Raw genomic sequence first — 57,671 nt, 5'->3', positions numbered from 1 at the left:
TTCGCCGGAAGTCGATCCGGAGATTCTTGTTACCAAAGAAAAGGTACTGACTCCCGGACAGTTCTATAACGTACAAATAGAAGACGCTCAAGCCTTTGATTTGTACGGAAAAGTGCTTTAATATGATATAAAAACTGCAAAGAAGTTTGCCAGTTTACGAAAAAATAACTAATATAGCTGCATAATCTATTAATGGATGCGGATATGAAGAATAAGGAACTGATTACCGAACTTGCCTCTCGTTTGGGATGGACTGCACAGGAAGTTACCGATACACTTTCTGTTTTAAGTTCTGTGGTCAGTTCCCGTTTAGTAGATAACGACATTGTTTACCTGCAAGGGTTCGGTCAGTTTGAAGTGAAAAAGAAGGCGGAGCGTATCTCTGTCAATCCTTCGAACGGAAAGCGTTATCTGGTGCCTCCAAAACTCGTTCCGGTATTCAAGCCGGGAACTACCGTGAAGAATAAACTTAAAGAATTAAGCGAACATGAATAACCGGCTGACCATACAGGATTTGGCAGGTTTGTTAGCCGAATATACAGGGAAAGACAAGAACAGCACCGAACGTTTTCTGAGAGAATTTATAGCGGTTGTTTCGGATGGCGTCTATGCCGATAAGCTTGTGAAGGTGAAGGGGCTCGGTACATTCAAAATCATTCCTGTGGAGAAGCGTGAAAGTATCCATGTGAATACGGGTGAACGTTTCGTTATTCCGGAACATTATAAGTTTTCCTTCCTCCCCGATAAAGATTTGCGGGAACTTGTCAACAAGCCTTTTTCTTTTTTTGAGACAACCGAATTAGGTGAGAACGTTGATTTTACCGATATGGATGTGAGCGCTGACGGGACGGAAGAAAAGGAGACGGAAGACGAATCGGTAGAAGAGGTGATGCCGGAAGAAAAGCGTTTGCCACAGGAAAGAGATGTCTCGCAGGAAGATTCTGTCCCTGTCGAGCAACCTGATAGCTCTCTTGAGGAACCGGCTGCCCCGTTCCCGCACTCGATGCGGGATCGCGAGGAAACAGACGATATCGTTCTTGATAATACAGATAATAATGTAGCTCCTGATCCTGTCGAGGCGGAAGACAGGCAGCCACTTTGCGATCCCGCGTCAGGCGCGGGAACGGGCAAGTCCCGTACAAAGCGGAACATGGCAATTTGCGTATTCGTGCTCTTTTTGATTGCCTTTAATGTGTGTCTTTATCTGAACCGCAGCCATTTCTTCGAAGAGGAAAAAGAAACTTCCGTTTTAAAGGAAGATACAACCTCTTCAAAAGAAGACAAATCATGGATGCTCAAACCGGAAGAGGTTAAAAAGCGCATGGGAGTTGCCCAAGTGGATTCTGTGCGACAAGATACGACTCAAGTCACGACTCAAACGACCGAAGCAAAGCCGGAAACCACTTCTCCAAAAGTAATCGCCCGTGTCAAAATAGAACCGGGTAGCCGCCTGACTCTTATTTCGTTGGATTATTACGGTAGCAAGATTTTCTGGGTATATCTGTATGAACACAATAAAGCTATTATAAAAGATCCGAACAATATACCTATCGGCACTGTTATCGAAGTGCCTGCTCCTGAGCTGTATGGTATTAATCGCCGCGACCGTGCTTCCGTGGAGAAAGCTGCAGCCCGCCAGACCGAGATTCTGAGTGGCCAACTGTAATAAAAACGCTCCCGTTTAAGTAAAATAAAACAAAATACTTCCGAGCAGGTTAGTATTATTTAACTGCGAAAGTGTAGAATACGAATTTAACATTTCTAATTTTGTGCATCTCAAAAAAAGCAAGTAAAAATAGTAACAATATAATTGAAGAAAATCTATGAGTCAGACAGTAGACATTCGTGAGTTGAACGAGCGGATTGAAAGTAAAAGTTCGTTTGTGAACATGATTACGATGGGTATGGACCAGGTAATTGTTGGACAGAAACATTTGGTGGAATCGTTATTGATCGGTCTGCTTTCAGATGGTCATATCCTGCTGGAAGGTGTGCCTGGGTTGGCAAAGACTTTGGCCATTAAAACACTGGCGTCATTGATCGATGCGAAATACAGCCGTATCCAGTTCACGCCGGACTTGTTGCCGGCCGACGTTATCGGTACTATGATTTATAGTCAGAAAAGCGAAGAATTTATGGTTAAACAAGGACCTGTCTTCGCTAATTTTGTATTGGCGGATGAAATCAACCGTGCACCGGCGAAGGTTCAGAGTGCACTTTTGGAAGCGATGCAGGAACGTCAGGTAACAATCAGTGAAAATACTTACAAGCTGCCGGAACCGTTCCTGGTAATGGCTACACAGAACCCGATCGAGCAGGAAGGTACTTATCCGCTGCCAGAAGCACAGGTAGACCGTTTCATGTTGAAGGTCATCATCAATTATCCGAAAAAAGAAGAAGAAAAACTGATTATCCGTCAGAATATCTCAGGAGTGAAACCGGAGATCAAGCCGATCTTGAGTAAAGAGGAAATTCTGGAAGCCCGCAAGGTTGTCCGCGAAGTTTATCTGGATGAAAAGATCGAGCGTTATATCGTTGATATCGTCTTTGCAACCCGTTTCCCGCAGGAACACGGTCTGGCAAACTTGGCTAATATGATCTCGTTCGGTGCTTCTCCACGTGCTTCTATCAACTTGGCTTTGGCAGCCCGTGCATACGCGTTCATCAAACGCAGAGGCTACGTGATTCCTGAAGATATCCGTGCCGTATGCCACGACGTTATGCGCCATCGTATCGGCTTGAGCTATGAAGCGGAAGCAAACAATCTGACATCGGAAGAGGTGATCAGTGAAATTCTGAACAAGGTTGAAGTACCTTAATAATTGAAAATGGAAAATGGAGAATTGAAAATTAAAGGGACTGACTCTTTGAAACTACATTCTCCGTTAGTTTGAAATTTTCAACTTTCAATTATCAATTTTCAATTATCAAGATGGAAACAAGTGAACTATTAAAGAAAGTTCGACGGATTGAGATAAAGACTCGTGGCCTGTCCCGCAATATTTTTGCCGGGCAGTACCATTCTGCGTTTAAAGGACGCGGTATGGCGTTCAGCGAAGTGCGCGAGTACCAATACGGAGACGATATCCGCGATATCGACTGGAACGTGACGGCACGCTATGTCCGCCCATACGTGAAAGTATTCGAAGAAGAGCGCGAGCTGACGGTGATGTTGCTGATTGACGTATCGGGAAGTAGGGATTTTGGTTCCGTGAATGTAATGAAGAAAGAGATCATTACGGAGATTGCCGCTACGCTTGCCTTCTCGGCTATTCAGAACAATGATAAGATTGGCGTGGTGTTTTTCTCCGACAAGATAGAAAAGTTTATTCCTCCCCAGAAGGGAAAGAAACATATCTTGTATATCATTCGCGAACTGATCGACTTCCAGCCGGAAGAGAAGCAGACCAATATTGCACAGGCGCTTAAATATCTGACCAACGCGATTAAGAAACGATGCACGGCTTTCCTGATTTCCGACTTTATCGATAAGGACGGGTTCAAGGATGCATTGACGATCGCCAATCGTAAGCATGATGTCGTTGCCATTCAGGTGTACGATCGCCGCGAGACGGAACTTCCTTCTGTCGGCCTGATGAAGATCAAGGATGCCGAAACCGGACGGGAACGCTGGATAGACAGCTCATCCGCCCATGTGCGTACGGCCTACAAAGAATGGTGGGACCGCCGGCAGGCCGCGATGAGCGATTCGTTCAAGAAGTGCCGGGTCGATTCAGTCTCTATCCGTACCGAAGATGATTATGTGAAAGCATTAATTGCTCTTTTTGATAAACGTAATTAAAGCAAGCAAATGAAATTAATAAAGAAAAGCATTCTGTTACTATCCCTATTCGGTACGTTTTTGTCCGGAGGGAAGGCGTATGCACAGCAGACACTGGTAGACGTGAAAGTCGACTCTGCCGCCATACTGATCGGTGAACAGACTGTTTTACATCTAACGGTAACAGCAGACAAAGATAAGGCCGTTCAGCTGGTTATTCCGCAAGATACATTGATGGCCGGGGTAGAGGTGTTAGGTGTCTCAAAAGCGGATTCTACCTTGATCGATAACGATCGTTTATTGATCGAGCAGGATTTGCTGGTTACCTCTTTTGATTCTTCCCTCTATCTGTTGCCTCCGTTTATGGTGATCGATGGCGCCGATACTGTTTATTCCAACCAAGTTGCGTTGAAGGTTTCGACTATTCCTGTCAATACCGACAAGCCGGAAGAGTTTTACGATATCAAAGAGGTCTGGAAACCGCCTTTTGTGCTGGCTGATTATTATCCCTGGATATTCGGCATATTGCTGACATTGTTCCTGATCTGCGTGATCGGCTATATCATACAGCGTATTCGTAACAAGAAGCCGATTATTCCGTTTAAGAAGCCGGAACCGAAGCTTCCGCCTCATGAACAGGCCATAAAGGAACTTGATGAGATCAAGCAGCAGAAACTTTGGCAGCAGGGTCGTAGTAAAGAGTATTATACATTGATTACGGATACGTTGCGTCGTTATATCGTGGATCGTTTCGGTATCAATGCAATGGAAATGACTTCCGGCGAGATACTCGATATCATCCGTAAACAGCATGAGGCTAACTCTGTATATGAAAGCTTGAAGCAGATTATGCAGTTGTCTGATTTTGTGAAATTTGCAAAGATGAATCCGCTGCCGGATGAAAACGATTTGAGTTTGATGAATGCTTATCTGTTCATTAATCAGACGAAGATAGAGGAGATTCCCGCACCCGGTGAAGGAGAGAATGCGGAAGGCGAAGGAAAGCCTGTAGAAAAGAATGATTCAAATATAAGTAAAGAATAAGATGGTATTTGCAAATCCTACATATCTGTATTTGTTATTATTGCTGATCCCGATGATCGGATGGTATATCTACAAACTGAGCAAAAATCAGGCAAGTTTGCAGGTGTCGTCTACGGAAGTCTTCGATGCGCCGGGAGCAAGCACTTGGAAAGTCTGGCTCCGGCATGTCCCGTTCGTGTTACGGATGGCGGCAATCGCTGTCCTGATCGTGATACTGGCACGTCCGCAGTCTACGAATAGCTGGCAGAACTCTTCAACAGAGGGTATTGATATTATGTTGGCAATGGATATTTCGGGCAGTATGAGGGCACAGGATCTGAAGCCGGATCGTCTGGAAGCATCCAAAGACGTGGCCGCATCCTTTATCAATGGCCGCCCGAACGATAATATCGGTTTAGTCGTATTTGCAGCAGAAAGTTTTACGCAATGCCCGCTGACGACGGACCATACCGTATTATTGAATCTGTTTAAAGATGTCCAGCCTGGTATTATTCAAGATGGGACTGCAATTGGTTTAGGGTTGGCAAATGCGGTTAGCCGTATTAAGGACAGCCAGGCTAAATCAAAAGTGATCATCCTGCTGACAGACGGTGTGAACAATCAAGGTGAGATCGCTCCGGTAACGGCAGCAGAAATAGCCAAGACATTCGGTGTCCGTGTTTATACAATCGGTGTCGGTACGCAAGGAAAAGCTCCTTATCCGTTTCAGACTGCATTCGGTATCCAGTATATGGATGTCGACGTAGAGATAGACGAACCTACCTTGAAGCAGATTGCCGCTACAACCGGTGGACAATATTTCCGTGCGACGGATAATGCCAGCCTGAAGGAGATCTATTCGGAAATCGATAAGATGGAGAAGACAAAGATCAGCGTGCAGGAATATAGTAAAAAACAGGAAGAGTACAAGAATTGGGCGCTCCTGCTTTTCTCACTGTTGCTGGTTGAGATATTATTGAGAAATACATTGTTAAGAAATATACCGTAAATAAAAAAGGCTTATGTTTCGTTTTGCACATCCGGACTTTTTATACTTGCTCTTTTTGCTTCCCGTACTGATTGCATTCTATGTGTATGCAATCATCCTGAAGAAAAAGGCAATCAAGAAATATGGTAATCCCGAATTGTTGGCAGAGTTGATGCCGGAGGTTTCTCCAAAGCGTCAGCATCTGAAGTTTTGGCTGTTGTTCGGAGCCATTGCGATGGTTATCATTGTCATTGCCGGGCCACAGTTCGGTTCTAAACTGGAAACAGTAAAACGCCAGGGCGTGGAGATCATGGTTTGTCTGGACGTCTCCAATTCGATGTTGGCAGAAGACGTATCGCCTAACCGTTTGGATAAGGCCAAGCAGATGCTATCCAAGTTGACAGACGGTTTCTCGAATGATAAAGTCGGACTGATTGTTTTTGCAGGGGATGCGTTTACGCAGCTTCCCATTACTTCCGATTATGTTTCGGCCAAAATGTTCCTTTCGTCTATCAACCCTTCGATGGTTTCAACGCAAGGTACGGCTATCGGTGCTGCTATCAACTTGGCAGTCCGTTCTTTTACACCAAGCGAAACGTCGGATAAGGCCATTATCCTGATTACGGATGGTGAGAACCATGAAGACGATGCGGTGAAAGCCGCTGCCGCTGCCGCAGATAAAGGTATTCATGTGAATATTGTCGGTATGGGTGATCCGAAAGGTACTCCGATTCCTATAGGCGGAAGTAATAATTACATGAAAGATAAGGAAGGAAATGTCGTTATTACAAAACTGAACGAAGAAATGTGCCAGGAGATTGCAGCTGCAGGTCATGGGACGTATGTTCGTGCCGACAATACTAATTCTGCGCTCCGTGCGCTTCAAAAGGAGATTGAAAAGATGAATAAATCAGAACTGGACAGTAAAGTTTATTCGGAATATGATGAACGTTTCCAGACATTTGCCTGGATTGCATTGATTCTGCTTTTGGTAGATTTCATGACATTAGACCGGAAGAACCGTATATTCAGAAAAGTAAAATTATTCTCTTTGATATTATTGTTCTGTTCAGGCTCTGTTTTCGCCCAGAAGGCTGAACGTAAGAACATCCGCGAAGGGAATAACCTTTACCAGAATGAAAAGTTTACCGAAGCGGAAATCGCTTACCGGAAAAGTCTGGAAGTAAACCCACGCTCATCCGAAGGAACATATAACTTAGGAAATGCCCTTTACAAACAGAAAAAGTTCCCGGAAGCAGCAGAACAATACCAATTGATAGCCGGTCAGGCAGAGAAGATGGTGGAGACTCCGGAAGGAAAAGCCCGTTTAGCGGAAATCTTTCATAATGTCGGAAATATTGGCATGCAAAATAAAGAATATGCCAAAAGCGTAGAAGCTTACAAACAATCCCTGCGTTTGAATCCGAAAGATGACGAAACACGTTATAATTTAGCTTTGGCACAAAAATTGTTGCAAGATCAGCAGAATCAGCAGAATGAAGATCAAAATCAGGATCAGAACGAAGACAAGAAGGAAGATCAGGATAAACAAGATCAACAGCAGCAGAATCAAGATCAGCAGCAGCAACAAGATGATAAGAAGCAGGATAAGACACAAGAACAGCAACAGCAGAATGAGCAGATGAGTAAAGACAATGCTCAACAGATGTTGGATGCTTTCCTGCAGGATGAAAAAGACACTCAGGAAAAGGTGAAGAAGGCGCAAGCTCAACAACAGCAACGCCGTCGGACGGATAAAGAGTGGTAATCGGGAAATAAAGAAGTAAGAATTAAAAAAATAAGAATTAAGAATGAGGAAATTAGTTTTCTTATTTGTTCTCTTTGCAACTTTCGGAGTGGTGGTCAGAGCGGCTGATGTGACGTTCAAGGCTTCTGCTCCGGAAGCTGTCGTTATGGGAGAGACTTTCAGATTATCGTACACGGTAAATGCAGAGGGTAAAGATTTGCGTGTGCCGGAGATACCAGATTTCGATGTGTTGATAGGGCCGTCTACTTCGACCAGTATGAGTACCCAGATCGTCAATGGAAAAATGACTACGGAGACGTCTTTGACGTTTACTTATATTCTCCAACCAAAGAAAGAGGGTACTTTCAATATTGCACCGGCTACGATCAAGGTAAAAGGCGCCAACTACACGTCCAATGCGTTAGCTATAAAAGTGCTTCCCCCTGATAAAGCGGATGAAGCGGCAAAAGAAGGCTCAACCGGTACAGGTATCAGTAAGGATGATGCCTTTTTGACAATTGATGTCTCTAAGAGAAACGTTTATGAACAGGAAGGTATTCTGGTTACATTCAAGCTTTATTTCAGAAAAGATATTGCATCTATTAATCAGCCTAAATTTCCGGAGTTTGATGGTTTTTTAGCTCAGGAAATCGAATTACCGGATAATAAGCAGCCTGTAATGGAAAACTACAAAGGCAAGAATTATAATGCGGTAGTTATTAGACAAACCGTATTATACCCGCAACGTTCCGGGAAGATTACAATACCTTCCGGAAAGCTGGACCTTGTGTTACGTGTACCGGGTCCTCCCAAACAGAGAAGTAGTGTCTTTGATGACTTCTTTGGCGGTTCATCTTCTTACATTGATGTAAAGAAAGAGCTTACTACTCCTTCTGTAACAATCGATGTGAAGCCCTTGCCTTCCGGTAAACCTGCTTCATTCTCCGGTGCAGTCGGCAACTTTACTATGACTTCGAGCATTAACTCCAATAATGTAAAAACAAATGAAGCTGTTACTGTCAAAGTGAAGATTTCCGGTAATGGAAACATTAAGCTGGTAAAGAATCCGGAAGTTGTTTTCCCAAATGACTTCGAAGTTTATGATCCGAAAGTAGATGTGGATATTAAGACAACTGCAGCTGGTTCTTCCGGTACGAAGACTATCGAATATATGGCAATTCCGCGTTATGCAGGTGATTTTGAAATTCCGGCTATCGCATTCTCTTATTTTGATACAAAGACCAATTCTTATAAGACTATAACTTCCGAACCTTATAAGCTGCATGTAGAGCAGGGTGCAGGTGGAGGAACGTCTCCCGTTATTTCCAACTTCAGCAATAAGGAAAGTGTGAAGTATCTGGGTAAGGATATCCGTTACCTGAAGGTGAATGACATCCATTTCGTTCCGAATAATGAATTGTTCTTCGGTTCATTCATGTATTACATGTGTTATCTGATCCCGGCAATTTTGTTTATTGTCTTCTTCTTTATCTACCGCAAGCAGGTGAAAGAAAACTCGAACTTAGCATTAGTCCGTACGAAGAAAGCGAACAAGATGGCAACCAGACGTCTGAAAAATGCAGGTAAACTGCTTAAGGAAAACAAGAAAGAAGAATTTTACGACGAAGTGCTTCGTGCATTGTGGGGATATTTGAGTGACAAACTGAGTATTCCGCAGGCAAGCCTGACTAAGGATAATGTAGAGGCTGAATTGACTAAATATGGCGTTGATGAGCCGCTGATCCATGAGTTTATGGATATCCTGAATACGTGCGAATTTGCCCGTTATGCACCGGCACAGGCTTCGGATGCTATGGATAAGTTATATGAACAGACAGTAGATGCCATTGGTAAGATGGAAAATACAATTAAAAAGTAATGCGATGAAGATGAATATAAATATGAAAAAGATCGTATTCTTCCTTTTGGTCCAGTTTGTCGCTTTTGGTGCATTCGCCCAGGAGGCAACGATCAAAGAGGCGGAAGCTGCCTATACGAAAGAAGATTATGGCAAGGCTATCGAACTATATGAAGGTCTTCTGAAGAGTAATGGCGAATCGGCTGAAATCTATTATAATTTGGGAAATGCCTATTATAAGGAAAATAAGATTGCCCCGGCCATTCTGAATTATGAGCGGGCTTTGCTGTTGGATCCGGGAGATGGAGATATCCGCTTCAATCTGCAACTGGCGCGCCAGAAATCGGTAGATAAGATCGAACCGGTTGGCGACTTTTTTCTTCATCGTTGGTTTGATAAAGTTCAGAATATGGGTGCTGCCGATTCATGGGCTCAGATGGGTATCGTCTGCTTTATTCTGTTTATCGGCTGTTTGATATTGTTCTTCTTCTCTAAGTGGATTCATCTGAAGAAGATCGGCTTCTATCTTGGATTGGTATTGCTGGTTTTGGTTATCTTTTCCAATATCTTTGCCAGCAATCAGAAGAGTGAACTGGTGAATCGGAAAAGTGCAATTGTATTTGCTCCGACTGTTACGGTAAAGAGCTCTCCGGATGCAAGCGGAACAGATCTTTTTATTTTGCATGAAGGAACTAAAGTCTCCATTAAAAGTAAACTGGGAGATTGGAGTGAAATAGCAATGGAAGATGGAAATGTAGGATGGATGCCGAGTAAAGACATTGAAATCATTTAATATCCGGCATCGAAGCTTAATCCTACTATGGTTGAAAAAATATTGATTTATGAGCGCGATGCGTTCTTAGCTCTCAACGGCAGCGACTCTGCTTTCCTGGATCGTTTTATGTGGATCTTTACAGGGAGGGCAGTTTGGCTGCCGTTAGCCTTTTTTATTCTTCTGGTCTTGATTTATAAAAAGAACTGGCGCGAATCTCTACTTATTTTATTGGCAATTGCGCTGGTTATAACCTTATGTGATCAGTTTGCTTCCCACCTCTGCAAGCCTGTTTTCACCCGCTTTCGGCCGACACATCATCCTGATTTTATGTATCTGGTAAAAACCGTTTTCGGATATCGGGGAGGGCTTTATGGTTTCATCTCCAGCCATGCGGCGAATGCATTTGGCTTTGCAACGCTTATGACGTTAATTATGCGGGATAAGTTATTCGGCTGGACCCTCTTTTTCTGGGCGTTTTTGACTGCCTACACGCGGGTTTACTTGGGAGTCCATTTTATTTCGGATATTGTACCGGGAGCTATTGTGGGAGTATTCTTCGGTTATTTAGTGTATTGGCTTTATTCTCTTAGCCGTTCAAAATTAGTGCCGGCAGAGGTAAAACAGGATGAACCGTTATATTCAAAACAACGTATCCGTCTCATTGTCTATGCAATATATCTGACGATTCTTGTCATTCTCATTTTTAATGAGCCATTGGCCGCTTGCCTTCAAAAATAATACATGTCGTAAAGCATATTAATTTTTGATGAATAATTTGTTGCTGTAATTTATAATGATTAAGTTAGTGGCATCAAATTAAACAAAGTATTAACCTTCAAAATAAGGAAGCCATGACAAAGACTATTACATTTAATGAACTCCGCAGACTGAAAGACAGCCTGCCTGACGGAAGTACTCACCGGATTGCTGATGAACTGGGTATCACTGTTGAAACTGTTCGTAATTATTTCGGTGGGCATAATTTTAAAGATGGCAAGAGTTGTGGAATACATATTGAACCAGGGCCTGACGGAGGTTTGGTTGTATTAGACGACACCACAATATTTGAACGTGCTTTGCAGATACTCGCAGAAAAAGACGAAGTGTCGGAAGCACAGCAAGCGTAAAGAAATTCATTGTTACAGAAGAATCCCATAGCTGAATCTAAACGATGCTGCTGTGGGATTTTTTTTATTCAACTTTTAGCGAATTCCGATTGTTTAATCTATAAAAACACACGAGTATGGAAGATAAATTAGTAACGTTAGCAATTCACACGTTCGAGAAAGCCCAGATTCTCAAAACGATGCTTGAAACAGAGGGGATTGAAGTCTACATACATAATGTAAACCAGATCCAGCCGGTTGTTTCGGCCGGTGTACGTGTGCGGATTAAAGAAAGCGATCTGCCTCATGCCTTGCGTATCATTGAAGATAGCAAGTGGTTTAGCGAGGACACCGAACAAGAGGAAAAAAACGGCCATCAGGAAAAGAAAATATTGATCCCGATAGATTTTTCCGATTATTCGATAAAAGCATGTGATTTAGGTATTAATTATGCCCATAAGATCGGAGCGGAAGTGATGATCATGCATGCTTATTTCAGCCCGTATTTCCCGTCCGCTATTCCGATGGGCGATACGCTGGCTTACCAGGTGAACGAGGAAGAGACGACACAGAATGTCTTGAAACGTGTCAATATCGATATGGAAAATATCTGTACGATGATCAACCGTAAAATCCAGTCGGGCGAACTTCCCAAAGTGAAATACAATTATGTACTTCGTGAAGGGTTACCGGAGGAAGAGATTATTGCATATTGCAAAGAATATCATCCGACATTGATTGTAATGGGTACTCGCGGAAAGAGCCAGAAAGACATGGATCTGATCGGTAGTGTTACCGGTGAAGTGATTGAAGTAAACAAAGTCCCGGTTTTGGCTATTCCGGAAAATGTCCCGTTTGAAGATTTGAGTGAGGCTAAAAACATCGCTTTTGCGACCTCTTTCAACCAGCGTGACCTGGTCGCTTTTGACGAATTTATGGAAATCATCAAACCGTATGATGTGCATATCCATTTGTTCAATATCTCGACCAGCAAGGATGAATGGAATGAAATCCGTCTGACCGGTGTCAATGAATACTTCAAAAAGCAATATCCGGATGCCCATATCACCCATACGGTTTTGGACGATGGCGACCTGTTGCTGGCGATTGAGAAATTCGTGCGCGACAAAGATATCGATGTGATAGCGCTGAGCACGTACCGCAGGAATATCCTGGCCCGTATGTTCAATCCTTCGATTGCCCGTAAGATGCTATTCCATACTGACACGCCTTTGTTGGTGATGCACTCATAGAATATTGTTGAGAGTTGACTTCTGTCAACTCTCGACTCTTTCAGAAATCGGTAATGTAAACCAAAACGTAGAGCCTTTCCCGACTTCCGACTCCACACCAATCTCACCTCCTAATGTCTGTATGATCAGTTCGCAGATCGAAAGCCCCAGTCCGGTGCCTTTTACAAAAGTGTCGAATTTGGCAAAGCGCTCGAAGACGTGGGGCAAGTTCTCTTTCTCAATTCCTTTTCCGGTATCCCTTACATAGAAATAAATCTGTTTGCCTTCGATTTCGTAACCGACTGTTATGGACCCTTCGAATGTGTATTTGCAGGCATTGCTGATAAAGTTGGATAAGACTTGTGTCAAACGATTCTTTTCGGTGTACAATATGTAAGGTTCCGGTGGTATATCCAGGGACATATAGACCTCTTTCTTTATTTTGAACCGGAAAGTATATCCCAAGTTTTGAATCAAGTCATTCAAATTCACCTCCGAATAAATGAATTCCATCTGTCCGGCTTCTATCTTCGACATATCCAGGATATCGTTAATCAGATGAAGAAGCATGTCGTTGTTTGCCTCGATGATTTGGGCAAACTCTTGCCTTTCTTCTTTGTTGTCCGTTTCGGCCATAAGCGTCGAGAAACCTACAATGGCATTGAGCGGTGTCCGTATGTCATGGCTCATATTGGCGAGGAAAGTGCTTTTGAGGCGGTTGGATTCTTCGGCTTTTTCACGCAGGCGAACCAGTTCCTCGGTATGTTTCAGATCGGTGATATCATGTTTCAAACCGATAATACTGCGTACCCGCCCGTCTTCATAACGTTGATAAGCGACGGCTTGCATCTCGAACCACTGGTAGTCTTCCATTCCCGGCTCCTTGCTCCGTATCTGAATGACCATTAGGCTGCATGTCTCTTCAATCAGGTTACTCAGCCCCTGGATCAGGAGTTGGGCGTCGGAAGGATACATATATTTAAGAATCTCGTCCAGCGCGACGGAGTTTTGGGAGAGATTGGATTGCTGGAGGAAGTTGTCGCTGATATTAACCGTCTGCGACTCTACGTCATATTCCCAAGGCGTGATGTGGACCGCTTTGAGGACAAATTCGAGCATCTGCTTGTTTTTGTCGTATATGTTCTTTTGCTTCATTTCGGCGGAAACATTCCGCTCGGTACCGATGATATGGCTCACTTTCCCGCTCTTGTCTTTTAATCCGATTGCATAGACGTCGGTCCAGACGTTTCCGTTGTCGAGGTTGAGATGGAATACTTCGTTTTTTATTTCTTCCTCTCCGGATGTTAAGGCATGAAGGTAATTTTCGTATTTCTGCATATCTTCCGGATGTATTTTGGAGCCTAATTCAGCTTTGGTCATACCGGTAGTCGGGATGCCGACACGGTGCACTGCCGTGAAAACCTCTTTTTTGACATCGTACCGCCATACGGCCATATAGACGGCATCGAGGGCGATGGTAAGTTCGGTATGTACCCTGTCGAGTTCTTTTTTATGCTTGCGTTTTTTGGTCAGGAAGAAGATGAACAGGAAGGCTGTGAAACAGATGCCTGCTATTTCGAAGGGGTGTGCTTTGATTTGCAGGTAACTTTTGTCGTATTCGTGGGTTACTTCCAGCCGTTTCGGACCCATATCCTGCCTGGTGGAGGCTGAACCATCGAAGGATATTGCCTGGAGCAAGAAAATCAGAAAAAGAAATACCCTATACTTTTTCATGTTTTTAGAAAGAATAATCATCTCTTATTGTTGTTATTGATTAATGTGTAACGGCGTGTATGTGATTGGATAAAGTTATGTTGTTGTAAAACCAAATTCTACGGTAGAAGCAGAGTAGAATCCCTCCTTGGTTGCGACACATATGCTGTTGAAAGCGTAATCGTCATTACGCTCGGTTAGCATCAGATGGGTAAGCGTGTCGTTGATACAGTGCATTTTAGGATTGGATATAACCATAATTGATGTTTTATAGAGTTCTTAATGAACTCCGGTAACTTTGAAATAATTATAAAAAATAAGGCTGCTGAACCGTCTTGTACGGGAATATTTACTATACAACAAGAATCAATAAATATTATTGGGTATAATTTTGACTTGGTATTTTGGTTTGAAATACTCAAAAAAGGACTTTTTCTTTTTCTTTATGTGAAAAGGAAGAAAAGTTTTTTTGCGTACACCTTAAAAATAAAGGGAAAACAAAGAGTTGTATTTATAAATATTTTATCTTTGCTTCCATTAATAACCGGAGTTCATTAAGAACTCCGGTTATTCAAAAAACTCCAGCCTAAAATACAATAACCCCTTTTTTTGCCGTTTTTCTATTTCATCCGAAATCTTGATCGATTTTGGATTGACTTTTTTCACGGTTTAAGCTCCCCTTTCTGACAATAGGAAAAACGAGGTGCGCAGTCCGTTCTGAAAAGTGTGCAATTTGATTACCGGAAACCGGAAACACCGTCAAAGTGATAAACCTTAACTCCCGGAGAATCGAATATTTGAAAATAAAACGGACGGCGTCCCAAATATCTCAAGGAAATTCAGGTGCTTTTTTGCCCTTACAACGGTCCTTTTTCCAATTGTGACCGTTCTAATCTCCATTACGACCGTCCTAATCTTCGCGAGGTGCCGAGTGCACTACACATTAGCACGGTCGTAATGGCAAAGAGGACGGTCGTGAATGTTGAAAACGCTCGAAAAAGGCGAAAAAGTCCCTTTTTGAGGTCAAAAAAGCGGATTAACATTTGTTTGATATTGGAAGTCTTTCGGGCTTGAAAAATGCGTTTTATACAATAAGCCCCCCCCGGGACAGTTGAAAGTTAAGAGTTGAAAATTGAAAGTTAAGAGGGAGAGTATTATCGTAGTTCTTGAAGAGCTATAAGGAAGACGGACTTCTCTTTGCCTTGCTCCATACCCCGTTTCCCTTATTTCGGATCAGGTAAAAGAATCCCCTGATTACATTTATATTCATAAAGACGAAGTAGTAAGGGACGAATAACAGTTTGTTCCGCAGGTTTCGTTGTTCCATCCGGTAGCCGGCATAGGCAGCGATATAAAAAAGTAGTTGCAGGAACAGTAATCCGGCATAAAAGGGATTTCCGGAAATGGCTAATACCGCGTTTACGGGCAATAAAAGAAAAAGCATTAGCGGAGTCAGTGTCCAGCGCAACACGCGATGGCTGACATATTGGAAACTGAGCGTACCGTAACGGAAAATATTGAGCAGTCCTTTAAGACGCCAGACTGATTGCAGGCCGCCCGCAGCTATTCGTATCTTCCTTTTTTCTTCTTCTTTCATATTCAGTGAAGCTGTTTCTGTGGCATAGGCTTCTTTACAGTAGGCAATTTTATATCCTTTGGCGGCAATACGGAGTGAAAGGATAAAATCGTCGAGCAAAGTGTCCGAAGGCATCTGCTCGAACAGCCGGGTCTGTATGGCAAATAATTCTCCGGCAGCACCGACAGCCGAATAAAGGCGGTCATCCAGGTTTTTTAAGGCCGATTCGTATTTCCAGTAAATTCCTTCACCGGCAGTAGCTCCCCGGGCTGATTGTGTGTCGACTCTTTTTTCACCGGCTACACAGCCTACTTTGGGATCGCTGAAACAACGGACAATCTCTTTTATGGCATCCGTATTCAGCATTGTATTGGCATCGGTGAAAACGACGTAAGGAGTAGAAATGTACTGCATACCCCGGTTTAAGGCTGCTGTTTTGCCTTTCCTTTCCGGATTAAACAGGACTGTGACGTCTTCATATGCCGCCAATCGCTCATTTGTGTGGTCGTTTGATCCGTCTGTTACCCATACAATCCGTAGTTTGCCGTCAGGATAGGATAGGTTCCGGCAGTTTTCCATTTTTGTCGCTATAATATCTTCTTCATTATAAGCAGCTATGAAAAGAGTAACTTCCGGAAGCGGTTCGGGCAGGTGCAAAGCCTCTCTTTTTTTGAACAACTCTTTGATGCGTACCAATAGATATAACAGGATTCCATACCCTATATATGTGTAAAAGACAACAGCCAATCCTAACCAAAAGAGGATAATAAAGAGAGTGTGCATTTGTTCCATATTGTTTTTGCGTAACTTAATATTATGCCAAGCGACGCAAATATAATTATTTTTTCATCCTTCAGCATGGAAACAATATTATTATTTCAAATAATGCATAATAATCAAGACTTTCATGATTTTGTCCAAAACAAATCATTACATTTGTCAACTGTTAAAAAGAATAATATTAATCAACGAATCTAAGGGTAAAAAAACATGAAGTCTATTTTGGTGACCGGTGGAGCGGGGTTTATCGGTTCTCATCTGTGTAAACGGTTATTAGGGGAAGGAAATCGGGTAATCTGTTTGGATAATTATTTTACGGGTTCTGAAAGTCTTATGCGCGAATTGCTTGTGTATCCGAACTTTCAGTCGGTAGAACATGATGTGACCATTCCATATAAAACAACATCGGCTATTGATGAAATTTACAATCTGGCATGTCCGGCTTCGCCGATCCATTACCAGTATGATCCCATTAAAACGATTAAAACTTCTATCTTAGGAGCTATTAATATGCTGGAGCTGGCACAGGCTCATGATGCCCGGATTCTGCAAGCTTCGACAAGTGAAGTCTATGGAGACCCGTTCATTCATCCCCAGCCGGAATCTTATTGGGGGAATGTGAACACGATCGGTATCCGCAGTTGTTATGATGAAGGGAAGCGGGCTGCGGAAACACTCTTCATGGACTACCACCGGCAGAATAAGCTAAAAATTAAAATTATCCGCATATTTAATACGTATGGTCCCAATATGACGGTCCACGACGGACGGGTTGTCTCAAACTTTATTATTCAGGCTCTTCGGAATGAAAATATTACAGTTTACGGCGATGGACGCCAGACCCGCAGTTTTCAGTATGTGGATGACCTGGTCGAAGGAATGGTCCGCATGATGGCGACGGAAGACAGTTTTACAGGTCCGGTTAACCTCGGTAATCCTGGTGAATTTACGATGGTGGAATTGGCTGAACATATCATTCGTCTTACCGGCTCCCGTTCTGAAATCGTATTCCGCCCGTTGCCCTCCGATGATCCGAAACAGCGGAAACCGGACATCACGCTTGCCCGGGAGAAGCTCGGTGGCTGGTATCCTTCCGTCCCTCTTGAAGAAGGGCTTAAGAGAACAATCCGGTATTTTCAGAGTTTGTAAAAATTGAGGATATGATAGCGCTAAAGGTCTTGGAGATCGTCCTGTTTTTGAGCTTCTCCATTAATATACTTTATTTGTTCGTTTTTAGTATAGCTTCTATGCATAAGAACAAGAAAAGAGGGAAGGACTCCGCTGCTTTCCGTCGCATAGCCATATTGATACCGGCTTATAAGGAAGACCTGGTGATTATGGAATGCGTAGAATCTTGTTTGCAGCAGGACTATCCGCGTGACCGGTACGATATCGTTGTTATCTCCGATCAGATGGGAGCAGAGACGAACGGACGATTGGCTGCAATGCCTGTTATCCTGGAGATTGTCCGTTTTGAGAACAGCACGAAGGCAAAAGCGTTGAATTTAGCGATGAGCCATTTGGCTGATTACGACATCGCACTGATTCTGGACGCCGATAATACAATAGGTCCTGACTATCTCAACCAGATTAATGCCGCCCCCTTTACCGATAATATCGTTGGTTATCAGACGCACCGGACAGCTAAAAATAAGAATACGAGTCTGGCCTATCTGGATGCTGCAAGCGAAGAAATCAATAATAGCATTTTCCGGCAAGGACATGTGAATATGGGCTTGTCGGCCGCTCTGATCGGTTCCGGCATGGCCTTCGATTTCGAATTGATAAAAAAGGAGTTGGCTGGCATCCATGCAATTGGAGGCTTTGACCGTGCTTTGGAACTCACTTTGTTTAAGGCGGGCAAGCGTATCGATTATTTACCGGATGCGTATGTCCTGGATGAAAAGATACAAAACCGTCGGGATTTTGCCCGCCAAAGAAGACGTTGGCTTTCGGCGCAGATCCATTATCTGAAAGAGTTTATCGGCGATATGCCGCAAGCCATATTAGATAAGAATTGGGATTTTTGTGATAAGATGTTCCAGCAAATGAGTATTCCCCGCTTGCTTCTGTTGGGTGAGACGTTTATTATAGCATTGGTTATTACTTGTATATCCTGGCCGATCTCTTTGAAGTGGTGGATATTATTCTGTATACTGATCGTCTCTTTACTCTTGGCCGTCCCTAAACGTTTATATACAAGACAATTGTTCATAGCCGTTGTGAAATTGCCGGAAACTTTTTTCAGCATGTTTCTGAATCTTTTCCGCCTGAGGGGAGCTAACAAGAAGTTTATCCATACGGAACATGGGGTGAAATAATAAGAAAGAAATAGATATGTTTGTCGGATGTTGGAATAGAAAAGGTAAACTCCCGGAAATACCACAAGCTAAGCAGGAGGGAGGCATTGTTCATAAAGGAACTTGCCGGTGTTACCAGCGGAATGATACGCAGCTTTGGTTTTTCGGGGAACTATATAATAAGGAAGAATTAGGGTACGGTCTGATTGATGATGCGGAAACGCTTTTTTCTGTATATACTCAAAAAGGAATCCAGGGGTTTGCCGGTTTGGATGGCGCTTTTACCTGTATTCTGAGAACGCCGGATTCAGTGTTGGCCGTTCGGGACCGGCATGGCCTTTCCGATCAGGTGTATTATACGAATACATATTTTGCCTCTTCCCTTGCTCTGCTGAAATTGACAAAAGGGTTTGATGCGACTCCAAATTACCAGGCATTGAGTTCCTTCTTATCTATCGGCTATATCGCAACACCTTCTTCGGCCTTTTCGGGAGTGCAAAAATTAGGCGCCGGCGAAGTCCTAATATATAAGGATGGGCGGATCGAGTCCGATTATTTGTTCCCAACTGATACTATAATCCCGGTTCCATTGAATGAAAAAACGTTGGATGAGTATGCCGACGAATATGCAACCCTACATGCCGGTGCGATAAGGAAACGTATCGGGAAAAGTACGAATGTAGGTATTCTTCTGAGTGGAGGCTATGATTCCGGGTGTAATCTGGCTGCTTTGCGCTCTTTGTATAATGGAGATATTCGTTCTTACTCAATAGGGTTTAAGGGGGATAACTGGACAGAGTTGCCTTTAGCGCGATGTATGTCTGAAACATTCCGGACTATTCATACCGAATATGAGATAGACGGGAGTGAGATAGAGGCCCTGCCCGGTTTGGTCGAACAATTGGGTGATCCTTTTGTGGAAGGCGGATTGATGGTAAATTATGCTGTCATGCGTCTGATAGGTAATGATAAGCCGGATGTGATACTCGGAGGCGATGGCAGCGACCAATATTTTGGGACATCCGGACGCGAGGTTGCCTTGCATTATCTGATATCCCGCTATGGCATGAAGCCTGTAATGAATCTTTTATATACGATATTGAGCCGGCCTGCCTTCGATAAAGATACAAGCTTCTATCGGCTGCGTTTTCATCTGGATAAGGTATTGCATATTTTGGATGGGGATCTGTTTGGCTTTCCTGCGTTTCAACAGAAGAAGTTGCTGAAAGATACTTCTTCTTTCCGCCATTCTCCGTTGTTGCATCCCGATATGCGTAGTTTCGAGCATCTGTATACGCAACATGCATATAAGAGTGATTTAGAGAAGATCATTAACCAGGTTATTCTGTTTAAGGCATCTAAGATAGCCGATATGTTCGACAATCATCTTGTTTTTCCTTATATGGACCTGGATTTATATAGGTTTCTGATGCGGCTTCCTGTTTGCTATAAATGTAAGGGAGATAGTCCGTTCCGAATAGCAAAAGGAGAAACAACGGCCAAGTATTTGTTGAAATACCACTATAAACCGATGCTTCCGGATGCGATCACCGCAAAGAAAAAGCAGGGAGGATTTGCTCCCATGCCCATCTTTTTCCAGAATGACAAACAACGTGCGCGTATTGCCGACTATATCCTTAGTTCGTCTGTTGTTTCCGACTTTCTGAACAGGGACTACGTGGAAAAGTTTATAGCAGAGTACGATAAAGAATCGCATGAAGCCGGCAATTGGTTTTGGTACAAACAGAACAGGGCCATACAGTATTTCAATTTACTGGCATTGTCTGTTTGGTGGGAGAGGTTTGTGAGAGAGGGAAAAACATATAGCAAGATAACGGAATGAATCAGATAAAGGTAGGCGCATTCCTCAGTTATTTAATAATCGGATTAAATAATATAATCGGGTTACTTTATACTCCTTTTATGTTAAGGATGATGGGGCAGACCGAATATGGTTTATATTCGTTAGTAGTTTCTGTTGTTGCATATCTAACTGTTTTTGATCTTGGATTTGGTAATGCAATTGTTCGATATACGGCAAAAATGCGGGCGGAAAATAATAAAGAAAAGCAATATGAGATGTTTGGAATCTTCTTGTTGCTATATTCATTTATTGGTTTTATTACATTCTGCATAGGTTTTATTATAACCGGGCATGTCAATACGCTTTTTAAGGTGACAATGTCTGTCGAAGAGATGGATAAAGTTCGTATCATGTTGATGTTGATGATATGCAATTTAGCATTTACATTTCCTATGAGTATATTCGGTTCTATTATTACTGCATATGAAAATTTCGTGTTTCAGAAATTGGTGAATTTAGTTCGTATCATATTGAATCCTGTTGTAATGATTATCATGTTGCTGATAGGCTATCGGGCCATCGGTATGGTTGTAGTTGTGACAATATTTAATGTGTTAACATTATTGATGAATGCCTGGTTCTGTTTTTATAAACTAAAGATCAAGATCAGACTGAGAAAATCAAGCTTTGATTGGCCATTTTTGAAGGAAATATCTATTTATTCATTCTGGATTTTTCTAAATGCAATTATAGATAGGATCTACTGGGATTCGGGCCAATTTATTTTGGGAATGTTTACAGGCGTTAGTGTAATTGCTGTTTATGCAGTAGCCTTACAGCTGGTCAATATCTATAAAGGATTTTCTACTGCTATATCCGGTTTGTTTCTTCCAAGAGTAACTGCGATGGTTACAAATAATGAAGGAAATGATAAAATCTCCGAATTATTTATTCGGATTGGTCGGATTCAATATATAATATTAGCCTTTATATTATCCGGATTCATTGTTTTTGGTCGCGTTTTTATCCGTTTTTGGGCTGGTCCGGATTATGCTCAATCCTATTATATTGCATTATTGCTTTTTATACCATTGCTTATACCTTTGATACAAAATATAGGAATTACAGTTTTGCAGGCTAAAAACAAGATGAAATTCCGTTCAATTTTATATTTAGTAGTGTCAATATGTAGCTTGGGCATATCGGTTCCATTAGCTAAATTGTATGGAGGCATCGGTTGTGCATTGGGTACGGCTTTTGCCTTGGTTATTGGCCAGATTATAATTATGAATATCTATTATCACAAGAGAGTCGGTCTTGATATGATTGCTTTTTGGAAAGAGATAGGGAAAATGTCTGTTATTCCGATTGTCTTGAGTTTGCTTGGCTGTCTATTACTATATTATGTACAGTTAGATTCTTGGGGGATGTTTGTTTTGATCGTATTCGTATTTTCGGTTGTATATATATTTCTATTCTGGTTTAAAGGAATGAATCAGTATGAAAGAGATTTATTTATGAAACCTATTCAGAAAATGCAAAAGAAAATATATAATTGATTATTATGAAAATAGCTATACTGACTTTGCCTCTACATACGAATTATGGTGGAATCTTACAGGCTTATGCTTTACAAGAGGTAATGACGCGTATGGGACACGAAGTTATATTAATTAATTTGCCGGTTGCGAAAGTATCTAAAGTCGAAAAAGTAAAAGAGTTTGCCAAACGTTTGGTTAAAAGGTTTTTACTTTTTAAGTCTGTGCCATTACGAGCATGGCCTACTGATAGAGAAAGAAAAAATATTGCTCAATATATTGCTCCATTTATCCATAAATACTTACAAGTTGTAGAATGCACTTGCGAAAAACAGCTTTTAAACTTAGTGATAAAAGAAAAGGTTAAAGCTCTTATAGTGGGGAGCGATCAAGTTTGGCGTCCCGGTTATTCTACATCCGTCTCGACCTACTTTTTGGACTTCTTAAAGCAGGAGGAAGATATAAAAAAAATATCATATGCCGCTTCATTGGGGCGTGATTATTGGGTTTTTACAAAAAAGCAAACTCAAGTCTTAGGTGAACTTATACAAAAATTTGATGCTGTTTCAGTTCGGGAGGATTCTGCTGTTACTCTATGCCGGACTTATTGGGGTATCAATGCAAGTTGGCTATTAGATCCCACTCTTTTATTGGATAAAACAGACTATATGAAGGTCTGTGATTTGATCCCGGCCGGCAAAGAAAAACATTTGATGGTTTATATTTTAGATAGCAATATAAATAAAGATAGAATCATCCAAGAGATATCCGAACTTAAAAACTTGCCGGTTCATAAAGTAATGGCTAAAAATAAATATTGGAATGTTGGTTCTTCCGGAATAAAAGATTGCATTGTTCCCCCTATCTCGGAATGGATAGAGGGTTTTATGAATGCAGGGTTTGTAGTTACAGATTCTTTTCATGGAATGGCTTTTTCTATCATTTTTGAAAAGCCTTTCATCTGCATTGGAAATAAAACTCGCGGAATGGCTCGATTTACTTCTTTGCTGAAATTATTGGAGCTTGAAGATCGCTTAATACATTCTGTAGATGACTTGAAGCCTGATGTTGTAAATTGCGATATCGATTATAGTAGGGTAAATGCCCTCCGTGAAAAAGAAATCAATAAATCAATTCAATTTTTGCAAGGAGCTCTTTGTAGAGCGGAATAAAGCCTGCTTTTGAACTGGCATCAAATTTAAATCAACTTGTTGTAAAAAGCTGATTAATATGTTATTATTGAATAATCATATTTTCTTAATTGAATTTCTTAGCCTTAATAGACCCTTTCGAATAAAAGGTAAAGACTGACCGTTTTTTATATTGTACAGTATAGATTGTGAGTTGAATATCATCTCAAAGTTTTCTGTACATAGAACGGGCTTTCCTGTTATTTTATTGATTTCAAGTGCTTGTGATAAGGAGCTTTCTATAAATAATTTATACTGATTAAGTTTATATTCGCTTGCTTTATGGGAGGCATGGCAATTTGCTTTTTGCCGGGCTTCTTTATTGGGCAAATCTAACATAACCAGTTTATTGTATTTAACATTATTATTTTCTAACCAAGTTTCTGTTTCTTTTCTATATTTTTCCAGGCGGGAAGTTACCAGCGTTCCAATTTTGGAGCCTGGGATAAACAGTGGTTGAGCATGCAGTACAAAATTTCTATATCGCTCTCCGTCATCATTCTGTTCGGGCGTAGGGTCCACGCATAAAACGCCGTCTATGTCCATACAGGCTTTTTCCAAGACAGTATGATTTAATATATTCCATTGGAAATACCGGGGGAGAGGAACTATATCCAGAGCGTAATCTATCATATTTTCAGTGCCTGGAATCGCATACACAACACAATATTGAATATTAAAATCATTTTCCAAATGTTTGACTTGCTCTTTGCATTTTTGCATAGCCGAACCGGATGAAATGCTATCATCTACAATCAATATTTTTTTATACTGCCGGCTATCGAAAAACTGGCCTCTTTCTCCGGCTTTATAGATATGTCCGTTGATAAACGAACCAAGGTCTGTGACAGGCCTGTTCAGATAAAGAGCTAAAAGATTAGCCGGAAACATACCACTGCGGGGAATACCTACAATCAGATCTATATCTCTGGGGATGATATATAAATGTTTTAATATGACTTGATTCAAGTCTGATATGGTTCTATAGTTCATAAGTTTTTAGTGTTTTTGTTTATTATGTTAGAATCGATATCTTTATATTCTTTTTGTTTTGTAAATAATAAAGGGATGCATTTGAATGCTTTAAGAGCTCTTTCTCGGAAACTGTGGAACAACGAATTGCCGATAGTACGATAGCCTGTTACGGGACGTGCATTCCTGTCATATATGTATTTTATCTTTCCGTAATCTTTCAGGCCATTGGCCATCATGCCATCTTCTCCACGTTTAATATTTGTACGGAAACGAATCTTTTTCCCATATTCTGTTTTAAATGCAAAAACCATTCCTCTTACACTTAATTCCGGACGATTAATGGAATTGATGTATAAGTATATGTCGCGGCATAATTCATAAAAGAAAAGCCCTATGGCAGAATGTGTCTCATCAGGTATATAGCTCCAAAGGGAGTATACTCCGGAGATTCCGGGTTTTGCTAAATGTTTTACAAGATGTTCCACATAATGTGGAGGGTATAAAGTGTCAGAATCGATGCAAATGTAATAATCTCCTTTAGCATGATCGAGACCACAGTTACGCGCATAACCATGACTCTGTCTCTTTTCCTGAAAAAAGGGAACTCCCAATGTTTCAAAAATTTCAGCAGTTCTGTCTGAAGAATTATTGTCAATACCAATAAATTCTATTGGATATTTTGATATAGTTTCACTTAGTGACCAGATATTTGCAGCTAAATGATATTCTTCATTGTGTGCAATTATCGCGATAGAAACTAAAGGATGATCACTCTGTTTTGCTTTTATATTTGCACGTATTTCCTTGATAATATTTATAGGAATATTATTAAAAGGTTTCCCATATAGTGACAAATATTTGTTGTACCACTTCATTTCTTATAATATTTATCAATGATAGTATAAATTTTTTGGACACTATGTCCCCAACTATGTGTTTCTGCAAAACAGATGCGTTCTTCTTTCCGCATAGGATTATTTGTTTCTTCCAACGCATTATCTAAGGCTTGGAGATATTCGTCTTCATTTGCCGGAAGATATGTATGCGCCGCAAAAATGTCCAGCATGGTATGAGTACTGGTAGCTACTGTTGGTTTCCCCATTGCCAGGTATTCGTCTATTTTTAAAGGATAATTCCCATTTGTAATATCGTTGACCATTTGCGGATTGATACAGACATCGTAACTGCTGATATAGGCAGGTAATGTTTCGACCGGTTTTTTTCCTAAAAAATAGACATTGGAAAGCTGGTGTATCGGATGTTTGCTGAATACTTCGTCTTCCGGACCTGTAAAAACAAAGCTGTATGTAGGACGTTTTTTTGCAATTCGCAGCAGTAAATCGCTATCCAGGCGGGTACTGTTAACAGTTCCCACATAGCCGATTACAGGGTGTGGAACCGGTTTCATATCTTCTGGTACAGGCCAACTCTTTCTACCGTCGTACAGAGACAGATTGACTCCGGTTTCGATGGGATAAGTATGACGATTATATTTCCGGAAACGCTCGGCAAAATGTGTAGAGTTTGCCAATACGATATCGGACTTGGCTGCCAATAGCGGTTCAAGCCTTGTTCCGTTCTTTTTCCAATAGGACTCGCCTATAACAAAATCTCTGCAGTAATAGATAGAGAGAGACGGTTTTAGATACTCCTTTAAATACTGACTGCGAAAGATATCCGTATCTATTAGATGGATATAATTGTTGAAACCTAACTGCGTTGCAATTTGGCGGATATAGTTTGCAATCTTTCGGTTATTTAGTTTATTCACCCAATCAAATAAAAAACTTGTCGGTAATTTCCCGACCGGCAATATACAAAACGGACAATCCGCAATCCACATATTTTCGTTAAGTTGACGAATAGGAGAGACCTGTTTTTTTATCACATCCATCCTGCGAATCCAAGCTTTATTTTTGTTACCTCGGAATCGGGTGGAATAATCCATCGGGGTATTGAGATACAAAACCCGATTCTTTTTCGATATCTCTAATGCTGTATTTTTGATCGTACTGCCTATCTCGATATCCCAAGGCTGTAAACTGGTAATGATGAAGTCGCGGTTTTCCATGATGTCTTTATTTAGATTTGATAATCGATTGATATAATTTTAATAGTTCATGGGCTGTATGTTCCCATGAAAAATGTTTGGAACGTACGAGTCCGTAAGCTGATTGTTTTTGATAAAACTCCTTATCTCGTTCCAATAAAAGGAGTTGATTCGCTATTGATTGCTCGTCTGTCGGATCTGCCAGGATAGCGCCTTCACCACCGACTTCCGGCATAGATGATGTATTGGATGTTATAACCGGGGTTCCGCAAGCCATGGCTTCCAATAAAGGAATACCGAAGCTTTCCCGTAAAGAGGTGTAAAGGAAAGCAAAAGCTCCATTGTAAAGGAAGGGTAAATCTGTATTCGGAATGTAACCCGGCAGATGGAGATAAGGACGAATATCTTCCAAGCCTGTCTCTTTCAAAATATCATCTACATATTCCGGTTTTAGGTCTGCGATCAACAGAGGACGTTTCTCTTGGGAGTGTTGCAGGTACAAATGATAGGCTTTTAACGTACGAGGTGTATTTTTCTTCGGGTCCGTATTCCCCAGGAAAAACAGATAACCGGTTGTTGATATATATTTTTGCGTGACTGATTTTATATTATCCAACGGTTTGAAATGATTGCTAAAACCATTATAGATAGCCATAATCTTATCTTCCGGCAAATGAAGCGTTTCCCGTATCCGGTTACATTCGAAATGGGAGACGGTGATGATTTTCCGACACTTAGGCAAAATGCGCGGTACAACCAAGCGTCTATAATGCCATCCCATATTTTGATACAACGATTTGCTACTATTCTGCCTGTTTTCCAGGAAAATAATGTCATGGAGAGTCAGAACCAAAGGTACTTGGGTACGTAAAGGCGCTGTATTACTTGTGCAATGAAGCAAATCAGGCTTGATTTTGTTTACGGCACGTGGCAATGCCCATTGCTCCCAAAGTGGATAGGTTGGGCATTGTACCTCGATGATATGTACATTATCCGTTTCTCTCAGGCAATGGTCCGGTCCTGGGCTTACAAAGATGAAATATTCATTTTCTTTATCTATCCTCTGCAATTCGCGTACGGTTTCAAGAACTACAAAATCCATTCCATGCTTATTCGGGCGGAAAATACGTTGTGCTTCTATGGCGATTTTCATTTTGTCGGGTTTTATTTTAATTTGTATCGGATGAATGATCACTATGTGCCGTATGAATAAATTCTTTGTTAGCTCCTCTCAACCGGAAAAGGTTGAAGAACATCAACAGGAATAGTATCGGTAAGCTGAAAATAGCTTTCCGAAATCTTTTGTCCACAAGATAATCAGGGATTGCCATGAAAAAAGAAAAAATTAGAACAAATGTGATTCCCCACCATTTAAAGGATAAAGCCCAATCGTACCAGGTTGTTATAAATGAAAATATTATCAGAAAGCCCAATAGGATAACTCGCGGAGGCATCATCCATTGCAAAAGTTTATCGCAATAATCCCAGTTGCCCGAGAAGAAAGCTCTGGGTAGTTTCCACAAGCCGGAGAACAAATTTGTAAATTGTGTCGCAATCCATCTGCGTCGCTGCTCATAAAACTGCCCTTTCTTTTGGATTTTTTCATCGTAAGTATATACATCTTCCAAAAATTCAATATATATATTTTGCGAAAGTAACATCGCTTCCAGTTGCTTGTCCACCCCGACATGAGCTGCTTTATAGATATATTGCCTAAGCCAGTCATAATCGAACGCCATACCGGAGCCTATTAATGCCGAAGAGAATCCCAGGCGGGTATGTCCCGAACGGAAAATAGAATTATTGATTTCTTCACTGACTGCATCCAAAACAGCTGTATTTGTATTCCTGTTTTTTGCCACCCGGTGTGTTTGGATGGCCAGACACCCGGAGTAATAGGCATCATTCAATTTATTCAGGAAAGAGGAGTTTACTATATTATCTGCATCCATGATTACAACCATATCGCACTTTTCTTCTTTTGTACTCAGGTAATCCATGGCAAGGCGAAGTGCATTTGTCTTTGTGCTTTGAGCGTATTGTACTTCTAATACTGTAATAGATGGTAGTGCTTTTAGTGTTTGCATTGTCCTTTCCTGCATCTTATCAGCTATAACGATCAGTTCATACATATAAGACGGATAATCCTGCTCCATAAATGAACAAACAGAATTAATGATAACCGCATCTTCTTGATAAGCGGGGAAAAGGACGACGAAGCGATGCTTTTTCCTGGCAGGAGGATATTTATTTTTTATTTTCTTCAATGAAGCCAACGAGAAAATGAAAATATACAATACTGCTATTAGAAACAGAAGAAATATAATTGCATCTGCATATTCTATCAGTTTATCTCCGTAGGAGAGCCACCATTTGTTTATTTCATATTCAAAATCCATATTCTGTTTTTATATTGGTTCTAATTTTGTTTGTTCTGTTAATTCCTTGTCATACGACTCTCCTAAAACAAGAAAAGTCTGAAATATGTACACGAGATATCCTGTTGGGTATTGCCAGAAAAAGTTATTGCCGTATGCACTGAGCATAATACCCCACAGGCCGCAATTCATGGCTATCAACATGCCTTTCAATTCTCTATTTCGGATGCGGAACATAATCAGGTAGGCACTGTATATAATAACAAAAAGTAGAATGGCTATATGCAGGCATAGTCCAACAACTCCGTATTGTACCCAAATACTGACAAAATGAGAGTCTGTTGGAATTTGAGTCGTAAAACGTACAGAAAAACGCCTGTTTTCTCCGCCAGCCAGACCGACGCCTTCACCGAACGGTTTGTGAACCATGTATTCAGCCAGTCGTTGCTGGTTTGCTTTTCTCACAAGGTAGGAAGCGTCTCTTTCCGGATGGAATGCTGTACGCATGCGGCGTATCTGCTGATTTGAATTTAAGATATAAGTATGGGCGAAAAAGACGTATATAAAAATTAAGCATATACCACCTGTGACAATATAGCGAATATTCTTATTCAGAATGATAAACATACCTAATCCTCCAAGGGGAACAATCATAGCACCACGTGTACCGGATAACATCAATGCATAAATGGCAAATAATGATACGAATCTGTAATAATAGCGGAGTCCTTTTCTGGGAGTATAAAAAGATAGAATCATATAAATGACAGATGCCATTCCCATATTTGAACCGAAATTTCCGGCATCTGAAAAAATCGAGAAATAGCGTGTTCCGCTTGCCAGAAGATGGGTTTTGTAACTGCCGCTTTGTATTAACCAGATTTTTTCTCCGGCATCGAAACCGATGTAACGTTGTATAAGAACTTTACCTATGGCTATCAGGGTAAATATGGATAGTAATAAAAGAATGTTTTTTATATCCTGAACCTTGTTTAATAGCAATGATGTTAATACAACCAACAATGTGAAATTATAGAAATGAGTACGAGTGAATATCCAAGCTTCCACCATTCCTGAAGGATTAAACAGTTCCAGAAATACATACGTCATCCAAATAAGTGAAATATATAATAATTTATTATTGGCTCTATGCCAGGGTATTTTACCTCCGCACAATGAATAAAGAAAGATACAAGTTAAAAGGAAAAAAATGAAAATATCCATGATGACACTACTATTCTGGATATTTATATAACGTAGTACCCCGATGAAAAAATAATTCATTGTGAACAATGTGATAAAGCCTAAGTAGGGTTTGTTCAGTACCGTAAATATGTAAAGCGCTAAAAATGGTATAATAACAACAGCAGCAGCCATTAACCATGCTTCCCGAAGCAAGGTGTAAACTAACAGCGTAAGTCCTATCACCAGAAAGAAATAGGGACTGAAAAGCATTGTGTTGTTTTTTGTGTTATCCATTAATCAGGCTTTATTAGCTGTAATACCAAATTGATTTAGTCGGAATATCAGATTCTTCAATCCGGAGTAGGGAGGAAGCTGGCCGGTGAAATCTTCTACAAATTCACGTTCCGTACGGTTCAACAGTAAATAAAGAGGTTTTTCTTTAATCAGCTTTCTAAAATGGTCCAGTAGTTGGCTATCGCTGGTAGCCCAGACCCGGCAAGCATCTGCCACTAACAGATTGACTTGCGCTTCCTGCAATAAGTCTGTAGAGATGGTATATTCTCTTAATGGGGGATATTCGACTATAAGGATATCCGGACTATCTTGCCCGTATGGCGGTTCGTAAATATTAAAAATACTCTGGGCCTGGGCATACACCATCGATTGGGAATTATAGTCTTTACCATAGGTTATGATTTTTACATTGAATCCCAGGTCTTCCCAGTATTCCTGCAAGTAAGAAGCGATAAAGCTTTTTCCCTCTTGTTCTCCAAAACTGATCAGATTAATGATTGCAGTCTGGCCTAATCGTAAAAATACATTTAATTGATTACAGCAATAGGCTGCAACAACCCTGTTTGATGCTTTTGTAAACCCTCGGTATTTCAGATTTATGTGTCCGGTAAATGCAGCCAGAACCGGCAGCCCCGTAAGCCGTTTGGCACGGTCTGCATCCCGTAGTGTACGATCCAGTAATTCTATTAGCAGGTTAAAGCCGATAATAAGCAACAAACTACCCATAAAAGCTCCTATTACCAACAACATACGCTTACTTTTATCGCTCATAATAGGAAACGTCGGTTCGGAAATCATTCTTAACGTGGCAGAAGTAAGTTGTATATCTTTTTGTTTCATTTTAGCCATATTAAGCGCGTGCAACATCTGTAAATAGGATTGTTCTAATATTTTAATTTCGCGTTGTTGCCGATCTAATTGTGTTCCAATAGGAGAATAAATCTTATATTGTTCATTGTAAACCTTTTTTCTTTGTTCTAAAACATCCAACTCGGCTTTAGCTTTTGTTTTCGCAATGGTTTGCTTAAGCCATTCGTCAACAAGCCCGTCAACAGCAACGCCTTCTTTACTTTCTTTATAACTATTTATCATCGTTGTCAAAGAAGATATCTTCTGTTCGGCATTTTTTAGTTGCGTCTTGTATTTTTGAAGTTCAGTATCTTTAGCTTGCATCTCTTCCGAGTTGAACGTCTCGATTTCAGTTATTTTTCCATTGATGGAAGAAATTTCATTCAAAGCTTGAATGAATTCTTCATTGGCTTTCACCAACTTTGTTCGGGTATTCATATATTGTTCCATCTCCAGAATGATTTTGTCCGCACTTTCGTAAGCTCTTCGGGTTGCTTCGTAGCGGTCTTCAAAATCAGAAAATGAATTAGCGATGGCTTTTGTTTGTTCTGGATAGTTAATCACGCTGTTTTCTACATTGTAATTAACCAATTTGTCTTCCAGACCAGATAATTTTATTTGTTGCTTTTTTAGCTCTTTTTCATAATAAGCCACAATGTCGTTTGTTGTTTTATATCGTATATCCTCATAGGCAGAGCGCAACTCGTCGTATATTAGTTTGACTGTGCTTAATGTGATACCCGGATCTGTCGTTTGATAAGATATCTCTATCAGGTCACTGTTGTCCAGCCTTTTGGCAACAAGAGTGGATAGTGTCTTATAACTATAAAATGGACCATCGCTATTTAGTAATCCATACAAGTAATTTTCCGGATCATTTTTCATGTATTTCATGAAGTTCTCAATTGTTTTTTCTTCAGAGCTCCTGTCGACCAACTGTAATAAGTCTGCCGGAATTGTTTTTATCAGATCCTTATAGTTTTTTGCCCTTATGTAAAGATTGTCTTCATCGAGATTTCCATGAACAAGATTTATAGCCAGTAACTTAATCGCGATATTCTTTTGCACACCTTTTTCTTTGGTTAGTTTAACCAAATTATCGAACATATTCTCTACCGATTTCCAGTTAGTCGGCTGTTGATCGCTATTTAAGCCTGTATCTGTGACAATACCTGTATAGATTGTTGTTTTTACGGTATATGTTTTAGGTATGAAGCGGGAAAAATAAATGACTAACCCTGTAACGATGACAGAGCCAAATATTAGTTGATATCGAATCCGGTAAAGAAAACGTATTATATATAATGTTATATTCATTATTCTTCCTGGTTGCTTCTGTTGATAATCTTTACGTTTGTAAGCATCTCGAGCAATGTAACGGCATTATGTAGAGCGGCACGGCCTTCCTGATAGGTGATTACAGCACTTGAACGACGTCCTCTTTCAAGGGAAAGTGATGTAATGTCGATTTTCCCATTAATGAAATCTTGTTCTGATATTTTCATTTGGGCATTGTATAAAGCGGCTGCATCAGATTTTGCTTTTAGTGTTGCTAATTGCTGGAGTACATTGTTGTAGGCCTGTAAAATCATTAATTTCCGTTCTTCTACCGACATTTCATATTCAGATTGCAGCTGAATATATTGTGCTTTCTTTACTCTGTTTTTTTGTTTCCTACTTGTCAAATCCCCTATTGGGATGCTGACAGACACCCCAACATTATATAAATTCTGATTGTTCCCAACGTTACTGATTATAGGGTCTACAGGGGTTCCCTCTGTGATAGAAGTCGAATAGAGGTTATTTCGTCCGTATTGATATGTTCCTTGCAATCTCAAATAATTGAGCCATTCGCGATGCGTGATTTCCCGTTCCGCATTTGCCTCGTCCCGCCTTGCTTCATAGATCTTTACAGATGGATGCTCGTAGACGGATTGAAGGAATACGGATAGGGGAGGCAATTGAATGCGCTCGTAATCATCCAACATTGCCTGTATGGAATCGGACTCGGAATTGGCACTGACTTCCACGACAGTAGCATTGTCTGTATAGCTTTTCTTTTTTTGAGCTATGCAATGTATGGAGCTGAATATCAATAATAATATAAATGTTGTTTTCATGGTGTTCCTCCTTCGGGTTTAAACATTCTCCTCCTGGATAAAAGCAGTAAAAGTGCGTAAGATGATTTTCATATCCAGCGCGAAAGAAAATGTACGGGCATATTTAATATCCAGTTGTTTACGTTCTTCGGGTGACAATTTGCCGGAGCTTCCCCGCTTTTCCACTTGCCAAAGGCCGGTTAACCCTGAAGGGGCCATAAAACGTTCTATGTAACTGTCAGAAGTAAGTTGCTCCGCTTCGTAGATGGGCAGAGGACGATTACCAACAACAGACATATCGCCTTTTAGTATGTTGAATAGCTGCGGGAGTTCATCAATACTGTATTTGCGGATAAATTGACCTACGCGGGTAATGCGCGGATCGTTTTCCATTTTAAAGAAAGTATTGGCCCGTTCTGTCGATTTATTTTTCAGATAATCTTGCTCATTTGTGCTAAAGTTATCAGAAAACAAAACAGCGCTTGGCATTTGGCCATTTACCGTAGCTACCTGCAGTGCTGCAGGAGCCGAAGAGCTTAACTCTTCGGCTTCCATGACATATTGGTTTTGCGTCCTGTATTCAGCCAGCCTTTTATCTGCATCAGGATACATGGAGCGGAATTTATAAAAATCGAATATTTTGTAATTACTGCCGACACGTTTTGATTTGTAAACGATCGACCCCTTGCTTTCCAGTTCTATCGCAATAGCGGTTAAGATGAAAACAGGAGACAGGCATATTATCGCTCCTAATGATGCAACAATATCGAAAGCCCGTTTCCAAAGGGGGAGGTGGAAAAATGATAATCCGCCAATAACTTCATTCGGTTTTTCGTTTATGGCTTTTTTATTCGAAAAATCTTCGGCTATGGCAAGTAAACGGAGTAAGTCTTCTTTGGTAATCTCTTCCGTTATGACACAGTTGACTCCGGCCTTTATATATGCAATTTTGTCTTCTTTGCTCAATGAACGGCCGAACAAAATAATATATGCATTTGAATAAAGTTGGCGTAATTTCCGAATTGTATCCTGATCTGCATGAACATCATTCTTTTCCAAGAATACACAAATACTGGAAGAGTTAAGATGCTCCATTGCCTGACAAATATTTGTCAATGTCAGGCATTCTAATACACTTTGATTTAAGGCTCTCTCCAACCGTTGCGGTAATGAAGAGTGATTTCCCCAAAAGATATATTCCATATCTATTATTTTACAATTCTTTTTACCCTTATTCTTAATTCTTCAGGATTGAATGGTTTTACGATGAAATCTTCAGCTCCGTGTTCTAATAAACGTATTCTTGTCGCACTGCCTTCTTCGCTTGATAGGACCAGAATAGGAATATGATTGAAAAGTTCATTCCCTTTCAAATAACAGACAAATTCTTCACCACTCATTTCCGGCATGTTCAGATCAGATATAATACCGTCCGGGATATTACCTTCGTTCATCCACGATATGGCCTTTACCGGATTCTCCATGTACACTACCTGATACGAACTGGATAAGTAGATCATAATGATCTTTGCTATCTCCGGTTTATCATCAACAATTAGAATCGACTTCATCTTCGGCTATTTAACATTTCCCTGCAACTCTGTTATAAATTGACTGACTTTTCATGTCTGGACACAGATATTCATAAATAAAAATCCCTAACCTAAAAGTTTTTAGGATAGGGTTAGTCGTTTATAATTTCATTGGAATAATAGTGTCTACGCGAACAAGTCTTTGCAAAATTAGATAAAACTTTTGAAAATCAAAGAATATTAAGCTGCAAATTTGCGGAAAATGTGTATTCTGTACTGTTTTGGAGGAATTTATGGCTTTTTCAGTCTGGCGTTAGGCTTGGTGGCTCTGTTTTCGATACAAAACATATATGCTTCGTTTTCAAAACAGGTGTGTCTTAAAAACGAAGCATATATGTTTTTATTCTTCTACTTGTACCTTCACGATTACTTTACGGATGTTCCCCTGGCCGATACCGGGTGCATGGCCGTCTTCCGGGAAATAGATGGCAAACTGTCCCGGGTAGATTTTTGTGTAGGCAGTCGGGCGGTCGACATAAAATGTAATGTCTTTCTGTTCATTGTATGGAGCAGATTCTTCCTGTAACTCGCATCCGGGTTTCCAACCGATTTTTTCAACGCCTAACAAAGGCATCTGGATGTCAATGTATTTTTTATGCGTTTCGATAGCGGCATCTTGTTTCTCTTTGCCGAAGATACTGGCGATGCTTACATATAAACGGGAACCATCCAGTTCATATTTCCCATCTTCCATTTTAGAGAAATCGGTAGATTTTACATAATCGAATGCTTTTTTGAATAGAGGATGCAGGCATTCGATTTTTTCTGTGTTGTTCAATGAATCAAGTATCATACGTCTTAAATTTTATTCGTTCATTCGTTTGATTATTGGACAAAGGTCGTATATTCGAATGTTAAATAATAGCCCCTTTCTGCAAATAATTCTATTAAATTCACAGAATCTTTTTTTAATTCCGGGATAACCGAATAAACCGTATCTTTGTTATACTATTGGAAACAATTTTGACATCTAAACGCGATATGAGAGAAATAGAAACTAAGATATTGCCCGTCCTTGAAATGAGTTGTGCCGTTTGTGCAGGTAACGTGGAGAGCACGGTGCAGGCTTTACCGGGCGTAGAGAAGGCGGCCGTGAATTTTGCAGCTAATACGTTGACGGTTACCTACCATCCTGCTGTTATTACTTTGCAAGCCATGCAAGCTGCCGTACAGGCTGCCGGATATGATTTGATCGTCGAGGCGGAAGACCCCGTGGCCATGCAGGAAGAGATGGCCCGCGAGCATTATAGGGTCTTGAAACGGAATACGATAGGGGCATGGGTGTTATCCATTCCTTTAGCCCTGTTAGGGATGGTATTCATGCATATGCCGTTCGGAAACTGGATTATGATGGCGTTGGCATTGGCTATCATGGTCTTTTTCGGCCGCTCGTTCTATGTGAGCGGCGTGCGGCATGCGTTAAAGGGAAAGGCAAACATGGATACATTGGTGGCGCTCAGTACTTCGATCGCTTTCCTGTTCAGTCTTTTCAATACATTGTGTCCCGGTTTTTGGCTGGATAAAGGTTTGGAACCTCATGTCTATTATGAAGCATCCGGAGTGATCATAGCCTTTGTATTGTTGGGAAAATTGATGGAAGAGCGGGCCAAGAACAGTACCTCTTCGGCTATAAAAGGGTTGATGGGGTTACAGCCTAAGACTGCCCGGCTGGTTACGGATGGGAAAGAGGAAGAAGTGCCGATCTCTACGCTTCAGGTGGGAAATGTCGTGAGTGTACGTCCAGGGGAAAAGATTCCGGTGGACGGGACTCTGCTGCAGGGAAATTCATCCGTGGATGAAAGTATGTTGAGCGGTGAACCGATCCCGGTGGAGAAAGCGGCAGGCGACCGTGTCCTGGCGGGAACGATCAACCAGAAAGGTGCCTTTACAATGGAAGCGACAGGCGTTGGCAACACAACTGTCCTGGCGCAGATCGTACAGATGGTACAGGCTGCGCAGGGGAGTAAAGCGCCGGTCCAGCGTATTGTTGATAAAATAAGCGGTATATTTGTACCTGTCGTCGTTTTGTTATCGTTGATTACATTTGTCTGTTGGCTGGTTATCGGTGGTGAAGGATACTTCTCGTATGCACTGCTATCGGCTGTATCGGTCTTGGTGATCGCCTGCCCGTGTGCATTGGGGTTAGCTACTCCGACAGCCTTGATGGTCGGAATGGGAAAAGGGGCGGAACGTCATATCCTGATAAAGGATGCTTTTGCACTGGAGAATTTATGTAAGATCGATACGGTTGTGATGGATAAGACCGGGACATTGACGGAAGGCATTCCTGTTGTCACGGATTCTTACTGGATTTCAGAGGATAACACCCGTTATCTGGATATCTTATATACGGCGGAACAGAAATCCGAGCACCCTTTGGCTTCCGCCATTATCCGCTGGTTGGATGATTCCGGGGCGAAGGTTTGCGACACGGATAACTTCGAAAGTCTGACAGGCCGTGGCGTCCGCATCCAGGTGGAGGGTGTCACGTATTGGGTCGGTAGCCAGGGATTGTTAGAAATATTCCAGGCAAATGTTCCCGAAAAGGTACGTAAGCAGATCGGAAAGTGGCAGGAAGAGGGGCAAAGCGTCGTCTTTTACGGGCAGGATGCCACACTGTTGGCTGTCCTGGCTATCTCGGATCGCATCAAGCCCACATCAGCCGCCGCTGTTAAGGAGCTTAAAAAGCAGGGGATAGAAGTCCATCTTTTGACTGGTGACGGTGTACGGACAGCCGAGCGGGTGGCCGCTACATTGGGAATCGATTATTATAAGGCAGAAGTGATGCCCAACGATAAGGAAGCATACATCGTTTCCCTCCAGCAGCAGGGAAAGAAAGTGGCAATGGTCGGCGACGGTATTAACGATTCGCAGGCGCTTGCCCGTGCAGATGTCAGCATAGCGATGGGGAAAGGGACGGATATCGCCATGGATGTGGCAATGGTTACGCTCATTACGTCCGATCTGTTGTTGCTTCCCGAGGCTATCCGCCTGTCGAAGCAGACGGTCCGGCTGATCTATCAGAACCTGTTCTGGGCTTTTATATATAATGTAATAGGCATTCCGTTGGCGGCAGGCGTCCTGTTCCCGGTAAACGGACTGTTGTTAAATCCGATGTTGGCGAGTGCAGCGATGGCATTCAGTTCCGTATCGGTCGTATTGAATAGTTTACGATTAAAATTCATGAAATAACAATTTAAAATTAGCATGATTATGGCAACAATGAAATTTAAAACAAATGCCAAATGTGGCGGATGTGTATCTGCAATAGGTGCAAAGCTTAATACGATAATGTCTTCGGACGACTGGTCGATCAATCTGGCTGATCCGAACAAGGTCTTGGAAGTAAAAGCGGATATTGCGCCTGCAACCGTGATCGCAACCGTAAAAGAGGCCGGTTTCAAAGCCGAACAGCTTTAACCGGATGGTTGCCCGACAAAGACAAACTCACGGCGAGGAAGTCGCCAATGTGTTGACACACGGTGCCGGGATGCTCTTTGGCATAGCCGCAATCATTGTTTTAATGACAGCGGCTATCCGTAGCGGTAATCCCTGGGCGGTCGGCAGTTTTGCCGTTTACTCTGTTTGCATGACGCTTTCATACGTGACTTCAACTTTCTACCATGCTTCGACGAATGCGCGGCAGAAAAGACTATTGCGCCGGTTCGATCATAGTGCCATCTATTTGCATATTGCAGGGACTTATACGCCGTTTACCCTGGTTGCTCTCCGGCAGGAAGGGTATTGGGGATGGACGCTTTTTGCAGTTGTATGGATTGCTGCTGTGGTTGGCGTCTGGCTCAGTTTTCGCAGGATGAGGAAGAAAGACCATTTGAAAACGGTCTGCTATCTGGCTATGGGTTGGGTGGTTGTTATCGCCTTTAAGCCTTTGCTCCATGTTCTTCATGAAACGGATTCGATGGATGTGTTATATTGGCTGATTGGCGGCGGTCTTTTCTATACAGCCGGCAGTCTGTGCTTTTTCTTGGATAAATACAAATATATGCATCCGGCCTGGCATCTCTTTGTGCTCGGGGGAAGCGTCTGTCACTTTATATCGGTTTATCTGTTGGTATAAAAACAAAAATAAAAGGTGAAAACGCTAACCGTTTCCACCTTTTATTTTTGTTTTTATTCTTTCGAATTATAGTCCGCTGAAGTCCACCCCGTCGAATATTAACGAAGGAACGCGCCAGCTGGAATAGGTACGCGGGTCGTTTCCGATTTCGGCAAGGTTGCTCCACAGGGAAATCATGTTGCCGGTCGCATTCATTTCAGAGATCGGTTGTGTCAGTTTCCCTTTTTCGATCAGGAAGCCTTCCACGCCATAAGAGAAGTCACCGGTCGTACTATTGCTGTTACCGCCATTGAAGCCGGTAACCAAGATACCTTTATCGACAGAGGCGATCAAACCTTCCGTATCTTTATTGCCCATCTGCATCGTCAGGATGGAAGGAGAGGCTATTGTCTGCTTCATGCCCATTTTGTTGGCAGAATAGGTATCGATATAGTATGTTTTCAGGATACCGTTTTCAAAAACCGGCATACGTTTAGTCGCTACACCTTCGCCATCGAAGTAGCGGGCACCGGATGCACCCACCATGTGCGGCTCATCGATAATCGTTAACTTGTCGCCCAATACTTTCTGATCGATCTTATCCAGAAGGAAAGAGTTTTTCTGCTGAATGGAAGAACCGTATAAAGCGTCGATTACCGGAGAGATCAGGCGGGCGGAGTTCATATTGTCTACCACCATCTGATACTTGCCGGAAGCTACTTTTTTCTGTCCCAATTTACGTAGGACCCGTTCCAGGGCTTTTACTCCCAATCCCTCTTTTATCAATGTGTCGTAATAAAGGGAAGAATCGAACCAGTACGATTCCGGACGGGCATCGCCTTCGCCCCTGATACTAATGCTGGCTACCAGGCTGAAAGAAGAACCGGAGGCTTCTCCTTCAAAACCATTGCTGGCAACCATATATTTGAAGTCTTTCTCGTCGCTGTAAGATGAGTTGGCAGAGATGATGCGGTCGTCTTTACCCATCATTTCGTTGCAGACATTCATGGCGAGTGCCACTTTGTCGTCCGGCTGTATCGAATCGAATTTCGGATCCATCAGCTGCAGGTCTGCACCGCCACCTTTATAATAGAGAGAAGCGTCGGGCAATGTACGGGCTTTGTCTTCTGCCAGGAACCGGGTCGAATCGATGCCATTGCGGATAAAACCTTCCAGCTCCTTTTTATCCAGCCGGTTTGTGGAGAAAGAACCGAAACGTCCGTCTACATACAGGTGGATCACCAGACTGTTTTCCGATGCCTGCTGCAAACGATCCATTTTCATATCGCGTATTTCGAAAGAACTGCTTGAGCCGTTATAGATACTCACGCGTGAGGCCTGGCAACCGTTTTTCAGGGCAAACTCCATCGCCCATTGAGCCAGTTTTTTATTTTCGTTCGTTATCATGCTATTCTAATTATGAATTAAGAATTATGAAATTAGCTTTCTCCTCCCACTGTGAGTTTACTAACCAAAGCAGATGGCATACCACAGGTAACCGGGCAGGACTGTCCGTCCTTACCGCATGTCCAGGTGCCGTTATCCATCTTATAATTGTTTCCGACCATCGTTATATCGGCCAGCGCACGCGGACCGTTACCGATGATATTGATATCCTTGATCGGCTGTGTCAGCTTGCCGTTCTCGATCAGGTAACCGTCTTTCACGAAGAACGTGAAGTCGCCTGCACCGATCTGTACCTGTCCGTTGGTGAAGCTGGAAGCATAAATACCTTTCTTCACTGTCGAGATCATCTCTTCTTCCGTTACGTTGCCGGCTTCCATATAGGTAGCACGCATACGCGGGATCGGCATCTGACGGAATGATTCGCGGCGGCCGTTGCCCGTTGACGGGATACCGTAATGTTTGGCACTGATACGGTCGTGCATGTAGCTGGTCAGGATACCTTCTTTTACGATATATGTCTTCTGGCCGGGAATACCTTCGTCGTCGATATTGACAGAACCACGGTTGAAGGGGATCGTCCCGTCGTCCACTACGTTGATATGCTCGTTGCAGACCTTCTTGTTCAGCTGGTCGGAGAAGATAGAGGTATTCTTACGGTTGAAGTCAGCCTCGAAAGCATGCCCGATTGCTTCGTGGAGCAGGATACCGGAACCGCCGGCACCCATTACGACAGGCATTTCACCTCCTTTAGGCTTGATTGCCTGGAAGAGGATAGAAGTCTTTTCCACCGCTTCTTTTGCCACTTCGCTGATGATATCGTCCGTCAGGAACTCGGCTCCCATACGGAAAGCGCGGGAAGCATACGAGTTTTCTATTTTGCCATTGTCTTCCATGATGCAGACCGCACTCAATGTTACCATCGGACGGTAATCATAGTACGTCTGTCCCTCAGAGTTGCAGAACAGGATATGTGAAGTCGTGTCACCTAATGAAGCCATTACTTTATGTACCCGTTTGTCGAGTGCAAAAATCTGGTCGTTCAGCTTCTGCAGGTAAGGAGTCTTTGCGTTTACGGCAATCTCATCCCAAGGAGTCTGTATGCCGTAATAATTATTAATGATCGGTTCCTCTGTCAGGTTTACCGGAGCTTTGCCGGCCGAACCTGTTGCGATGCGGGCAGCCGTCCGGGCTGCTTTCAGCATCTCGTCGAGCGTTACGTTTTCTACATAGGCATAACCGGTCTGATCGCCGGCCAATACACGTACACCCATACCGAAGTCAATATTTGAAGAAGCGCGGTTTACCGCCCCGTCCTGCAATCCGATGTTATTCCGGTAAGAATGTTCAAAGAACAAGTCGGCATAATCACCGCCTTTTTCGAGTGCTGCTGCCAGCACTTTTTTCATGTCGCTTTCACTTACACCAAAATGGTTCTGAGCGAATGAGATACCGGTAGCCTTGTCTGCTTCATTACCGGCACAACTTCCCAAGAAAGAGGGAACCGCTAATGATCCGAGCATAACCATACCTCCTGTTTTAATAAAATCACGTCTGTTGTATTTCATATATTCGATTATAGTTTATTGTCTTTTGCCCATTGCATCACGTTGGCAGGCGGGCGTTGTGCCAACAGTTCTTTTTTCATGAAGTCCATATAAGGAGCCGCATGTTTGAAGAATTTCTTATATCCTTTACAAAGATAGTTCAGTCCGGGTTCGCCGTCAGCCGTGTGAAGGAAACGGTTCTTGGGGCATTCGCCGTTACAGGCGAACAAGTATTCGCACTCCTTACACTGCGTAGGGAGCTTTTCGTATTTATCGGCACCAAACTTCAGTTGGTGCTGGCTGTACATCATTTCGGTAAGTGTCTGGGTATAGATATTACCTAACTTATATTCGGGAAATACAAAATGGTCGCAGGCATATACATCGCCGTTGAACTCCATCACTCCGGCATGTCCACAGGTGCGTGCCAGCGTACAAACGCCCGGCTGTTCGCCTACCCAGTTTGCTAATGTAGAGTCGAAAAGTTGGATGTAATAGTTGCCGACATCTTCTTTCAGCCATTCGTCAAAGATCGCGCAAAGGAAATCACCCCATTTCCCGGCGTCTACCGTAAAGGGCGCCAGTTTGATGTTGGCGTCTTGCTGCTCCGGTGAAGTCAGTAACGTCCCGTCCTGATGGAACCCGAGACGCTCCACGATAGGGGCGAACTGGATGTAATGACAGTCTATTTCCTTGAAAAAGTTGTAAAAGTCCAGCGGGTAATCCACATTATAATCGTTTACGACCGCCATTGCATTATATTCCACACCGTGCTTTTTCAGCAGTTCGATTCCCTTCATCACTTTATAAAAGGAGGGAAGCCCCTGCTTATTCCGGCGGTATTCGTCGTGAAACTCCTGCGGGCCGTCTATCGAGACGCCTACAAGGAAATTATTTTCTTTGAAGAAACGGCACCAATCGTCGTTCAGCAGTGTTCCGTTAGTCTGGATGCAGTTGTCTATCTGGCGTCCGCGCCCGTATTTGCGTTGCAGCTCCAGCGCTTTCTTGTAGAAACTGATAGGGCGCATCAACGTTTCGCCGCCATGCCAGGTAAAAAGAACCTGCGGCATCGTCTGGCATTCTAAATAGTCCTTGATGAATTTCTCCAGCAGTTGTTCGCTCATGATATGATTTTTCACCTCGGGGTAAAGTTTCCCTTTCTCGAGGTAATAGCAGTATTCGCACGCCAGGTTACAAACCGATCCGACGGGCTTCAGCATTACATATACGGGTTTAGCGAACGGGGATATATAAGGATTACTCATGGTATGTTTAAAACGATGTTCTTATTTAGTTTCAATTGCAAATGTAGTCTTTTTAACGAACGGGTGTTACTTTTTTACCGTGTTTTTTTCTTATAACGGTTATAATCGGTAACAAAGCCTTCGCATAACCAGTTTGCTAATGCCTGGCGGTTGTCGCTCAGGATGATCCGTTGCTGGTCGAAACTGTTCTGGATGTTACCCAATTCGACAAAGACGGAAGCCGGTGTCGTGTGGCGCAAGACATACAGGTTGCGTCCGTCCACTGTCCCGGTAAACCCGCGTCCCGGCTGGTGTTTGTTATATTTGTGCGTGAAGGTGGTCCGCATGGTCTTGGCCAGGTTCTTACTTTCGGAGTTCTTGTTCTGGTGATAGAAGAACACGTCCGTCTGGTGGCCTTTGTTACGGCTGTCCACGTGTACGAAGATTGCCCGTTTGTAAGCATATTTATCCTGCTTGAACAGTGCGTTTATCTTATCGCACCGCTGTTGCAGGCGGCGTACCTGGTTGAAGGGGATCGGGCTTCCCATACAGGTTTCCCGCTTGCTGTTGCTCAGGTATTTGTCGTTCCTGATTCCGTCTTTGGCATCCTGTATGATGATGTGCACTTTGGCGCCTTTCATCATCAGATTGCGCGCCAGGCGCAGGACAATGTCGTAGGCATATTCGTCTTCGTGCAGCTCGACGGAGCCAATTCGTCCGATTGCGCCGGGATCGGGCCCTCCATGCCCGCTGACTAAATAGAAGCAGGCGCCTTTCAGTTCGGACGAGGTTACTTTGTAGGAAGCAAGCTCCTTGCCGAACAACGGTTCGTAGTTCGCCCGTTTGGCTGCAGCGACGGCGGCTTCCTTACCTTGTAAAGGCGGAAGCGTATATTTGACTCCCATCCGCAGGGTGTTACCTTTTCCTAATTTGCTTTTATTTAGCTCGATGAATTGCTTCTGATAGTCTGCGCCGGTGCGGTTGTGGCGTTTCAGAAAAAGAGCGATGCCTTCCCCTTTTTTCGGGAAAGCCTTCTCCTGAGCTTGTAACTGGTTGGCGCAAAGCAGGGTGATTAAAAGCGATAGTATAATACTAAGTTTGACCTTCATTGGTGTATAAATTACTAAATGTAGACAAAAATAGAATTTTTTCCCGGGATAATAAAATATGCTTGATTTTGTTTCATTATATTTGTCTGACTGTATGTAGTAATCGCAAATATATTATTAATATGATTGAATTACCCGAAGCTATTACGATTGGCCGCCAAGTGGAACAGACTCTTGCCGGGCGCTGTATAACAAATGTGTATGGTGCCACCCATTTGCACAAGTTTACTTTTTTCAGTGGAACTCCGGAGGAAATCAGGGATTCTTTAGTTGGAAGGACAGTTATATCTGCCGTAGGAAAGGGTATTTTTGTCGATGTTTGTATGGACGAAGATGTCTTTCTCAGTATTTCAGACGGGATCAATATGCGCTACGGGCGTCCGGGCGATCCGGTACCGTCGAAGTATCAATTGCTGATTACGTTCGATGATGAGTCATACGTAAGCTTTACGACAAGTATGTACGGAAGTATTTCTGTTTTCCGCCATGCGTTAGACAATAAATACCATACGCTGAGTCTTGAAAGTGTTTCTCCCTTGAGTGAACAGTTTGACGAATCCTTTTTCGAAGGGAAGCTGGCTGCCGAACAGAAGAACATATCCGTAAAAGCATTCTTGGCGACGGAACAGCGGATTCCCGGACTTGGAAATGGCGTCTTGCAAGACATTCTCTTCAATGCGAAGCTGCATCCGAAGCGTAAGATCCATTCCCTGTTCAACACGGATAAAGCAGCACTTTTCCATTCCCTCAAAAACACCTTGCAGGCGATGACCGACGGGGGAGGACGCGATACGGAAACTGACTTCCTGGGAAACAGAGGCCGTTACCGGTCTGTCCTGTCCAAGAATACATATACGTCCCCCTGCCCATGTTGCGGTGGAATCATATCCAAAGAGGCTTATTTAGGAGGCACGGTCTATTTCTGCCCGGACTGCCAGCCGCTCCATGTGTGAGCCTTCATATTGTTAATGCAAGTTTCAGCCTTTCCAATCCGTCGGCCAGGGTTTTACGGGGGCAGGCGATATTGATGCGGATGAAATTCTCGCCCGCTTCGCCGTATAGGCTGCCTTCGTTCACCCATAGCTTTTCTTTATCGAGCAATGCGTGTGCAATATCTTGGGAGGATTGTTTCAGAACCGAGCAATTGACCCATACTAAATAGGTGCCTTCCAACGCCGTCACGGGATATTGCGGAAGATGCGCTTTGAAATACATTTTCAGGTAATCATAATTGTCGAGAAGGTAGCGTTTCAACTCTTCCAGCCATTCTCCTCCTTCGTTGTAGGCGGCCATCAGCGCTTCGACACCGAACGGATTTACGTCGCAAACTTCGTTGATGTTGATCGCCTTGTCTATCTTGGCACGTACGTCCGCATCGGCAGAAAAGATATTGGCAATCTGCAATCCTGCCAGGTTGAACGCTTTGCTTGGCGAAGTGCAAGTGACGGAATGCATCAGGAATTCTTCCGAGATCGAAGCAAAAGGAGTGTATGTATGTCCGGGAAAGACCAATTCGCAATGGATTTCATCTGCTACGACCCACACATGATGACGGAGGCAGATTTCTCCGATGCGCGTCAACTCCTGCCGTGTCCAGACTCTTCCTGCCGGATTATGCGGGTTGCACAACAGGAGCAGTTTTACTTTAGGATCGGCCGCTTTCCTCTCCAGGTCCTCGAAATCGATCCTGTAGGTCTCATTCGCATAGATAAGCGGATTGGCGATTATTTCGCATCCGTTATTTCGGATGGAGGAGAAGAAGCAATTATAGACCGGCGTCTGCACCAATATCCGGTCGCCGGGAACTGTCAGTGCTTTGATAACTGCCGAAAGGGCCGGGACGACACCTGTCGTATAGATGATCCATTCTTTCTCTATTTTCCAGCCGTGCCTCCGTCTGAACCAGTTTCCGATTGCATCATAATAGGCGGGAGGAACTTTCGTGTACCCGAAAATACCATGTTCCACCCGTTTCCGTAATGCTTCGATTACAGCGGGAGCCGTACGGAAATCCATATCGGCCACCCACATTGGCAGGATATCGTGATCCTCTGCCATATCCCATTTATAAGAGTTTGTCCCGCGACGGGGAATTATCTCGTCAAAGTTATATTTCATTTGTCGAATGTATTAATTATCCCACAATTTCAATTCGCAGTTTCCGGGTGCTTTAATATTCTCGTCGATGATGATTTCACCATAACTTTCGGCTGTAATGCTGCCGCTACTTGGATTTTTCACACTATGCACGGGGCCGTTTATGGTTGCTTGCACGCTGCTGTATTCAAAACACAGGTCGGCATCGTCCGCCATTGTGCAGTTTTCCATAATCAGATTATGTGCATAACAAAGTGACTGTGTGCCGGAAATCTTGCAATTAACCAAGCGCAGGTTGTGCGAATGCCATCCCAGATATTCACCGTTCAGCTCGGAGTCATACACCGTCACATTCTCTGTGTTCCAGAATGCATCTTTCGAGTTAATGACCGCGTTCCGGATTTCTACGTTCTTGCAATACTGGAAGGAATAGTTCCCGTTCTGGGAATAGTTCTTGATACGGATATTTTCGCCGTGCATAAACAGATAATCCGCTTTGTCGATCTGCACATTCTTCAGTTCGACGTTACGGCAGTGCCAGAAAGTTTCCAGTGCATTGGGGATTTGTACGTTTTCCAACTTTATCCCGTCCATCTCGCGAAACATTTTCGGAGCTTCCACTATCGTGTTTGTCATTTGCAGGTTTCGGGAATACCAGAGTGCGGCGCGTGCGCCTTCCGTGAAGAGGCAGTTCTTGATAACAAATCCGTCATTGTGCCAAAAAGGATATTTCCCTTCAAAACGGCAGTTTACAGCGATGATATTACTACATTCCTTTAATGCGGATTCCCCCGTATGGATTATTACGTTTTCCAGTTGAAGATCATGGGTGGCGAATAGGGGGCGTTCACCTCCGTATTCCCTGTTTTTAATCTGTTCCATTATTCAATTACTCATTATTAATTTATTTATTCCGGATATTCTTTAAAATGATATCCTGTTTTCTACATTGCAAATGTACACCAAAGCTTTCTCTTGCTTTGTAGACAAATTACAGGTATTATTACCTATATTACTGATTGTTGAAGGAGATTGTGTCGCACGTATTCTTGGTAGACAAATATAGTATTTATTACAGGATATTGCAATGTTTCTAACACGGAATTTACAATAACCCTCTTTTCGGCGGTTTTTCTATTTCGTCCGAAATCTTGATCGATTTTGGTTTGACTTTCTTCCATGTTTATCCCTTCTTGTCTGACAATAGGTGGGGTGAGGTGCGCAGCCCGTTCCGAAAAGAATTCTTTTTGATTGCCGGAAGGCATAAATGCTGGCAAAGTGATAAAGCTTAACTCCCGGAGAATCGCCTGTAGCAAAACGAAGACGGACTGCGTCTCAAATATGCAAAGGAAGTTCCGGGAGCTTGTCGCCACGACGACCGTCTTCATCGCCCTCGCGACCGTCTTCATTGGAATGGTGACCGTCTTCATAGGGTACGGCGACCGTCTTCATGGCGATAAAGTACCGCGAAAATGAAATAAAGGTTGACTTCCCTGCCTAAAGACTCCCGGAAAAGAGTACAAAGTCCTTTTTTGAGGTCAAAAAAGCGGATTAACATTTGTTTGCTTTCAGGCCTTTTTTTTACCTGAAAAATGCGTTTTATACAATAAGCCCCCCGGGACAGTTGAAAGTTAAGAGGTGAAAGTTGAAAGTTATAAGGGATCATATTTAAGAAATAGAAATTCGTATTTAAGAAAAAGTGAATTACCTCGTTCCCGCGCTCCGACGCGGGATCGCAAAATAGCCTGCGGCACGAGTAGAGATGTACAGGCATGCATCTCTACAGACCCATAAATCATCATTTACCAGTTTTGGATAAAACCTGTTCCTTTGCGATCCCGCGTCGGAGCGCGGGAACGGGATAGTTCAGTTCTGTCAAAATCAGAATCCCCGATGATCAGCCGGTGGTTAAGGGGGAGAGTGATAACTATTCTTTCCGATCTTCTGTTGTATATTTACCTTTTTAAAACAGAGGTGAATAGCTTATGGAAAAGAAAAATTTTTATGAATCGATGCGAAAGCAGGAAAGGAAGAAAAGAGAAGCCGGTGCGGAGAGTACCGCCGACTTGTACCGGGCGGTACGGAACCGCTTCTTCCGCTTTTGCGGGAAGGAAGTGTTCTCGTATAAAGATTTGAGGCCCCCGCAGGTGATAGATTTTATGTCTTCTTTGAGAAATGAAAGACTATGTGTGAATACGGTGAACAGCTATATCAGCTGTTTCCGGGCGATGTATAACAAGATTTGCCGGGAAATGCGCTACAGGCCGAAGATACACCCGTTTGAAGGGATACGGTTGAAACGTGAAGAGACGGCGAAACGTGCAGTGACGGTGAATGTGATGGAGGAGATAGCCCGTCTGAATTATAAAGACCATCCGGACCAGGCGCAGGCGGCGGGGCTTGCCTTGTTTTGCTTTATGGCTTGTGGGATGCCTTTTGTGGATCTGGTACATCTGACAAAAGATAATATCCGCGAAGGCGGCCGGATACTGACCTATCATCGCCAGAAAACGGGAACACTGATTCAGATCCGGATCAGTCCCGGCATGAAGTTTTTGATCGACCGCTACGCTGACCCGGCTTCCCCTTATCTGTTTCCCCTGTTGTCGGAGAATACCAGCCACGAGCAGTATAAAGCCCTGCTTGCCGTGCATAACCGCCGGCTGAAAGAGATTGGCGAGCGGCTGCATTTACCTGTCTCGATGACAAGTTATGTGTTTCGCCACACTTGGGCTTCGGAAGCCTATCGCCAACATATAGCCATAAATGTGATCAGCCAGGCCCTGGGACATACATCGGAGAAAATGACTCACCACTATCTGGCACGGCTCGACACCCGCGAGATAGGAAATGCCAATGAATTAGTAATTAATAAAGTAGAAAAATTGATAAGGAAAGAGAAAGTGCCCTTATTTATGATATAAGGAGAAATGGCTGTTTGTTCACTCTGTTACAACTATTTATATATTCGCCACGCCCCTTAATTCAAGAACTACGTTGCAAAGGTTGTAATAAAAAAGATGAAAAACAAGGGAAAATCTCACAATTTGGAAAAATAATCAAAGGCTATTGATAAAAATTCAGTCAATATCTGTTTTATAACCTGTCTGGAGAAGATATATCGAGATAAGGGTATAGGATGGACCGGAACTGTATTGCTTTTAACGAAGCTTGATTAACGATATAAAATAAAAGTTTCCCTACCTTTAAAATATCACTTCAAAAACAGAACAATTCTGTATGTTTAGAGGATTTCCCCTTTTCGTGTAAGCTCAAAAAACTGTCTGGAATTTTGTCTTTACCCTTATATCATAAATAAGGGTAAAAATTGTATTGGTAGTTCCCGCCTCACCAACGGGCAACTTAAATTTAAAATATTATGGTAACAGAAAAAATGATTTTGTTGACATTAGAAAAAGAGGTAGAGGGATCGAAGGAATTATAAGCACTAACCCTTAGCTTTTTCCTATCGACCTCTGCTTCGATATAGGAGTCGGCCTCTGTTTCGACATGAGTGCCGGCTCCTGCTTCGACACTTGTGTTGACCTTTGTTTCGATACTCATATCGATCCTTAGGTTGACATTATACCAACTAATAATTATTAAGAACTTATTTCAAATTAATTACTCACATTAAAAACTAAGCTTATGAAGCGAAAATTACACTTTTTGCTTGCCGTCAGTATAGGGTTGACGACAAGTGTCGGTTGGCTACATGCGGAGGGGATCAATTCTCTGACAACATTAAAGGCAGCCATTGATGGCGCCAAAGCTGGCGAAACGATTGCTTTAACCGGTGATATTGAGGATGCAAACGCAGAAAGCGGATCGGCTATTACAATCAGTAAATCTTTAACGCTTGACGGAAAAGGCTTCACTATTTCCGGTACTGCATTACAGAACATTATGGTTGTTGACGGAACATCCGGTACTGTAGAATTAAAGGATCTGACATTAAAGAATGATCGCAAAGATGCCACGCCTGCTGATGGAAAAGGATATAACGATTTAACGGTATATCAAAGAGGCACAGATGCAGGGCTTCTGGTAACATTGAATAATGTAAGGCTATTGGGTAACGGCGGCATTGGATTGGTTAACAATTCATCAAATGTAAATGCAACCGGATTGGTCGTTGGGAACCATGTATGGGGTAGTGTCAATTTGGAAAATAAAAAAGAGAACACTACTCCGGTTTTTACATTGGATAAAACAAGCCAGTTGAATGATCCGCTCCAGGTATGGGCTGATTATAAAGAAAAAGAAGATTGGTTTAATGTTGAAGGATGGAAAGGCTATCATTATTTTTATAAAATAGAAGATAGTAAATATGTTTGGAAGAAAACAGCCTGGACAAGTAAATATGATTCTGAAACAAAAACGGTAAAGGTAAATTCGGCAATTGAATTTCAGAATCTTTTGGCCGGTATGGTTAACGATGCTACTGCTCATTCAGAAGGCTTAGTAAAGACTATCTCTATCGAAAAAGACTTGGATATTAATGATTTGGTTATAGCTCAAAGTTCTATTGGCGCATTTCATGGTATCATTAACGTAAGGCAACCGGTAGTGATAGAAGGTAACGGTCATACAATTACAGGAAGTTTCAAAGCTAAAGAAGGTGAGTCTTATTATTTACTGAAGTTTGACGGAAACTCAGCCGGTTCAACTGTTCAGAATCTGACAATAGACGGGGTGAATGCAACGGCTTTGGACTTGATTACAGGAACAACGGAAAATAGGGACTCAACTATTTATATAACGAACGTGAATCTATTTAATAATGCCGGTGGAGGATTGAATGTTAATGCAACAAAAGTCGTTGCTACAGATTTACATACGAAAGGCAATAGCCATGGCGTACGTATAACGGTTGATAGTAGTAGGGGAAAAGGCTATGCCAATCCTCATTTTACTTTGACCGGTAATAGCTTGTTGGAAGAGACAATAAAGATTGCTTATAATGCAAAAGAAAATCCGAATACATATAACCCTAATTCTGTATTAGCAAGAAGCATTGAACAACGTCTTTCTTTTGTAAGCATTGAAACGAAGGAGAAAGCTGATTGGAAAACTACTTGGCAGATGGCAAAACTAAGTTCCGGTTTCAAGGTTGCAAATGCAGTTCTGACTTGGACAAACGAACTGAACGAAACCGCACTTGCCGGTAAGAAACTGGCTAATATGACTGATGTCTCCGAACTGGACTCCCTGTTTACATATGGCGGTGCAACGGTGGATGGCATTGTTTGGACAGCTACAGACAAGCAAGAGTTGACGACGGATATTACGTTGGATAGGTCGTTTGCGGTTATTGGTAGTGGTAAGGCAAAGTGTGTTGTGAATGGGAATTGGACTATTGCTCCAAGCGATACAACGGATATTATCTTAACGAATCTGACTTTGACTGAAGTTGAAAATACGACAACCGCTGTTGTAACTCCGATGATTGATATCACAAAATCTAAAACGAATTTGTCATTAACAGATGTCGATATTATTCCTGTAGCTCCAGGAACATCTGACAAAAGAGAAGCCATCTCTTTAAAAGAAGTTACATCTTCAACGATTGCTTTACTAAGAGTAAATATCAATTTAACTAAGGGTAACCAGATCGGCTTCTACAATAAAAAAGGTTTTTGCAACTTCTCTATGACTGATTCTAAAATAGCATCAAATGAGAATGTAAATTCATTGAGTGGGCTTAGATGTATTCTAACTGAAGGAGCTGATAATTCAACTTATACCATCAATGGCTCTGAATTATCTGTGGGCGATAATTATCATTATTCTATATGGATCAAGTCACCTAAACAGCATTTTGTAATCAATGATTCAAAGGTTTATGGTTGGGGTGCTTTTTATATGCAGGGTGCTCATCGCGAAGGAGGAGCGGATTACATGACTTTAGAAGCAAGCAATACGACTTTTACCGGTGTTGGAAAAGCCGGTGAAACAAATGGTTTTGGTGTCATCGTTTTTGAAGCAACAGATTACTCTACGGTTAAATTGACTGATTGTACAATACAAAATAAACCGGCTGCAGGTATTCCTGAAGCAATAGGAGGTTTTATTGCTCCTTTTGTGTTTCAGATTGGTGGTGCTGGAGAAACTACTTGGACCTCTGTGAAGCCAAGTACACATTGCTCTGTTGAAATGATTCGTTGTACAGTTAATAATATGGATGAAATGCGTACACCAGTGATGGTCGATTATAATAACATCGCAGATCCTAATGGTTTTATGGATCGTTATAACAATAAGATTTCAGCAGACAGTAACACAAAGATATTGAAAGCAGATGGAAGTAATAGCTTCTTGGTTTTGAGAGACGATACTATTCGTAATGCAGCAATGTCATTACCGCGTGCTCTGATTCGGCCTTATAAAAAGTCAGTTGTATCCAAAGGTGAAATTGATGTTGTAGCTCCTGTTGCTTATCCTGGCGATAGTATTGTCGCAACCTCTATTAAGGTAACTGCAGCTTTAACAACATTAAATTTAAAAGACACCGTTCCGACAACTTATACCATTCCCGACAGTATCATCATCGAATGTAAAGACGCATTCCTGGTTACCGGAGAGAGTGCAGCTAAAGCATTTGCAGCGACAGTTGGAAGTAACAAGCCTGTTTTCTATTTGAAACGTGATGATGATAAGCTGTTTACAACAACCTCTGTTGGTAATACCTGTGTGAAAATTAATAGCAATACGATCTGGTATAATGCCATTAACGCTAACCGTTCTGTAGAAATCGCTGACGGTGCTACTTTGACGATTAACGTAGCTATGTCTCTGGATACAGTCTTTATGGCAGAAGGTGCACAACTGGTTGCTAATGCAGCTGTAACTGCTAATGCCGTTCAGTTGACTTATGGAACAACGAAGGTTTGGAAGGCATTCGGATTCCCGTTCACGATTGGTTCTGTTAAGGATGTGGCAAGTGATAAAGATATCAAGACTACAGCTTTTGACGGAGACGGTGTTTGGACAGCTGGTATTGAAGCCGATAAACCGAAGTTTACCGTAACGGGTAAGGACGCTACTCCTGCGGCAGCATGTATCATCGCTTCCGAAAAGGATAGTTCGATTGTCGTTACTTCAACAGGTTCTAATCTTTCTTTGGCAACAAAAGCTGAACCGAATGCTCCGACTGTAACAACAAAGGCTGGAGGAACTGTCAAGTTCAAGATTTACCCCAATCCCAACCTGTCCGATATGACGCTGACACAGACTGCTTATGTCCTGAGTGACGACGGAAAGACGTTTGATCGTATGGTTAATCCGACAATCAAGGCATTCCAGAGCTTCGTATTGGCTGACGAGGCAACGACAAGCACACTGCGTTCGTTGCGCATTGGTGATACGCCGACTGGCAATGAAATTGTTCCGGTGGAAGGTTACTTTGTGGAAACAGGACATGGAACGATCACGATCCATACGGCCGAACCTACGCAGGTTATCGTTGTCGATATGTTGGGACGTGTTCACTACAATGCCCGCGTAAACGATGGCGCACAGATCGCTGTTCCTGCCGGTATCTACGCTGTAAACAGACAGAAAGTAATAGTTAAGTAACAATTAAAACGATAGTAAATATGAAAAATATAAAATCCGTTATATCCCTCGCCCTCCTCGCAGTGGCCCCGACGATATACGCACAAAATATAGATACAAAAGCTGCGCCCGACGTCCCGACGTTCTCGGTGACGCTGAATGTGACAAATAATGGGGGAGGTTCCGACTCACTGATGACAATGAAATCAGGAACATCTACATATGATTCTGTTCTTTGTAGAGGTGCGGTAAAAGACCAGAAGCTGGTTTACGGTACTTCTGTCCAAGTTGGAATGAAAGCCGATGCCGGAAAGATGATCTCTGCCTTTACTGTTAATGGCGATAAGAAAACATTTGAAGCTGCAACAAATCCACAGCAGAAAGACGCAGATAAAGGAACAGTCTCTTTCGATAAAGTAAACAACTACTCCATAGATCTGGGAGCGTTGAATGAGAAAACGGATATCATGATCACTTGGGCTGATAAACCGGAAGTGAAGGTGACGGTTTCAGGGACGGAACAGATTGTAAAAACTGGTGGAGCAACTGACGTATCGGTTACTACCGTTCCGAATGTTACTTTAACTAAGGAGTATTATAGTAATAAAGAATGTACGACGTCTATTCTACTTGCAAATATGACAACAGCCGGAACATATTATGTTAAGCTTACAACTGATGAAACGGTTGATCATAAAGCTGTTAATATGGTTATCCCGATGACTGTCAACAACAAAAAGGCGTTAACAGCCTCTGAACAATCTTGCCCGGATGTTTTGATAGAAGGCCAAACTTTGGCTTCGGCTTCCATTACGGGTGGCACTGTAACATCCGGCTCGACCGCTATCAAGGGTACTTGGGCATGGATGGACCCGAACACATTGGTGAAAGCCGGTGCTTCAGGTAGTAATAAGTATAAAGCGATCTTTACCCCAGATTCAGCTGCATTCTATAATACGGTTACAGCTGATATTGGCATCAACGTCCGCAAAGTTGCCACAATCACAGTCAAGCAAACAGCCGGTGGTACTGTCGTTATTGACAGTGCAACGGTGGACAATCGGTATATTGCGAAGAATGAAAGTTCATACACCACTTTTAAAGAGATGAAAGTAAAGGCTACACCGAATGCCGGTTATAAATTTACAGGATGGACGAGTATTCCTTCTATTTCAGGAGGTACAAGTGGAGAAGAAACGGCTGTAACAGGATCATTTACACCGGAAGGCGATGCCGTCATTTCTGCAACATTTGAAAAGGCGACACGTACAGTTAAATTGGCTAACGTTGATGGTGGTACCGTTGAAATATGGAACGGCACGAAGCAATTAAGTTTGACTGCAGGAGGCACAGCTGTTGAAGTCGGAAGCATCTTGACGATTAACGCTAAACCGGGAGTAAAAAACGGCAAAGACCAGGAAGTGGTGAAAGTCGGATATACATATACAGCACCACCCAGTAAGGCTAACAATGCTCCAGCGACGGAAGCAACCAGCTTTACCGTAGGAGGAGTATCCGGCGGCAGTTATGAGATTGCGGCAACTTTCCAGGATAAACCGGCTAACAAGTTTATGGTTAATGTCGTTCCAGCCAGTAATGGTGCTATTGTTTTGAAAAGCGGAGAAAAGACCGTTAGTCCTAATGCTTCATATGATGAAGGAACGGTTCTGAATGCGATCGCTGTGCCGAACAAAGGGTATCGGTTGAAATCCTTACGAGTTGATGGTGATGATATCAAAGATAATTTAGTTACTGTAAATCATGACGAGCTAAGCATTTCTGCTGAATTTGAACTCGAAGAGTATCAGGTGACAGTAGACGACCTCGGTCGGGTTAAATTCTCTGGTGTTTCTACTCAGAAATATGAATATGGAAAAACGTTGAATATATCGGCTACGGCAAATGATGCGGATAAGTATAGATTGGCAGCAATCTTGGTGAACAACAAACCTGTGGAGAACAATAGCGACATTACAATAGAAGGTCTTGTCAATATCTCTGCCGATGTAAGAACGCTGTCGCCACTCTCGATCCTGAATCCGGAAGAGACGACAGTAACATACAACGGTAACGCACAACCGTATGTGGTAGAAACGGCCAACAAACTGGCAGGCTTCGAATTCTCTTATACGAACTCAAAAGGTGAAACGGTCGATGTCCCGTTAAATGCTGAGACTTATACAGTAAAAATTACCCGTCCGGCTGATGCCGTATATCAGAAGTTTGAGGCTAAACGCACACTGAAGATAGAACAGGCTAAACCGGGTATTTTGGATATTCCGGCAGCAAATCAGTCTGCTGAAGAACTTGCAAAATGTATGACAGTAGCAGGAAGTTGGGATTTTAACGAAATGAAATCTGCAAGGATGACGAAAGCAGATGCACCTACTTTTGTTAATGCCACTTTCAAGCCGGACGATGATAATTTATCTGAAATTAAAACTCAGGTGTTCAGCTCAACAGACGAAAAGACTAAAGCTGCAAACGCAAAAGCAACTATCACTATATCAGGAGCAACTAATGGAACAGTCGGTTTCAAAAATGGAGATGCTGATATAAGTGCGGATCTTATCTATGTAGGCCAGACTATTACACTTACGTTGAGAGCGGATGAAGGGTATTCTGTAGAATGGAGTGGAATTTCCGGCGTGACATTGGATACTAATCATTCATTCAAGGTTACAGATGCTGCTATAACCATAAAAGCTGAAAATGTTTTTGTTGAGAAAACCTCCGTTACTGTAACAGAGGAACAACAGATAGAGAAACCATATACATCCCAAATGATCGATGTCAGATCCGATTTAAGCAAGTTGCCAAGTTTTGTTAATGAATGGCAGTTTACTTATAAGAAAGACGGTGCCATTGTCGAACCGATAAATGTCGGTACGTATGATGTTTATGCCGCTTGTGCAGAAACGGATACACATAAGGCATTAGCTGCAACAAAAGTAGGAACTTTGAAGATTAATCCGGCAAAAATCGAGGCTGGAAGTGCGAATACAACAATCGTTTTACCGACTGCCAGTCCGGTACTGAAAGGCACGCTTCTTTCTGTTATTAGCTTGAATGGTGGTTCTGTTGAAATGAATGGAATGCGTGTTGCCGGTTCGTTTGCATGGAGCGAAGATAAGTCGGTAGAGGCAGCAGGTGAGTTTGGAATCATCTTCACTCCGTCGGATAATAATTATACTTCTGGTTTAATAGATCAGAAAGTATATGTCAGCTTGTCGGATGTCCAGATGTATAAGATGGGTGTGAAAATCGTGAATGGCGGTAGCGTATCGATTACCAAATCGGACGGTGCCGAAGTTAAGGAAGGAGATCTGATCCCGACCGGTATGCAGTTGACAATTACTTCTAAGAGTGGTGTGATCGATGAAATTGCGGGAGATGGTTTGAGTGGTATCAGTGATAATAAAGATTCACAAGGTAAGTCATTGTATTGGACAGTTAAAACTCCAAGCAAAGACTTCACTATGACAATCACCTTCAAATCCGGCAGCGAAGGCGGTGGCACCGACACCCCGGGTGAAGGAACTGCCGTTACCGGTATCTCCCTTAACAAAACAACGCTTACGTTGCCACGCCTGACATCTGAAAAGTTAGTGGCTACTGTTACTCCGACCGGTGCAACTAAGAAGGATGTGAAGTGGACCAGTACGAATCCTGAGTGACTTGTACGGAAAAAAGTTTACACAATTAGAAAATAAAAATGTGTAAAGAAAAGCGACACAATCGAAATTATACGGAAGAGTTCCGTATATTAGTAGTGAAAGAGTATCTATCCGGTGGGATCAGTAAAGGAGCGTTATGTAAAAAA

At 42.4% G+C, this 57,671-nt stretch carries 46 protein-coding genes and 1 pseudogene (1 of these 47 running past the window's edge); 26 read left to right on the top strand and 21 right to left on the bottom strand.

Going from position 1 to position 57,671, the window contains the following annotated elements; translation table 11 throughout:
• The 14 genes and pseudogenes from rimO to DWW90_RS17975 all read left to right on the top strand — a co-directional run.
• A protein-coding gene (gene rimO, locus DWW90_RS18035) for a 30S ribosomal protein S12 methylthiotransferase RimO (RefSeq protein WP_122345982.1) crosses the window boundary here: on the top strand, positions 1-121 show its 3' end. 1,175 nt of this gene lie to the left of the window's left edge; 121 of the gene's 1,296 nt are visible here — the last part of the coding sequence; the start codon falls outside the window, past its left edge; the stop codon is at positions 119-121.
• An 83-nt stretch (positions 122-204) separates the two neighbouring features.
• Positions 205-495, top strand: coding sequence for an HU family DNA-binding protein (locus tag DWW90_RS18030; RefSeq protein WP_122345988.1), 291 nt, complete (start codon positions 205-207; stop codon positions 493-495).
• Positions 488-1,666 (top strand): HU family DNA-binding protein, encoded by a 1,179-nt coding sequence (locus tag DWW90_RS18025; protein ID WP_122345981.1) that lies wholly within the window; start codon positions 488-490, stop codon positions 1,664-1,666. Before DWW90_RS18030 ends, DWW90_RS18025 begins: the two co-directional genes overlap by 8 nt.
• A 157-nt stretch (positions 1,667-1,823) precedes the next feature.
• Positions 1,824-2,819, top strand: a complete 996-nt coding sequence (locus DWW90_RS18020; RefSeq protein ID WP_115500309.1) for a MoxR family ATPase — start codon at positions 1,824-1,826, stop codon at positions 2,817-2,819.
• A gap of 113 nt (positions 2,820-2,932) precedes the next feature.
• Positions 2,933-3,802 (top strand): DUF58 domain-containing protein, encoded by an 870-nt coding sequence (locus tag DWW90_RS18015; RefSeq protein WP_115500342.1) that lies wholly within the window; start codon positions 2,933-2,935, stop codon positions 3,800-3,802.
• 9 nt (positions 3,803-3,811) lie between these two features.
• Positions 3,812-4,825, top strand: a complete 1,014-nt coding sequence (locus DWW90_RS18010) for a hypothetical protein (protein ID WP_115500308.1) — start codon at positions 3,812-3,814, stop codon at positions 4,823-4,825.
• A 1-nt stretch (position 4,826) separates the two neighbouring features.
• Positions 4,827-5,813 carry a VWA domain-containing protein gene (locus DWW90_RS18005; RefSeq protein ID WP_122345980.1) on the top strand — a complete coding sequence of 329 codons (987 nt, stop codon included), beginning with the start codon at positions 4,827-4,829 and terminating at the stop codon, positions 5,811-5,813.
• 13 nt (positions 5,814-5,826) lie between these two features.
• Positions 5,827-6,843, top strand: a pseudogene (locus tag DWW90_RS20875) (VWA domain-containing protein); the annotation flags it as partial.
• On the top strand, positions 6,844-7,560 hold the full coding sequence (locus tag DWW90_RS20870; protein WP_233547803.1) for a tetratricopeptide repeat protein: 717 nt from the start codon (positions 6,844-6,846) through the stop codon (positions 7,558-7,560).
• 43 nt (positions 7,561-7,603) lie between these two features.
• Positions 7,604-9,418, top strand: a complete 1,815-nt coding sequence (locus tag DWW90_RS17995) for a BatD family protein (RefSeq protein ID WP_122345979.1) — start codon at positions 7,604-7,606, stop codon at positions 9,416-9,418.
• A gap of 4 nt (positions 9,419-9,422) precedes the next feature.
• Positions 9,423-10,190 carry a tetratricopeptide repeat protein gene (locus DWW90_RS17990; RefSeq protein ID WP_122331209.1) on the top strand — a complete coding sequence of 256 codons (768 nt, stop codon included), beginning with the start codon at positions 9,423-9,425 and terminating at the stop codon, positions 10,188-10,190.
• A 27-nt stretch (positions 10,191-10,217) separates the two neighbouring features.
• Positions 10,218-10,910 carry a phosphatase PAP2 family protein gene (locus tag DWW90_RS17985; RefSeq protein WP_115500303.1) on the top strand — a complete coding sequence of 231 codons (693 nt, stop codon included), beginning with the start codon at positions 10,218-10,220 and terminating at the stop codon, positions 10,908-10,910.
• A gap of 113 nt (positions 10,911-11,023) precedes the next feature.
• Positions 11,024-11,299, top strand: a complete 276-nt coding sequence (locus DWW90_RS17980; protein ID WP_115500302.1) for a DNA-binding protein — start codon at positions 11,024-11,026, stop codon at positions 11,297-11,299.
• A 116-nt stretch (positions 11,300-11,415) separates the two neighbouring features.
• Positions 11,416-12,531 carry a universal stress protein gene (locus DWW90_RS17975; RefSeq protein WP_115500301.1) on the top strand — a complete coding sequence of 372 codons (1,116 nt, stop codon included), beginning with the start codon at positions 11,416-11,418 and terminating at the stop codon, positions 12,529-12,531.
• Positions 12,532-12,555: 24 nt separating this feature from the next.
• Here the strand turns inward: DWW90_RS17975 and DWW90_RS20865 are convergent, their stop codons facing one another.
• From DWW90_RS20865 to DWW90_RS17960, 3 genes are all read right to left on the bottom strand, one after another.
• Positions 12,556-14,244 carry a PAS domain-containing sensor histidine kinase gene (locus DWW90_RS20865; protein ID WP_233547801.1) on the bottom strand — a complete coding sequence of 563 codons (1,689 nt, stop codon included), beginning with the start codon at positions 14,242-14,244 and terminating at the stop codon, positions 12,556-12,558.
• 75 nt (positions 14,245-14,319) lie between these two features.
• Positions 14,320-14,481: a hypothetical protein gene (locus DWW90_RS20545; RefSeq protein WP_158582866.1), complete on the bottom strand. Its 162-nt coding sequence runs from the start codon at positions 14,479-14,481 to the stop codon at positions 14,320-14,322.
• 916 nt (positions 14,482-15,397) lie between these two features.
• On the bottom strand, positions 15,398-16,591 hold the full coding sequence (locus DWW90_RS17960) for a glycosyltransferase family 2 protein (protein ID WP_122345978.1): 1,194 nt from the start codon (positions 16,589-16,591) through the stop codon (positions 15,398-15,400).
• Between the two features lie 198 nt (positions 16,592-16,789).
• Here DWW90_RS17960 and DWW90_RS17955 point away from each other — a divergent pair, with 198 nt between their 5' ends.
• Genes DWW90_RS17955 through DWW90_RS17935 form a run of 5 tightly spaced genes read left to right on the top strand, consistent with a single transcriptional unit; the run spans position 16,790 to position 23,393 of the window.
• A complete protein-coding gene (locus tag DWW90_RS17955) occupies positions 16,790-17,728 on the top strand; it encodes a UDP-glucuronic acid decarboxylase family protein (protein WP_115498940.1) in 939 nt (312 codons plus the stop codon).
• An 11-nt stretch (positions 17,729-17,739) separates the two neighbouring features.
• Positions 17,740-18,900, top strand: coding sequence for a glycosyltransferase family 2 protein (locus tag DWW90_RS17950; RefSeq protein WP_115498941.1), 1,161 nt, complete (start codon positions 17,740-17,742; stop codon positions 18,898-18,900).
• A gap of 16 nt (positions 18,901-18,916) precedes the next feature.
• Positions 18,917-20,722 (top strand): asparagine synthetase B, encoded by a 1,806-nt coding sequence (locus DWW90_RS17945; RefSeq protein ID WP_122345977.1) that lies wholly within the window; start codon positions 18,917-18,919, stop codon positions 20,720-20,722.
• Positions 20,719-22,242, top strand: a complete 1,524-nt coding sequence (locus DWW90_RS17940) for an oligosaccharide flippase family protein (RefSeq protein ID WP_122345976.1) — start codon at positions 20,719-20,721, stop codon at positions 22,240-22,242. Before DWW90_RS17945 ends, DWW90_RS17940 begins: the two co-directional genes overlap by 4 nt.
• Before the next feature lie 5 nt (positions 22,243-22,247).
• The gene (locus tag DWW90_RS17935; protein WP_122345975.1) at positions 22,248-23,393 is read left to right on the top strand and encodes a polysaccharide pyruvyl transferase family protein; all 1,146 of its coding nucleotides are present in this window, start codon (positions 22,248-22,250) and stop codon (positions 23,391-23,393) included.
• A gap of 75 nt (positions 23,394-23,468) precedes the next feature.
• Here the strand turns inward: DWW90_RS17935 and DWW90_RS17930 are convergent, their stop codons facing one another.
• From DWW90_RS17930 to DWW90_RS17880, 11 genes are all read right to left on the bottom strand, one after another.
• Positions 23,469-24,404, bottom strand: a complete 936-nt coding sequence (locus tag DWW90_RS17930; protein WP_122345974.1) for a phosphoribosyltransferase family protein — start codon at positions 24,402-24,404, stop codon at positions 23,469-23,471.
• Entirely contained in the window at positions 24,401-25,261 is an 861-nt protein-coding gene (locus tag DWW90_RS17925) for a glycosyltransferase family A protein (RefSeq protein ID WP_122345973.1), read from the bottom strand. The genes DWW90_RS17930 and DWW90_RS17925 overlap by 4 nt, the downstream gene beginning before the upstream one ends.
• Positions 25,258-26,334: a glycosyltransferase gene (locus DWW90_RS17920; RefSeq protein WP_233547800.1), complete on the bottom strand. Its 1,077-nt coding sequence runs from the start codon at positions 26,332-26,334 to the stop codon at positions 25,258-25,260. Before DWW90_RS17920 ends, DWW90_RS17925 begins: the two co-directional genes overlap by 4 nt.
• 130 nt (positions 26,335-26,464) lie before the next feature.
• Positions 26,465-27,589, bottom strand: a complete 1,125-nt coding sequence (locus DWW90_RS17915; RefSeq protein ID WP_122345986.1) for a glycosyltransferase family 1 protein — start codon at positions 27,587-27,589, stop codon at positions 26,465-26,467.
• Positions 27,590-27,605: 16 nt separating this feature from the next.
• Positions 27,606-28,835, bottom strand: coding sequence for a glycosyltransferase family 2 protein (locus DWW90_RS17910; protein ID WP_122345971.1), 1,230 nt, complete (start codon positions 28,833-28,835; stop codon positions 27,606-27,608).
• A 9-nt stretch (positions 28,836-28,844) separates the two neighbouring features.
• The gene (locus DWW90_RS17905) at positions 28,845-30,293 is read right to left on the bottom strand and encodes an O-antigen ligase (protein ID WP_122345970.1); all 1,449 of its coding nucleotides are present in this window, start codon (positions 30,291-30,293) and stop codon (positions 28,845-28,847) included.
• Between the two features lie 3 nt (positions 30,294-30,296).
• Entirely contained in the window at positions 30,297-32,459 is a 2,163-nt protein-coding gene (locus DWW90_RS17900) for a hypothetical protein (RefSeq protein WP_122345969.1), read from the bottom strand.
• Positions 32,459-33,262, bottom strand: coding sequence for a TolC family protein (locus tag DWW90_RS17895; RefSeq protein WP_115498952.1), 804 nt, complete (start codon positions 33,260-33,262; stop codon positions 32,459-32,461). Before DWW90_RS17895 ends, DWW90_RS17900 begins: the two co-directional genes overlap by 1 nt.
• Positions 33,263-33,280: 18 nt before the next feature.
• Positions 33,281-34,444 (bottom strand): sugar transferase, encoded by a 1,164-nt coding sequence (locus DWW90_RS17890; RefSeq protein WP_122345968.1) that lies wholly within the window; start codon positions 34,442-34,444, stop codon positions 33,281-33,283.
• Between the two features lie 5 nt (positions 34,445-34,449).
• Positions 34,450-34,812: a response regulator transcription factor gene (locus DWW90_RS17885; protein WP_122345967.1), complete on the bottom strand. Its 363-nt coding sequence runs from the start codon at positions 34,810-34,812 to the stop codon at positions 34,450-34,452.
• Between the two features lie 361 nt (positions 34,813-35,173).
• Entirely contained in the window at positions 35,174-35,626 is a 453-nt protein-coding gene (locus DWW90_RS17880; protein WP_115498955.1) for a YhcH/YjgK/YiaL family protein, read from the bottom strand.
• A gap of 188 nt (positions 35,627-35,814) precedes the next feature.
• Here DWW90_RS17880 and DWW90_RS17875 point away from each other — a divergent pair, with 188 nt between their 5' ends.
• Genes DWW90_RS17875 through DWW90_RS17865 form a run of 3 tightly spaced genes read left to right on the top strand, consistent with a single transcriptional unit; the run spans position 35,815 to position 38,911 of the window.
• Complete coding sequence (locus DWW90_RS17875; RefSeq protein ID WP_122345985.1) at positions 35,815-38,025, top strand: cation-translocating P-type ATPase; 2,211 nt, start codon at positions 35,815-35,817, stop codon at positions 38,023-38,025.
• Positions 38,026-38,046: 21 nt separating this feature from the next.
• Positions 38,047-38,253 (top strand): heavy-metal-associated domain-containing protein, encoded by a 207-nt coding sequence (locus tag DWW90_RS17870; protein WP_122345984.1) that lies wholly within the window; start codon positions 38,047-38,049, stop codon positions 38,251-38,253.
• A gap of 4 nt (positions 38,254-38,257) precedes the next feature.
• Complete coding sequence (locus DWW90_RS17865; protein ID WP_115498957.1) at positions 38,258-38,911, top strand: hemolysin III family protein; 654 nt, start codon at positions 38,258-38,260, stop codon at positions 38,909-38,911.
• Positions 38,912-38,977: 66 nt separating this feature from the next.
• Here DWW90_RS17865 and DWW90_RS17860 read toward each other — a convergent pair whose 3' ends face one another.
• The 4 genes from DWW90_RS17860 to DWW90_RS17845 form a co-directional block, all read right to left on the bottom strand.
• The gene (locus DWW90_RS17860) at positions 38,978-40,297 is read right to left on the bottom strand and encodes a TldD/PmbA family protein (protein ID WP_122345966.1); all 1,320 of its coding nucleotides are present in this window, start codon (positions 40,295-40,297) and stop codon (positions 38,978-38,980) included.
• Between the two features lie 32 nt (positions 40,298-40,329).
• On the bottom strand, positions 40,330-41,862 hold the full coding sequence (locus DWW90_RS17855) for a TldD/PmbA family protein (RefSeq protein WP_115498959.1): 1,533 nt from the start codon (positions 41,860-41,862) through the stop codon (positions 40,330-40,332).
• A gap of 8 nt (positions 41,863-41,870) precedes the next feature.
• Positions 41,871-43,106: an anaerobic sulfatase-maturation protein gene (locus tag DWW90_RS17850; RefSeq protein WP_122345965.1), complete on the bottom strand. Its 1,236-nt coding sequence runs from the start codon at positions 43,104-43,106 to the stop codon at positions 41,871-41,873.
• Positions 43,107-43,180: 74 nt separating this feature from the next.
• A complete protein-coding gene (locus tag DWW90_RS17845) occupies positions 43,181-44,194 on the bottom strand; it encodes an N-acetylmuramoyl-L-alanine amidase (RefSeq protein WP_122345964.1) in 1,014 nt (337 codons plus the stop codon).
• 122 nt (positions 44,195-44,316) lie between these two features.
• Here DWW90_RS17845 and DWW90_RS17840 point away from each other — a divergent pair, with 122 nt between their 5' ends.
• On the top strand, positions 44,317-45,147 hold the full coding sequence (locus DWW90_RS17840; RefSeq protein ID WP_122345963.1) for an endonuclease VIII: 831 nt from the start codon (positions 44,317-44,319) through the stop codon (positions 45,145-45,147).
• 4 nt (positions 45,148-45,151) lie between these two features.
• On the opposite strand, the gene DWW90_RS17835 is transcribed toward DWW90_RS17840, so the two are convergent.
• The 3 genes from DWW90_RS17835 to DWW90_RS17825 form a co-directional block, all read right to left on the bottom strand.
• On the bottom strand, positions 45,152-46,312 hold the full coding sequence (locus tag DWW90_RS17835) for a MalY/PatB family protein (protein WP_122345962.1): 1,161 nt from the start codon (positions 46,310-46,312) through the stop codon (positions 45,152-45,154).
• A 12-nt stretch (positions 46,313-46,324) separates the two neighbouring features.
• The gene (locus DWW90_RS17830; RefSeq protein WP_122331189.1) at positions 46,325-47,173 is read right to left on the bottom strand and encodes a DUF3737 family protein; all 849 of its coding nucleotides are present in this window, start codon (positions 47,171-47,173) and stop codon (positions 46,325-46,327) included.
• 125 nt (positions 47,174-47,298) lie between these two features.
• A complete protein-coding gene (locus DWW90_RS17825) occupies positions 47,299-47,721 on the bottom strand; it encodes a hypothetical protein (RefSeq protein ID WP_122345961.1) in 423 nt (140 codons plus the stop codon).
• Between the two features lie 555 nt (positions 47,722-48,276).
• On the opposite strand from DWW90_RS17825, the gene DWW90_RS17815 reads away from it, so the two are divergent.
• The 3 genes from DWW90_RS17815 (at position 48,277) to DWW90_RS17800 (ending at position 57,525) form a co-directional block, all read left to right on the top strand.
• Positions 48,277-49,215 (top strand): tyrosine-type recombinase/integrase, encoded by a 939-nt coding sequence (locus DWW90_RS17815; RefSeq protein ID WP_122345959.1) that lies wholly within the window; start codon positions 48,277-48,279, stop codon positions 49,213-49,215.
• Between the two features lie 724 nt (positions 49,216-49,939).
• The gene (locus DWW90_RS17805) at positions 49,940-53,869 is read left to right on the top strand and encodes a DUF6383 domain-containing protein (protein WP_147382448.1); all 3,930 of its coding nucleotides are present in this window, start codon (positions 49,940-49,942) and stop codon (positions 53,867-53,869) included.
• Between the two features lie 20 nt (positions 53,870-53,889).
• Positions 53,890-57,525 carry an Ig-like domain-containing protein gene (locus DWW90_RS17800; RefSeq protein WP_122345956.1) on the top strand — a complete coding sequence of 1,212 codons (3,636 nt, stop codon included), beginning with the start codon at positions 53,890-53,892 and terminating at the stop codon, positions 57,523-57,525.
• The last annotated feature ends 146 nt before the right edge of the window (positions 57,526-57,671 follow it).

This window comes from Parabacteroides sp. AF17-28, from assembly GCF_003479205.1.
GTDB lineage: Bacteria > Bacteroidota > Bacteroidia > Bacteroidales > Tannerellaceae > Parabacteroides > Parabacteroides acidifaciens.
The sequence above is the reverse complement of the archived record's forward strand: the minus strand, read 5'-3'. Positions and strand labels throughout refer to the sequence as shown.

What these genes read in the sequence shown, in the direction of transcription:
- DWW90_RS17825 (WP_122345961.1), bottom strand. Translation starts at nt 47,721, where the DNA reads ATGAAGACGGTCACCATTCCAATGAAGACGGTCGCGAGGGCGATGAAG.
- DWW90_RS17890 (WP_122345968.1), bottom strand. Translation starts at nt 34,444, where the DNA reads ATGGAATATATCTTTTGGGGAAATCACTCTTCATTACCGCAACGGTTG.
- DWW90_RS17945 (WP_122345977.1), top strand. Translation starts at nt 18,917, where the DNA reads ATGTTTGTCGGATGTTGGAATAGAAAAGGTAAACTCCCGGAAATACCA.
- DWW90_RS17930 (WP_122345974.1), bottom strand. Translation starts at nt 24,404, where the DNA reads ATGAACTATAGAACCATATCAGACTTGAATCAAGTCATATTAAAACAT.
- DWW90_RS17855 (WP_115498959.1), bottom strand. Translation starts at nt 41,862, where the DNA reads ATGAAATACAACAGACGTGATTTTATTAAAACAGGAGGTATGGTTATG.
- DWW90_RS17960 (WP_122345978.1), bottom strand. Translation starts at nt 16,591, where the DNA reads ATGGAACAAATGCACACTCTCTTTATTATCCTCTTTTGGTTAGGATTG.
- DWW90_RS17830 (WP_122331189.1), bottom strand. Translation starts at nt 47,173, where the DNA reads ATGGAACAGATTAAAAACAGGGAATACGGAGGTGAACGCCCCCTATTC.
- DWW90_RS17835 (WP_122345962.1), bottom strand. Translation starts at nt 46,312, where the DNA reads ATGAAATATAACTTTGACGAGATAATTCCCCGTCGCGGGACAAACTCT.
- DWW90_RS17975 (WP_115500301.1), top strand. Translation starts at nt 11,416, where the DNA reads ATGGAAGATAAATTAGTAACGTTAGCAATTCACACGTTCGAGAAAGCC.
- DWW90_RS18005 (WP_122345980.1), top strand. Translation starts at nt 4,827, where the DNA reads ATGGTATTTGCAAATCCTACATATCTGTATTTGTTATTATTGCTGATC.
- DWW90_RS18010 (WP_115500308.1), top strand. Translation starts at nt 3,812, where the DNA reads ATGAAATTAATAAAGAAAAGCATTCTGTTACTATCCCTATTCGGTACG.
- DWW90_RS17885 (WP_122345967.1), bottom strand. Translation starts at nt 34,812, where the DNA reads ATGAAGTCGATTCTAATTGTTGATGATAAACCGGAGATAGCAAAGATC.
- DWW90_RS17880 (WP_115498955.1), bottom strand. Translation starts at nt 35,626, where the DNA reads ATGATACTTGATTCATTGAACAACACAGAAAAAATCGAATGCCTGCAT.
- DWW90_RS18030 (WP_122345988.1), top strand. Translation starts at nt 205, where the DNA reads ATGAAGAATAAGGAACTGATTACCGAACTTGCCTCTCGTTTGGGATGG.
- DWW90_RS17870 (WP_122345984.1), top strand. Translation starts at nt 38,047, where the DNA reads ATGGCAACAATGAAATTTAAAACAAATGCCAAATGTGGCGGATGTGTA.
- DWW90_RS17900 (WP_122345969.1), bottom strand. Translation starts at nt 32,459, where the DNA reads ATGAATATAACATTATATATAATACGTTTTCTTTACCGGATTCGATAT.
- DWW90_RS17915 (WP_122345986.1), bottom strand. Translation starts at nt 27,589, where the DNA reads ATGAAAATCGCCATAGAAGCACAACGTATTTTCCGCCCGAATAAGCAT.
- DWW90_RS17920 (WP_233547800.1), bottom strand. Translation starts at nt 26,334, where the DNA reads ATGGATTATTCCACCCGATTCCGAGGTAACAAAAATAAAGCTTGGATT.
- DWW90_RS17955 (WP_115498940.1), top strand. Translation starts at nt 16,790, where the DNA reads ATGAAGTCTATTTTGGTGACCGGTGGAGCGGGGTTTATCGGTTCTCAT.
- DWW90_RS17995 (WP_122345979.1), top strand. Translation starts at nt 7,604, where the DNA reads ATGAGGAAATTAGTTTTCTTATTTGTTCTCTTTGCAACTTTCGGAGTG.
- DWW90_RS17990 (WP_122331209.1), top strand. Translation starts at nt 9,423, where the DNA reads ATGAAGATGAATATAAATATGAAAAAGATCGTATTCTTCCTTTTGGTC.
- DWW90_RS17865 (WP_115498957.1), top strand. Translation starts at nt 38,258, where the DNA reads ATGGTTGCCCGACAAAGACAAACTCACGGCGAGGAAGTCGCCAATGTG.
- DWW90_RS17875 (WP_122345985.1), top strand. Translation starts at nt 35,815, where the DNA reads ATGAGAGAAATAGAAACTAAGATATTGCCCGTCCTTGAAATGAGTTGT.
- DWW90_RS17840 (WP_122345963.1), top strand. Translation starts at nt 44,317, where the DNA reads ATGATTGAATTACCCGAAGCTATTACGATTGGCCGCCAAGTGGAACAG.
- DWW90_RS17895 (WP_115498952.1), bottom strand. Translation starts at nt 33,262, where the DNA reads ATGAAAACAACATTTATATTATTATTGATATTCAGCTCCATACATTGC.
- DWW90_RS17935 (WP_122345975.1), top strand. Translation starts at nt 22,248, where the DNA reads ATGAAAATAGCTATACTGACTTTGCCTCTACATACGAATTATGGTGGA.
- DWW90_RS17950 (WP_115498941.1), top strand. Translation starts at nt 17,740, where the DNA reads ATGATAGCGCTAAAGGTCTTGGAGATCGTCCTGTTTTTGAGCTTCTCC.
- DWW90_RS18025 (WP_122345981.1), top strand. Translation starts at nt 488, where the DNA reads ATGAATAACCGGCTGACCATACAGGATTTGGCAGGTTTGTTAGCCGAA.
- DWW90_RS17980 (WP_115500302.1), top strand. Translation starts at nt 11,024, where the DNA reads ATGACAAAGACTATTACATTTAATGAACTCCGCAGACTGAAAGACAGC.
- DWW90_RS20545 (WP_158582866.1), bottom strand. Translation starts at nt 14,481, where the DNA reads ATGGTTATATCCAATCCTAAAATGCACTGTATCAACGACACGCTTACC.
- DWW90_RS17850 (WP_122345965.1), bottom strand. Translation starts at nt 43,106, where the DNA reads ATGAGTAATCCTTATATATCCCCGTTCGCTAAACCCGTATATGTAATG.
- DWW90_RS17805 (WP_147382448.1), top strand. Translation starts at nt 49,940, where the DNA reads ATGAAGCGAAAATTACACTTTTTGCTTGCCGTCAGTATAGGGTTGACG.
- DWW90_RS17940 (WP_122345976.1), top strand. Translation starts at nt 20,719, where the DNA reads ATGAATCAGATAAAGGTAGGCGCATTCCTCAGTTATTTAATAATCGGA.
- DWW90_RS17985 (WP_115500303.1), top strand. Translation starts at nt 10,218, where the DNA reads ATGGTTGAAAAAATATTGATTTATGAGCGCGATGCGTTCTTAGCTCTC.
- DWW90_RS17860 (WP_122345966.1), bottom strand. Translation starts at nt 40,297, where the DNA reads ATGATAACGAACGAAAATAAAAAACTGGCTCAATGGGCGATGGAGTTT.
- DWW90_RS17910 (WP_122345971.1), bottom strand. Translation starts at nt 28,835, where the DNA reads ATGGATTTTGAATATGAAATAAACAAATGGTGGCTCTCCTACGGAGAT.
- DWW90_RS20865 (WP_233547801.1), bottom strand. Translation starts at nt 14,244, where the DNA reads ATGAAAAAGTATAGGGTATTTCTTTTTCTGATTTTCTTGCTCCAGGCA.
- DWW90_RS17925 (WP_122345973.1), bottom strand. Translation starts at nt 25,261, where the DNA reads ATGAAGTGGTACAACAAATATTTGTCACTATATGGGAAACCTTTTAAT.
- DWW90_RS17905 (WP_122345970.1), bottom strand. Translation starts at nt 30,293, where the DNA reads ATGGATAACACAAAAAACAACACAATGCTTTTCAGTCCCTATTTCTTT.
- DWW90_RS17800 (WP_122345956.1), top strand. Translation starts at nt 53,890, where the DNA reads ATGAAAAATATAAAATCCGTTATATCCCTCGCCCTCCTCGCAGTGGCC.
- DWW90_RS18015 (WP_115500342.1), top strand. Translation starts at nt 2,933, where the DNA reads ATGGAAACAAGTGAACTATTAAAGAAAGTTCGACGGATTGAGATAAAG.
- DWW90_RS17815 (WP_122345959.1), top strand. Translation starts at nt 48,277, where the DNA reads ATGGAAAAGAAAAATTTTTATGAATCGATGCGAAAGCAGGAAAGGAAG.
- DWW90_RS17845 (WP_122345964.1), bottom strand. Translation starts at nt 44,194, where the DNA reads ATGAAGGTCAAACTTAGTATTATACTATCGCTTTTAATCACCCTGCTT.
- DWW90_RS18020 (WP_115500309.1), top strand. Translation starts at nt 1,824, where the DNA reads ATGAGTCAGACAGTAGACATTCGTGAGTTGAACGAGCGGATTGAAAGT.